Annotated in this window: 55 protein-coding genes and 2 tRNA genes (1 of these 57 only partly in view); 27 read left to right on the forward strand and 30 right to left on the reverse strand. The window is 61.4% G+C overall.

Annotated elements, in window-relative coordinates; all coding sequences use genetic code 11:
• The first annotated feature begins 96 nt into the window (after positions 1-96).
• A tRNA-Asp gene (locus K7H22_RS17900) sits at positions 97-173 on the forward strand.
• Positions 174-200: 27 nt separating this feature from the next.
• Positions 201-419, forward strand: a complete 219-nt coding sequence (locus K7H22_RS17905) for an RND transporter (RefSeq protein WP_230802216.1) — start codon at positions 201-203, stop codon at positions 417-419.
• Here K7H22_RS17905 and K7H22_RS17910 read toward each other — a convergent pair.
• Positions 410-1,180, reverse strand: coding sequence for a hypothetical protein (locus K7H22_RS17910; RefSeq protein WP_230802217.1), 771 nt, complete (start codon positions 1,178-1,180; stop codon positions 410-412). The two genes, K7H22_RS17905 and K7H22_RS17910, sit on opposite strands and share 10 nt — an antisense overlap.
• A gap of 113 nt (positions 1,181-1,293) precedes the next feature.
• Here K7H22_RS17910 and K7H22_RS17915 point away from each other — a divergent pair, with 113 nt between their 5' ends.
• Positions 1,294-2,169 (forward strand): glycosyltransferase family 2 protein, encoded by an 876-nt coding sequence (locus tag K7H22_RS17915; protein ID WP_230802218.1) that lies wholly within the window; start codon positions 1,294-1,296, stop codon positions 2,167-2,169.
• A gap of 6 nt (positions 2,170-2,175) precedes the next feature.
• Here K7H22_RS17915 and K7H22_RS17920 read toward each other — a convergent pair whose 3' ends face one another.
• Complete coding sequence (locus tag K7H22_RS17920) at positions 2,176-3,045, reverse strand: alpha/beta fold hydrolase (RefSeq protein WP_419248194.1); 870 nt, start codon at positions 3,043-3,045, stop codon at positions 2,176-2,178.
• The gene (locus tag K7H22_RS17925; RefSeq protein WP_230802219.1) at positions 3,042-4,418 is read right to left on the reverse strand and encodes a M20/M25/M40 family metallo-hydrolase; all 1,377 of its coding nucleotides are present in this window, start codon (positions 4,416-4,418) and stop codon (positions 3,042-3,044) included. The genes K7H22_RS17920 and K7H22_RS17925 overlap by 4 nt, the downstream gene beginning before the upstream one ends.
• A gap of 304 nt (positions 4,419-4,722) precedes the next feature.
• On the opposite strand from K7H22_RS17925, the gene hemA reads away from it, so the two are divergent.
• The 3 genes from hemA to ispG all read left to right on the forward strand — a co-directional run bounded on the left by hemA (position 4,723) and on the right by ispG (position 8,500).
• Positions 4,723-5,946, forward strand: coding sequence for a 5-aminolevulinate synthase (gene hemA / locus K7H22_RS17930; RefSeq protein WP_230802220.1), 1,224 nt, complete (start codon positions 4,723-4,725; stop codon positions 5,944-5,946).
• A 113-nt stretch (positions 5,947-6,059) separates the two neighbouring features.
• Entirely contained in the window at positions 6,060-7,277 is a 1,218-nt protein-coding gene (locus K7H22_RS17935; RefSeq protein ID WP_230802221.1) for a helix-turn-helix domain-containing protein, read from the forward strand.
• 80 nt (positions 7,278-7,357) lie between these two features.
• Positions 7,358-8,500 carry a flavodoxin-dependent (E)-4-hydroxy-3-methylbut-2-enyl-diphosphate synthase gene (ispG, locus tag K7H22_RS17940; RefSeq protein WP_230802222.1) on the forward strand — a complete coding sequence of 381 codons (1,143 nt, stop codon included), beginning with the start codon at positions 7,358-7,360 and terminating at the stop codon, positions 8,498-8,500.
• A 19-nt stretch (positions 8,501-8,519) separates the two neighbouring features.
• Here the strand turns inward: ispG and K7H22_RS17945 are convergent, their stop codons facing one another.
• The 3 genes from K7H22_RS17945 to K7H22_RS17955 are packed head-to-tail and all read right to left on the reverse strand — an operon-like array spanning position 8,520 to position 11,135.
• Positions 8,520-9,029, reverse strand: coding sequence for a hypothetical protein (locus K7H22_RS17945; protein ID WP_230802223.1), 510 nt, complete (start codon positions 9,027-9,029; stop codon positions 8,520-8,522).
• Positions 9,030-9,043: 14 nt separating this feature from the next.
• Positions 9,044-9,805, reverse strand: coding sequence for a DsbA family protein (locus tag K7H22_RS17950; protein ID WP_230802224.1), 762 nt, complete (start codon positions 9,803-9,805; stop codon positions 9,044-9,046).
• Positions 9,806-9,809: 4 nt separating this feature from the next.
• A complete protein-coding gene (locus tag K7H22_RS17955) occupies positions 9,810-11,135 on the reverse strand; it encodes a M48 family metalloprotease (protein ID WP_230802225.1) in 1,326 nt (441 codons plus the stop codon).
• Between the two features lie 72 nt (positions 11,136-11,207).
• On the opposite strand from K7H22_RS17955, the gene K7H22_RS17960 reads away from it, so the two are divergent.
• The 6 genes from K7H22_RS17960 to K7H22_RS17985 all read left to right on the forward strand — a co-directional run bounded on the left by K7H22_RS17960 (position 11,208) and on the right by K7H22_RS17985 (position 19,905).
• Positions 11,208-12,353 (forward strand): pyridoxal phosphate-dependent aminotransferase, encoded by a 1,146-nt coding sequence (locus K7H22_RS17960; protein ID WP_230802226.1) that lies wholly within the window; start codon positions 11,208-11,210, stop codon positions 12,351-12,353.
• Positions 12,354-12,425: 72 nt separating this feature from the next.
• Positions 12,426-13,682, forward strand: coding sequence for an N-acetylmuramoyl-L-alanine amidase (locus tag K7H22_RS17965; RefSeq protein ID WP_230802227.1), 1,257 nt, complete (start codon positions 12,426-12,428; stop codon positions 13,680-13,682).
• Between the two features lie 103 nt (positions 13,683-13,785).
• Entirely contained in the window at positions 13,786-16,326 is a 2,541-nt protein-coding gene (locus tag K7H22_RS17970) for a penicillin-binding protein 1A (RefSeq protein WP_230802228.1), read from the forward strand.
• 106 nt (positions 16,327-16,432) lie between these two features.
• Positions 16,433-17,560 (forward strand): peptide chain release factor 2, encoded by a 1,128-nt coding sequence (prfB, locus tag K7H22_RS17975; RefSeq protein ID WP_230802229.1) that lies wholly within the window; start codon positions 16,433-16,435, stop codon positions 17,558-17,560.
• A 78-nt stretch (positions 17,561-17,638) separates the two neighbouring features.
• Positions 17,639-19,054: an amidase gene (locus K7H22_RS17980; protein ID WP_230802278.1), complete on the forward strand. Its 1,416-nt coding sequence runs from the start codon at positions 17,639-17,641 to the stop codon at positions 19,052-19,054.
• A gap of 77 nt (positions 19,055-19,131) precedes the next feature.
• Positions 19,132-19,905 carry a DUF2189 domain-containing protein gene (locus K7H22_RS17985; protein WP_230802230.1) on the forward strand — a complete coding sequence of 258 codons (774 nt, stop codon included), beginning with the start codon at positions 19,132-19,134 and terminating at the stop codon, positions 19,903-19,905.
• Positions 19,906-19,958: 53 nt separating this feature from the next.
• On the opposite strand, the gene ilvN is transcribed toward K7H22_RS17985, so the two are convergent.
• The 6 genes from ilvN to K7H22_RS18015 form a co-directional block, all read right to left on the reverse strand.
• Positions 19,959-20,522, reverse strand: a complete 564-nt coding sequence (gene ilvN / locus K7H22_RS17990; RefSeq protein WP_230802231.1) for an acetolactate synthase small subunit — start codon at positions 20,520-20,522, stop codon at positions 19,959-19,961.
• A 54-nt stretch (positions 20,523-20,576) separates the two neighbouring features.
• Positions 20,577-22,331, reverse strand: coding sequence for an acetolactate synthase 3 large subunit (locus K7H22_RS17995; protein ID WP_230802232.1), 1,755 nt, complete (start codon positions 22,329-22,331; stop codon positions 20,577-20,579).
• A gap of 369 nt (positions 22,332-22,700) precedes the next feature.
• A complete protein-coding gene (locus K7H22_RS18000) occupies positions 22,701-23,522 on the reverse strand; it encodes an arginyltransferase (RefSeq protein WP_230802233.1) in 822 nt (273 codons plus the stop codon).
• A gap of 98 nt (positions 23,523-23,620) precedes the next feature.
• Positions 23,621-24,070 carry an RDD family protein gene (locus K7H22_RS18005; RefSeq protein ID WP_230802234.1) on the reverse strand — a complete coding sequence of 150 codons (450 nt, stop codon included), beginning with the start codon at positions 24,068-24,070 and terminating at the stop codon, positions 23,621-23,623.
• Between the two features lie 87 nt (positions 24,071-24,157).
• Positions 24,158-24,592: a DUF2852 domain-containing protein gene (locus K7H22_RS18010; RefSeq protein WP_230802235.1), complete on the reverse strand. Its 435-nt coding sequence runs from the start codon at positions 24,590-24,592 to the stop codon at positions 24,158-24,160.
• Positions 24,593-24,694: 102 nt separating this feature from the next.
• On the reverse strand, positions 24,695-25,165 hold the full coding sequence (locus K7H22_RS18015) for a YbaK/EbsC family protein (protein ID WP_230802236.1): 471 nt from the start codon (positions 25,163-25,165) through the stop codon (positions 24,695-24,697).
• Positions 25,166-25,255: 90 nt separating this feature from the next.
• On the opposite strand from K7H22_RS18015, the gene K7H22_RS18020 reads away from it, so the two are divergent.
• Both K7H22_RS18020 and K7H22_RS18025 read left to right on the forward strand, forming a co-directional pair.
• On the forward strand, positions 25,256-28,057 hold the full coding sequence (locus K7H22_RS18020) for a glutamine-synthetase adenylyltransferase (protein WP_230802237.1): 2,802 nt from the start codon (positions 25,256-25,258) through the stop codon (positions 28,055-28,057).
• Complete coding sequence (locus K7H22_RS18025) at positions 28,054-28,326, forward strand: hypothetical protein (protein WP_230802238.1); 273 nt, start codon at positions 28,054-28,056, stop codon at positions 28,324-28,326. The genes K7H22_RS18020 and K7H22_RS18025 overlap by 4 nt, the downstream gene beginning before the upstream one ends.
• A gap of 33 nt (positions 28,327-28,359) precedes the next feature.
• Here K7H22_RS18025 and eda read toward each other — a convergent pair whose 3' ends face one another.
• Together eda and edd are read right to left on the reverse strand one after the other, a co-directional pair.
• Entirely contained in the window at positions 28,360-29,007 is a 648-nt protein-coding gene (gene eda / locus K7H22_RS18030) for a bifunctional 4-hydroxy-2-oxoglutarate aldolase/2-dehydro-3-deoxy-phosphogluconate aldolase (protein WP_230802239.1), read from the reverse strand.
• Positions 29,008-29,094: 87 nt separating this feature from the next.
• Positions 29,095-30,900, reverse strand: coding sequence for a phosphogluconate dehydratase (gene edd / locus K7H22_RS18035; RefSeq protein ID WP_230802240.1), 1,806 nt, complete (start codon positions 30,898-30,900; stop codon positions 29,095-29,097).
• 287 nt (positions 30,901-31,187) lie between these two features.
• On the opposite strand from edd, the gene K7H22_RS18040 reads away from it, so the two are divergent.
• The 3 genes from K7H22_RS18040 to K7H22_RS18050 are packed head-to-tail and all read left to right on the forward strand — an operon-like array spanning position 31,188 to position 33,633.
• The gene (locus K7H22_RS18040) at positions 31,188-31,841 is read left to right on the forward strand and encodes a DUF6778 family protein (protein ID WP_230802241.1); all 654 of its coding nucleotides are present in this window, start codon (positions 31,188-31,190) and stop codon (positions 31,839-31,841) included.
• Positions 31,842-31,894: 53 nt separating this feature from the next.
• The gene (locus K7H22_RS18045) at positions 31,895-33,091 is read left to right on the forward strand and encodes an RSP_2647 family RNA methyltransferase (protein ID WP_230802242.1); all 1,197 of its coding nucleotides are present in this window, start codon (positions 31,895-31,897) and stop codon (positions 33,089-33,091) included.
• Positions 33,088-33,633: an RSP_2648 family PIN domain-containing protein gene (locus K7H22_RS18050; protein ID WP_230802243.1), complete on the forward strand. Its 546-nt coding sequence runs from the start codon at positions 33,088-33,090 to the stop codon at positions 33,631-33,633. The genes K7H22_RS18045 and K7H22_RS18050 overlap by 4 nt, the downstream gene beginning before the upstream one ends.
• A gap of 12 nt (positions 33,634-33,645) precedes the next feature.
• Here K7H22_RS18050 and K7H22_RS18055 read toward each other — a convergent pair whose 3' ends face one another.
• The 8 genes from K7H22_RS18055 to K7H22_RS18090 form a co-directional block, all read right to left on the reverse strand.
• Positions 33,646-34,338: a M48 family metallopeptidase gene (locus K7H22_RS18055; RefSeq protein ID WP_230802279.1), complete on the reverse strand. Its 693-nt coding sequence runs from the start codon at positions 34,336-34,338 to the stop codon at positions 33,646-33,648.
• Positions 34,339-34,435: 97 nt separating this feature from the next.
• Positions 34,436-35,599 carry a cytochrome P450 gene (locus tag K7H22_RS18060; protein WP_230802244.1) on the reverse strand — a complete coding sequence of 388 codons (1,164 nt, stop codon included), beginning with the start codon at positions 35,597-35,599 and terminating at the stop codon, positions 34,436-34,438.
• 101 nt (positions 35,600-35,700) lie between these two features.
• Complete coding sequence (locus tag K7H22_RS18065; protein WP_230802245.1) at positions 35,701-36,015, reverse strand: hypothetical protein; 315 nt, start codon at positions 36,013-36,015, stop codon at positions 35,701-35,703.
• Between the two features lie 130 nt (positions 36,016-36,145).
• Positions 36,146-37,330, reverse strand: coding sequence for a vWA domain-containing protein (locus K7H22_RS18070; protein WP_230802246.1), 1,185 nt, complete (start codon positions 37,328-37,330; stop codon positions 36,146-36,148).
• A 4-nt stretch (positions 37,331-37,334) separates the two neighbouring features.
• The gene (locus K7H22_RS18075; protein ID WP_230802247.1) at positions 37,335-37,502 is read right to left on the reverse strand and encodes an apolipoprotein acyltransferase; all 168 of its coding nucleotides are present in this window, start codon (positions 37,500-37,502) and stop codon (positions 37,335-37,337) included.
• Positions 37,499-38,827: a DUF2927 domain-containing protein gene (locus K7H22_RS18080; RefSeq protein ID WP_230802248.1), complete on the reverse strand. Its 1,329-nt coding sequence runs from the start codon at positions 38,825-38,827 to the stop codon at positions 37,499-37,501. Before K7H22_RS18080 ends, K7H22_RS18075 begins: the two co-directional genes overlap by 4 nt.
• Positions 38,828-38,883: 56 nt before the next feature.
• Positions 38,884-39,075 (reverse strand): hypothetical protein, encoded by a 192-nt coding sequence (locus K7H22_RS18085; RefSeq protein ID WP_230802249.1) that lies wholly within the window; start codon positions 39,073-39,075, stop codon positions 38,884-38,886.
• Positions 39,076-39,242: 167 nt separating this feature from the next.
• The gene (locus tag K7H22_RS18090; protein ID WP_230802250.1) at positions 39,243-40,082 is read right to left on the reverse strand and encodes an AAA family ATPase; all 840 of its coding nucleotides are present in this window, start codon (positions 40,080-40,082) and stop codon (positions 39,243-39,245) included.
• A gap of 184 nt (positions 40,083-40,266) precedes the next feature.
• On the opposite strand from K7H22_RS18090, the gene dksA reads away from it, so the two are divergent.
• The 3 genes from dksA to K7H22_RS18105 all read left to right on the forward strand — a co-directional run bounded on the left by dksA (position 40,267) and on the right by K7H22_RS18105 (position 43,108).
• Positions 40,267-40,689 carry an RNA polymerase-binding protein DksA gene (gene dksA, locus K7H22_RS18095; protein ID WP_230802280.1) on the forward strand — a complete coding sequence of 141 codons (423 nt, stop codon included), beginning with the start codon at positions 40,267-40,269 and terminating at the stop codon, positions 40,687-40,689.
• Between the two features lie 72 nt (positions 40,690-40,761).
• Positions 40,762-41,928: an FAD-dependent oxidoreductase gene (locus K7H22_RS18100; protein ID WP_230802251.1), complete on the forward strand. Its 1,167-nt coding sequence runs from the start codon at positions 40,762-40,764 to the stop codon at positions 41,926-41,928.
• Between the two features lie 265 nt (positions 41,929-42,193).
• A complete protein-coding gene (locus tag K7H22_RS18105) occupies positions 42,194-43,108 on the forward strand; it encodes a hypothetical protein (protein ID WP_230802252.1) in 915 nt (304 codons plus the stop codon).
• A gap of 68 nt (positions 43,109-43,176) precedes the next feature.
• On the opposite strand, the gene xth is transcribed toward K7H22_RS18105, so the two are convergent.
• Positions 43,177-43,956: an exodeoxyribonuclease III gene (gene xth, locus K7H22_RS18110; RefSeq protein ID WP_230802253.1), complete on the reverse strand. Its 780-nt coding sequence runs from the start codon at positions 43,954-43,956 to the stop codon at positions 43,177-43,179.
• Positions 43,957-44,087: 131 nt separating this feature from the next.
• Complete coding sequence (locus tag K7H22_RS18115; protein WP_230802254.1) at positions 44,088-44,411, reverse strand: HesB/IscA family protein; 324 nt, start codon at positions 44,409-44,411, stop codon at positions 44,088-44,090.
• A gap of 82 nt (positions 44,412-44,493) precedes the next feature.
• On the opposite strand from K7H22_RS18115, the gene K7H22_RS18120 reads away from it, so the two are divergent.
• The 7 genes from K7H22_RS18120 (at position 44,494) to K7H22_RS18150 (ending at position 51,426) form a co-directional block, all read left to right on the forward strand.
• Positions 44,494-45,660 (forward strand): deoxyguanosinetriphosphate triphosphohydrolase, encoded by a 1,167-nt coding sequence (locus K7H22_RS18120; RefSeq protein WP_230802255.1) that lies wholly within the window; start codon positions 44,494-44,496, stop codon positions 45,658-45,660.
• Between the two features lie 112 nt (positions 45,661-45,772).
• Positions 45,773-47,518: an arginine--tRNA ligase gene (argS, locus tag K7H22_RS18125; RefSeq protein WP_230802256.1), complete on the forward strand. Its 1,746-nt coding sequence runs from the start codon at positions 45,773-45,775 to the stop codon at positions 47,516-47,518.
• Positions 47,519-47,632: 114 nt separating this feature from the next.
• Positions 47,633-48,652 (forward strand): SPOR domain-containing protein, encoded by a 1,020-nt coding sequence (locus tag K7H22_RS18130; protein WP_230802257.1) that lies wholly within the window; start codon positions 47,633-47,635, stop codon positions 48,650-48,652.
• Positions 48,628-49,656 (forward strand): beta-N-acetylhexosaminidase, encoded by a 1,029-nt coding sequence (nagZ, locus tag K7H22_RS18135; protein WP_230802258.1) that lies wholly within the window; start codon positions 48,628-48,630, stop codon positions 49,654-49,656. Before K7H22_RS18130 ends, nagZ begins: the two co-directional genes overlap by 25 nt.
• On the forward strand, positions 49,649-50,458 hold the full coding sequence (locus K7H22_RS18140) for a segregation and condensation protein A (protein ID WP_230802259.1): 810 nt from the start codon (positions 49,649-49,651) through the stop codon (positions 50,456-50,458). Before nagZ ends, K7H22_RS18140 begins: the two co-directional genes overlap by 8 nt.
• Entirely contained in the window at positions 50,451-51,116 is a 666-nt protein-coding gene (gene scpB, locus K7H22_RS18145; protein WP_230802281.1) for an SMC-Scp complex subunit ScpB, read from the forward strand. Before K7H22_RS18140 ends, scpB begins: the two co-directional genes overlap by 8 nt.
• Positions 51,117-51,210: 94 nt before the next feature.
• Positions 51,211-51,426 carry a hypothetical protein gene (locus K7H22_RS18150; RefSeq protein WP_230802260.1) on the forward strand — a complete coding sequence of 72 codons (216 nt, stop codon included), beginning with the start codon at positions 51,211-51,213 and terminating at the stop codon, positions 51,424-51,426.
• Between the two features lie 83 nt (positions 51,427-51,509).
• On the opposite strand, the gene K7H22_RS18155 is transcribed toward K7H22_RS18150, so the two are convergent.
• The 6 genes from K7H22_RS18155 to plsX all read right to left on the reverse strand — a co-directional run.
• Complete coding sequence (locus K7H22_RS18155; protein WP_230802261.1) at positions 51,510-52,586, reverse strand: 2'-deoxycytidine 5'-triphosphate deaminase; 1,077 nt, start codon at positions 52,584-52,586, stop codon at positions 51,510-51,512.
• A gap of 82 nt (positions 52,587-52,668) precedes the next feature.
• Positions 52,669-52,745: transfer RNA gene (locus K7H22_RS18160), tRNA-Pro, on the reverse strand.
• 61 nt (positions 52,746-52,806) lie between these two features.
• Positions 52,807-53,646 carry a MerR family transcriptional regulator gene (locus tag K7H22_RS18165; protein ID WP_230802262.1) on the reverse strand — a complete coding sequence of 280 codons (840 nt, stop codon included), beginning with the start codon at positions 53,644-53,646 and terminating at the stop codon, positions 52,807-52,809.
• Between the two features lie 15 nt (positions 53,647-53,661).
• Complete coding sequence (ihfA, locus tag K7H22_RS18170) at positions 53,662-53,964, reverse strand: integration host factor subunit alpha (RefSeq protein WP_230802263.1); 303 nt, start codon at positions 53,962-53,964, stop codon at positions 53,662-53,664.
• A 152-nt stretch (positions 53,965-54,116) separates the two neighbouring features.
• Positions 54,117-55,088, reverse strand: a complete 972-nt coding sequence (locus K7H22_RS18175; protein ID WP_230802264.1) for a beta-ketoacyl-ACP synthase III — start codon at positions 55,086-55,088, stop codon at positions 54,117-54,119.
• A protein-coding gene (gene plsX / locus K7H22_RS18180) for a phosphate acyltransferase PlsX (RefSeq protein WP_230802265.1) crosses the window boundary here: on the reverse strand, positions 55,085-55,806 show its 3' portion. It continues 376 nt past the right edge of the window; 722 of the gene's 1,098 nt are visible here — the last part of the coding sequence; its start codon lies off the right edge, out of view; it ends in the stop codon at positions 55,085-55,087. The genes K7H22_RS18175 and plsX overlap by 4 nt, the downstream gene beginning before the upstream one ends.

Raw genomic sequence — 55,806 nt, forward strand, 5'->3', positions numbered from 1 at the left:
TCAGTTGGTTAGAGTACCGGCCTGTCACGCCGGGGGTCGCGGGTTCGAGCCCCGTCAACCGCGCCATCGCTATCCCTCGTATCTCATGCGCGTCGCGCGGTTGTAGCTCAGTTGGTTAGAGTACCGGCCTGTCACGCCGGGGGTCGCGGGTTCGAGCCCCGTCAACCGCGCCACTTACTTATCTCGATCAGGATGTGAGCATGACGATAATCGACCGCATCAGTTGGCCGATCGTAGTGCTGTTGTGCCTGACACTGGGCCTCGCCCCCTTTGTGCCAGAGCCGCATATCTGGGAAAAACTGAAAATGCTGGCCGCAGGTGATTTACGCCGCCCGATCGACATTTTTGATCTTGTCTATCACGGCCTGCCGTGGATGCTGGCGCTGGTCAAAGCGGTGCGCGCGCGGCGTCAGGCATAGTCATAGCCAAGTGCGGACTCCAATGACAGGTCCAGTTCTTGCTTGAGAAAGGCAATGTCGTCTTCCGCCAACGCAACGGGCGTTTCTCCCCGTGCGGGGGTGGAATGGTTGAACCTTGTGCCAAGGCGCCGTTTGACCCCTGAGATCGACTTGCCCGATAGCGGCAGGCCGGTTTCATGCACGAACCATTGAACGAAACGCGCGGGGTCGGCCTGCACCATCTCGGCGCGTACCAGCAACAGGTTGCAATCGCGGTTCAGAAAGCCCAGCAACCCTTCCAGCTTGGTCTGCCGCAGCGCAAAAAGGTTGGGATAGGGCTTGCCTGTGATCGGATGGTGGTCAAGCTCCAGCCGCAGGCCTTGCACCCTGTCTGCAATCTCGGGGTGAATCTGCTCGAAATCGGCGCTGCGATCCACAATCCCCTGCCACTGCGCGCGCAGGAACGCCCCGAAAGAAAGGGCTTGCAGGCGCGGATCGGCGTGCCACGGGCGTTTGTGCATGGATAGCGCCCATGCCCGCGCATCACGCACAACCGCCACGACCAGAAAATCCTGCGGAATGGCGACCATACCGGGAATGGCGTGTTTCCAGCCCAAGGCCTCGGTCCGCATGATATCGACGTTCTTCTCGATTAGTTTGCGGACCAGATTGGTGGCGCTTCCCCTTTCGCCCAAGACCTGAAACTGGGTCAGTGCCACGTCATGGCGGCGGCGCAGGAACACTCCGGACTGGCGGAAGCTTTCGGGGATGTCATAGTCCAAACGTCCGATCCTTGTCCTTTGGGTCACACAACAGAAACAAGACGTTATTTCGATTCTCAGATCAATTCAAACAGGCTAGACAAGGGCCTGTTGACCAGAGGCGAGGGTATGTGATGCAGACAGTAGCGGCAGCCGTGACGATGGTGCGGGATGATGCGTTCTTTCTGTCCGCATGGTTGCGCCATTACGGACAGATTTTCGGGCGCGAGAATTGCTATGTCGTCAATCACGGGCGCGGCGACATCGTCAATGAACTAGCGAAAGGATGCAATATCATAGGGATACCCGGCGATCCTCATAAGAACTTCGATATGAAGCGCTGGCGGTTGCTGAACAATCTGGTGGGGGGGCTCAAGGGATATTATCGCCATGTGATTGTGGGCGATGTGGACGAGTTGGTGGTCATTGATCCTCAGAAGGGGCTGACCCTGCTGGACTATCTGGCGGCCATGCCCGATAAACAGGTCATCACACCCTTGGGGCTTGAGGTGATCCACCGCACCGATCTGGAGCCGGATACCATCACCGACCAGATCATTGGGCCGCGTCGCCATGTGCGCGTGGCGCCGCATTACTCCAAGCCCTGCATCATCTCGACCGGCACCAAGATCGCGCGGGGCGGGCATTTCACCCAATATCCCAAGATACATGCGCCGGACGAACTGTTCCTGCTGCATCTGAAATTCTGCGATTTCGCCGCCTATGCCGAGGTGATGGACCGCCGCAACGCCACCACCGCCGAAGTGGGGGGCGATGTGAAGGATACCGCTATCGGGCGGCATTGGTTCGCCTCTGCGCGTGGAGAGGATCGCGCGGTGTTCGAGGCGTTCAGCGCGCTGGAATTGGTCGAGGGGTTCGACATGACCACTTTCCGTCGCAAGATGCGCCGCAGCTTCCGGCCAAGGGGGGATACCGGATTTTATTGTTTTGACAGGCCCGATTACCCCCAACAGTTCATTCTTCCCGAGCGGTTTATCGGGGTGGTCTGAACCGGATCAGCTTCGGTCCAGAAAGCGACGCAGCGCCACCAGCGTCTGCTCGGGCGCGGTATCGGGGAAGAAATGCCCGCCCGGAACGGTTGCGGCATGGATGTTGGTGCAGCGGTCGGCCCATGTAGCAGGCACGTCATAGGCCCGCGCCATTGCGCCATCCGCTCCGTACAGTACCAGCGTGGGGCATGTAACGCGCTGCGCCAGATCGAGGGTATCCAGCGCCAGATCATGCAGGATCGCGGCGCGGTAATCGTTGCACATGCCGCGGATCGTCTCGGGGTTGCGCCACGCGACACGGTAGGCTGCCAGTTGCGCGGGGTCGAAATCGTCAAGCGTGGCACCGCCCCATCCCAGTAGGCAGGACTGGAAATAGTAATCCGGATCGGCCGCGATCAGGGTTTCGGGAAATGGCGCTGGCTGCGCCAGAAAAAACCAGTGATAATAAGATTTTGCAACCTGATGTGAAAGCTTTGATAGAAGCGTATGTGTGGGGATGATATCCATCAGGGTCAGGCTGTCGATGCGTTCCGGTGCATCCAGCGCGATCCTGTGTGCGGTGCGCGCGCCGCGATCATGGCCCACCAGATCAAAGCGGTCATGTCCTAGATGGTTCATCAGCGCCAGAATGTCGGCACCCATCGCCCGAAAGCTGTAATCGGCCACATCAGCAGGCTTGCCGGAGGCCCCGTATCCGCGCAAATCGGGGCAGATCACGCGGTGCGCCTGCGCCAGCGCGGGCGCGATCCGCGCCCACATGGACCGCGTTTGCGGAAAGCCGTGCAGCAGCACCAGCGGCGGGCCTTCGCCGCCGCTGCTATAGGCGACATCTACACCGTCATGGGTGAAGACATGCTCGGTAAACCCCGTCATCATGTGAGTTTTTCCAGAACCCGCGCCCAACTGCGGATGCCTTTGTGAAAGCATTCCATGTCGTATTTCTCGTTCGGGGAATGGATCTGGTCGTCATCGCGGCCAAAGCCTGCAAGGATCGATTCCATGCCAAGGATGGACTGGAAATAACCCGCAATCGGGATCGAACCGCCACAGCCCACGTAAGAGGCGGGGGTGCCCCATTCTTCGGTCAGGGCATGGCGGGTTTTTTCGAACAGGGGGTGGTCGATCTGCATTTGGCTGGCGCCCGCACCCCCCATTTCCTTGAAGCTGGCGGTGCAGTCAGGGGGCAGTTGCGCGTTGATCCAGTCACGGAAGTTGCGGCTGATCGCCTCGGCATCTTGCTGACCGACAAGGCGGAAACTGATCTTGGCATGGGCTTCGGCGGGCAGCACGGTCTTGAAACCCTCGCCGGTATAGCCGCCCCAGATGCCGTTGATTTCCGCTGTGGGGCGCGACCAGATCATCTCAAGCGGCGTGCGGTCGGATTCGCCTGCTGGATGTGACAGGCCGACATCACCAAGAAACGATCCATGATCGAAGGCCAGATTCTGCCATTGCGCGCGAATGGTATCGGGCAGTTCGGGCACGCCGTCATAGAAACCGGGCAACACCACGCGGCCCTGATCGTCATGCAAACCGCCAAGGATGCGGGTCAGCACGCGGATCGGGTTCATCGCGGGGCCACCATACATGCCCGAATGCAGATCACGTGTCGCGGCGTGAATTGTCACCTCCTCGCGCGCCATGCCCCGCAGCATCGTGATGATCGCGGGCGAGCGGTCCTGAAACAGCCCCGTGTCGCAGATCAGGGCCACATCGGCGCGCAATTCATCGGCATTTTCTTGCAGGAATGGGATCAGTGACGGAGAGCCGGATTCTTCCTCGCCCTCGAACAGGAATGTGATGCGGCAAGGCAGATCGCCTTTGACCGCCGTCCATGCGCGGCAGGCTTCGATAAAGGTCATCAACTGTCCCTTGTCATCGGATGCGCCGCGTCCGCGAATGACTTTGCCCTTGGGGGTATCCTCAACCTTGGGATCGAACGGATCGGAATGCCATAGCGACAGCGGATCGACGGGTTGCACATCGTAATGCCCGTAGAACAGCACATGCGGGCTGCCCTCGGGCCCGTCCACATGCCCCACCACCATCGGATGCCCCGGTGTAGGCCGCGCGCTCGCGCGGATACCGAGGCTGGCCAGATCGGCCACCAACCAGTCGGCGGCGGACTGGCAATCGGCCTTGAACGCCGGATCGGTCGAGATCGACGGAATACGCAGCAGGTCCATCAACCGTTCGGTCGCAGCAGGCAAGTCTGCGTCGATACGGGCGAGCACATCGGGAAGGGTCATCGTGGTCCTTTCTGAACTTGGAGTCCTGTGCGTCATGAAAATTCCGCACAAGGTAATTAACCCAGAGCGTATCAAGCTGGTCTGCACTGTCCAGAGCAGGCGGGCTGACCTTGCGGAAGGTCAAACAGGAAAGTGGAAATCCCGCGAAATTCGCCTAAACCTTTGATGCAGATCAAAGGCTTTGGCAGCGTCAATTTGTAACCTGTTGCATGGGAATGGCGCAAACTATATCCATTCCAAACTGGAGATATGGGGCCAAGGGCCGCTCTGCCACGGTGGAGAATGACGAAAAAGGGGACTGCCGGTGGACTATTCTGCCCTGCTGGACAACGCGATCAACAGCCTGCACAAGGAAGGGCGTTACCGCACTTTCATTGATATCGAGCGGCGGCGCGGCCATTTCCCGCATGCAGTCTGGCGCAAGCCCGACGGATCCGAGGCACCGATCACCGTGTGGTGCGGCAATGACTATCTTGGCATGGGCCAGCATCCTGTCGTTCTGGCCGCCATGCACGAGGCGCTTGATGCTACGGGTGCAGGTTCGGGCGGTACGCGGAATATCTCGGGCACGACGATTTGGCACAAGCGGCTGGAAAAGGAACTGGCCGATCTGCATGGCAAGGAAGCGGCGCTGCTGTTCACCTCGGCCTATATCGCCAATGACGCGACCCTTTCCACCCTGCCAAAACTGTTTCCCGGCCTGATCATCTATTCCGATGCACTGAACCATGCCTCGATGATCGAAGGCGTGCGCCGCAATGGTGGGGCCAAGCGGATTTTCCGCCATAACGATGTGGCGCATCTGCGTGAATTGCTGGCGGCGGACGATCCAGCGGCACCCAAGCTGATCGCGTTTGAATCGGTCTATTCGATGGATGGCGATTTCGGCCCGATCGAAGCGATCTGCGATCTGGCCGACGAATTCGGCGCGTTGACCTATATCGACGAGGTCCACGCCGTAGGCATGTATGGCGCGCGCGGGGCAGGGGTGGCGGAACGCGACCGGCTGATGCACCGGTTGGACATCATCAACGGCACGCTGGCCAAGGCTTATGGCGTCATGGGCGGCTATATCGCGGCCTCGGCGCGGATGTGCGACGCGATCCGCTCTTATGCGCCCGGTTTCATCTTCACCACATCGCTGCCGCCTGCCATCGCAGCGGGAGCAGCGGCAAGTGTGGCCCATCTCAAGCGCGATCACGGCTTGCGCGAAAAGCACCAGACGCAGGCGCGGATTCTCAAGACCCGTCTGAAGGGTATGGGCCTGCCGATCATTGACCACGGCAGCCATATCGTGCCGGTGATCGTGGGTGACCCTGTGCATACCAAGAAACTGTCCGATATGCTGCTGGACGGCTACGGCATTTACGTCCAGCCGATCAACTATCCGACCGTTCCGCGCGGGACTGAAAGGCTGCGTTTCACCCCCTCACCGGTGCATGGACCCGACGAGATGGACCGTCTGGTGCATGCCATGGATGCGCTGTGGTCGCATTGTGCGCTGAATCGCGCCGAAATGAGCGCTTAACCATATGTAAATGTGTAATTCGGCTTGTGCTGTGCTATCGTTGGATCAAGAAAGAGTGAGACTCGAATCGGGGATGGCTCGGGTCTGAAACCTCAAACGACGGGGCAGCGTGTATGATCGGGCGGAGGTTCTCCCGTAAAGTCGAAGACGAGATTGTCGAGCCCAAGGGCTTTGACGATTATGATCTGCGTCTTGGCGATCTGATGCGGGGCGAACGCGCGACCATGGGCAAATCGCTTCTGGACGTGCAGAGAGAGTTGCGTATTCGCGCATCCTACATCGCTGCAATCGAAAATTGTGACCCCTCAGCGTTTGACACTCCGGGTTTCATCGCGGGCTATGTGCGCTCTTATGCGCGCTATCTGAACATGGACCCCGATCACGCCTTTGCGGCCTTCTGTGCCGAAAGCGGTTTCTCGACCGCACATGGCATGTCGGCGGCGGCTTCTTCCGCGAAGAAAACCCCGCTGCCGCGCCAGATCCCCAGCGCGCGCGATCCTTTCGCCGCACCGACGACGCCCTTCGCTCCGGCGCAGGATGCGTTTTTCAGCCATATCGAACCGCGCGCCATCGGCTCGAGCCTTGTGCTGCTGCTTCTGATCGGCACCATCGGCTATGGCGGTTGGTCCGTTCTGAATGAAGTGCAGCGCGTGCAGTTCGCGCCGGTCGAGAATACGCCCGATGTGATGTCCGATCTTGATCCGCTCAAGGCACGTCCGCGCGTTGATGATACGGTTGCAGGCCAGACACTGGCGGCGACAAATGGCGGACAGTCCAGCAATGATGCGCTGACGCGCATGTATCGCCCGCAGGCGCTGGATGTGCCGGTCATGGTGGCGCGCGATGCGCCGATCTCGACGCTGGACCCGTCCACGCTGGGCGCGTTCGCGGATATCGAGCGTCAGTCGCAGACAATGGTGACCTCGGATTTCCGGACAGCCGATCTGGACCAGATCGGGCCGCAGATGCCGCGTGTGGTTGCCGATCCGTCACCGGGCGTCGAAATGGTCGCTGTGCGTTCCGCATGGGTGCGCGTGAATGCCGCCGATGGAACCGTGATTTTCGAAGGGATCATGGAAGCGGGCGACCGCTATGCTGTGCCTGCAACGGAAGACCCCGCTCTTTTGCGTGTGGGCGAATCCGGCTCGATCTATTTCGCGGTCAATGGTCAGCATTATGGCCCTGTCGGCCCACGTGGCACCGTAACGTCCAATGTGGCACTGTCAGTGGATCATCTGACGGCAACCTACACGGTTGCCGACCTTGAGGCGGACACCGATCTTGCGCGCACAGTCGCCGAAGCACGGGCAGTCACACCCCCGTCAGAGTGATCATCTGACAAGCAGCAGTGATTGCAGGCAGGTCGCCTGCGCGATATGGTCGTGGCAACGAAACCCATCAGGAATTCGGCATGTCGCTTAACCACATCCGCCCTTGGCGTAACATCTACCGCCGCAAAAGCCGCATGATCCATGTGGGGCGCGTGCCGGTTGGTGGGGACGCGCCGATTTCCGTGCAGACCATGACCAACACGCTGACCACCGACGTGGCTGCGACCGTGGCGCAGATCAACGCCGCCGCCGAGGCCGGTGCCGATATTGTCCGTGTCTCGGTGCCCGATCAGGAAAGTTCGCGCGCGCTGCGCCAGATCGTGCGCGAGGTCGATGTGCCTTTGGTGGCGGATATCCATTTCCACTACAAACGCGGGATCGAGGCCGCCGAGGCGGGGGCCGCCTGCCTGCGGATCAATCCCGGCAATATCGGCGATGCGACCCGCGTGCGCGAGGTGATCAAGGCTGCGCGGGACAACAACTGCTCGATCCGTATCGGCGTGAATGCCGGATCGCTGGAAAAGCATCTGCTGGACAAATACGGCGAGCCTTGCCCCGATGCGATGGTGGAATCGGGCCTGGAGCATATCAAGATTCTGCAGGACAATGATTTCCACGAGTTCAAGATCAGCGTGAAAGCGTCGGACGTCTTCATGGCGGCCGCCGCCTATCAGCAACTGGCCGAGGCGACGGATGCCCCGATCCATCTGGGCATTACCGAGGCGGGCGGCTTTGTGTCAGGCACGATCAAGTCGGCCATCGGTCTAGGCAATCTTCTGTGGATGGGCATTGGCGATACGATCCGCGTGTCGCTGTCCGCCGATCCTGTCCAAGAGGTAAAAGTCGGGTTCGAGATCCTGAAGTCGCTGGGACTTCGGCATCGGGGCGTGAACATCATCTCCTGCCCTTCCTGCGCGCGGCAAGGGTTCGATGTGATCAAGACGGTCGAGATTCTGGAAAAACGGCTTGAGCATATCAAGACACCGATGAGCCTGAGCATTATCGGTTGCGTCGTGAACGGTCCAGGCGAGGCGCTGATGACCGATGTGGGCTTTACCGGCGGCGGGGCTGGATCGGGTATGGTCTATCTGGCGGGCAAGCAAAGCCACAAGCTGGGCAATGACCAGATGGTCGAGCATATTGTCGAACAGGTCGAGGCGCGGGCCGCTGTGATCGAGGAACAGATCGCGTCCGAGAAGAAGGCGACAGAAGCGGCGGAATAGTTCCGGTGCCAGCCGCGTCTTACCGTGACAGGTAGCGCTCCAGCACAGCCGGGGGTATGTGGCCCTGTATCATCATGTCCGGCAGCACATAGGATGGTGCCTCGGACAACTCCAGCGCTTGGGCCAGCGCAGCACCCGCGCCGTTGTCATCCATCCGGTGCACTGTAACCCGCAGATCGTGATCCTTGACCAGTGCCTGCAGATCGTCCTGCGCCCGTGCGCAATCGCTGCAGGCGTGCCGTATGAAAATGGCGATGTGCAAGACTGCATCCTCAGCGCCAAAGCCCGCAAGCGCCGGATCAAAAAGCTGCTGTGCCAGTTCTTCCAGCCGCGACAGATCCGCGTTGACCGATTCCTCGAACGCAGAGGGCGGGTTCAGCGCGGGTTCAAGAATTTCGGGTTCTTCGAGCAAAAGCGCGCGAATCTCGGCCCCCAAGGCAGCGCGGCCTATCGGACCGAACAGCCCGTCAGCCCGCGCAGCATCCGACCACAGGCCCGATGCCAGCAGGATCACAAGCCCGTACCGCATGGGGTTGACAGGCCTCACTCCTGACGGGTCTGGGCGACCAGCGTTTGCATATCGGCCAGTGGCATGTAGCCGCGCAGCAACTGGTCTTCCAGCACGAAGGTCGGCGTGCCGCTGATTTGCAACCGACCTGCCAGCGCGTGGTTTTCCGCAATCACCTGTGTGACCGCCTCATCCGTCATGCGGGTCATGACCGCAGCGGCGTCCAGATCCAGATCATTGGCCATCCGCTCAAGGCTTTCAGGGGTCACATTACCGCGAAAACTGATCAGCATGTCATGCGCGACCTTATAGGCCTCGTCGCCTGCGATCTGTTTGACCGCAATGGCAAAGCGCGAGGACAGCACGGATTCCTCGCCCAGAATGGGGAATTCCTTGACGATAAAGCGGATGTTTCCGTCCGCCTCGAGCAGTTGTTCCACCTCGGCATGGGCACGGCGGCAAAAACCGCAGCGGTAGTCGGTGAATTCGACCAGCGTGATATCCCCGTCAGGATTGCCGCCGACCCATGAATGATCGTCACCGAAAATCGCATCCGCATTCACGCGGACCAGATCGACATCGCCCTGCGCCTGCGCTGCGGCCTGACGCTGCTCCAGCACGCTGACGGCTTCCATGATGATCTCAGGGTTTTCCAACAGGTAGCTGCGGATCTCGGCTTGCAGCGCGCTGCGCTCGTCATCGCTCATATTGGTGATGTCGAAAGCCTGCGCGGGGGCTGTCAGGGCCATGAGGGACAAGGCCGCGCCAAGGGTCGCGCTGCGGAAGGGGTGGATCATCGGGTCATCTCCGTTGTTTGGCGGCGGTTTCGGCGGCAAAGATCACATCCTGCGCGCGATTGTAAGAGGTGGAACCCCGCGGCAAAAGGCCCGCAGCGCGTGTGGCATGGATCAGCGCATCGTCAAGACGTCCCGACAGGGCAAAGCGTTCCGCCGTCACCAGCGAGGCCATGCCGGCCTGTCCGGTTTTGGCATAAGCCACACCCAGATCGCGCAGCATCGCGCCGTTGCGGAAATCCCGATCCCTTGAAGCCGACAGTGCCTGCAATGCGGCCTGCGGCTGATCGGCGGCGAGAAGCGCGCGGCCATAGCCTGCCTGGATCAGCGCATTGCGTGGGGCCAGTGCTGCCGCCTGCCGGTAGGCATTGACTGCGGCGGGAAACTGGCGGCTTTCCAGCAGGATCTGGCCCCGCAGATCATGCACATAGGCGTCTTGCGGACGCATCGCCACCAGTTTGTCCACGGCCGCAATAGCACGGCGCGGATCGGGGGTGCGGTGCCATGCAATCGCCTCGCGCATCAGGGCGATATCCGGTGTCGCACTTTGCCTGACACGATCCAGCGTCCAGCGGGGTGCGCGCAGGAAGCTTGACAGTTTGCCGTTGACCCTTGCAAACCAGTATTGCGCAGCGGGATCGGGCGCGACCTCGCCGCGGCGGGCCTGTATATACGCCTCGACCGCGCGCAGACGGTCACGCGATAGCGGGTGTGTGTGGGCATAAGGGTCTTGCCGCTGTTCGGCCAGCACCTCTTGCCCGCGAAACAGGTTCAGCACCTCGGTAAATCCGCGCGTGTCGATACCGGCGCGTTCCATGTAGCGCAGACCGTCATTGTCGGCGGCGGCTTCCTCGGACCGTGTATGAGACATGAACACACGGCGAGCGGAATTGCTGACACCAAGCCCCACACCGGCCAGTTCACTACGACCCGAAGCGGCAGCGGCAGCAGCTGCCAGCGCGATGCCAAGACCCGTGATCGTATTGGCGCGCGCCATGTTCTGGCTGCGGCGCGCGATATGGCCATTGGCGATATGGGCCGCCTCATGGGCAATCACCGATTGCAGCATGGCCGCATCGGTCATCCGCAGCATCAGGCCCGAATGGATGAAGATATGGCTGTTATCCAGAATGAACGCGTTCATCGTGTCGTCCTGAATGATCATCACGCGCACGGATGCAGGCGACAGCCCCGCCGCCTGCAGGATCGGTCGGGCCAGTTCGGACAGGGCATATTCGATATCCGCATCGCGGATCAGGGTGACAGCGCCCGCTTGCAACGTCATGGCCAGCCAAAGCAATACCGCCGTGATCACGTTCCAGAGCTGTTGCATTGACGCGCCCGCCGTTTCGCTGTGAATTGCCGCCTCGACAGGAAGCCTGAACACCAGCATAGGGAAAAAGCGATGCGGAACTCAAGACGCGGGGCAGTTGATCCCTTCATTGTGATGGATGTGATGGAGGCCGCACGCGCCGCCGAGGCGGCTGGCCGCCACATCATCCATATGGAAGTCGGCCAGCCCGGAACGCCCGCGCCAGCAGGGGCGCGGCAGGCTTTGGCCCAAGCGATGGAGAGCGACGCACTGGGGTATACTGTGGCGCTGGGTCTGCCTGCGTTGCGTGCCCGCATCGCACGGCTTTATGGGGAATGGTACGGCGTCGAGCTTGATCCGGCCCGGGTTGTGGTGACATCCGGCTCGTCCGGTGCGTTCATTCTGGCCTTCACGGCGCTGTTTGATTCCGGCGACAAGGTCGGCATCGGCGCGCCGGGTTATCCCAGCTACCGCCAGATTCTGCGCGCCTTGGGTTTGCAGCCTGTCGATCTGCTGACCTCTGCGGAGAACCGCTTTCAGCCGGTGGCGTCTGATTTCGCGGGCATGGACCTTGCGGGGCTTATGGTGGCCTCGCCTGCCAACCCGACCGGCACGATGCTGAACCGTGACGCGCTGGCCGCGCTGATTCATGCGGCACAGGGGGCAGGGGCCGCGTTCATCAGCGACGAGATCTATCACGGTATCGAATACGAGGCAAAGGCCGTGACCGCCCTCGAGATCAGCGATGATGTCTATGTGATCAACTCGTTCTCCAAGTATTTCAGCATGACGGGCTGGCGCGTGGGCTGGATGGTGGTGCCGCCCGATCATGTCCGCGTGATCGAGCGGATCGCGCAGAACATGTTCATCTGCCCGCCCCATGCCAGCCAGATCGCTGCACTGGCCGCGATGGATTGCGACGCGGAATTGCAGGCCAATATGGATGTCTACCGCGAGAACCGCCACCTGATGCTGGAAGGCTTGCCGCGCGCCGGATTCGACCGCATCGCGCCACCTGACGGGGCGTTCTATGTCTATGCCGATGTCAGTCATCTGACGGATGACAGCCGCGCCTTTGCCGCCGAAATTCTGGAAAAAGCGGGCGTTGCCGTCACGCCGGGTCTGGATTTCGACCCAGAGCGCGGGGCCGGCACGCTGCGCTTCTCCTATGCCCGTGCGACTGCGGACATCCAGGAAGGCCTCGCGCGGTTGGCGCGGTTCATGGACGCAAGGCGGTAACGCGTGATATTCGACGGGTGCATCATTTCACCGAGTGATGTAGTCTTGGTCCAAACAGCCGGAACGGGGCGAATGAGCAGATTATCACGCGTTTTCGCAGCCATTGTGCTGCTCTGGACTGCGGCGCTGGTGCCATTTGGCGCTGCCGCCCAATCCTCGGGTTTCAGCGGTCTTGCGCGGGTTGATGCGGCGCAAAGCGCGTTGGCGCAGGCGGGTGATGTTGTCACGCTGGATCTGACACTGTCGCAAGGGGTGCCTTACCGCGCCTATACGCTGGAGGCTGCAGCCAATGTGCCGCCGCGTCTGGTGCTGGATTTCCGCGAGGTAGACTGGCAGGGGCTTGCCGCCGACGCGTTGGGAGAGGCGGAAGCTATCACAGAGTTGCGCTTTGGTGCGGTGCGGCCCGGATGGTCGCGCATGGTGCTGGATCTGGCGGCGCCGATGGTGCTGGACCGTGCGGGCATGCGGATCGACGCCGAGACCGGCGTGGCGCGGTTGCGGATCACCTTGCGCGCCGCAACGTCCGAAGAGTTCGCGGCCAGATCGGGCGCGCCCTATGATCCGGCCTATGACCTGCCCCCACCCGCTGCAGTGACGCGCGCGTCCCCGCGTCGGACAGGCGAGGGGCCGCTGGTCGTTGTGCTTGATCCCGGGCATGGCGGCATCGACCCCGGTGCCGAGCGCGATGGCCTGTCCGAGAAAGAGTTGATGCTGACTTTCTCGCGCGAGTTGCAGGATGTGCTGCGCCGCGATGGCGGTTTCGAGGTGGTCCTGACGCGCGAGGATGACAGTTTTGTCTCGCTGGACAGGCGGGTTGACATGGCCCATGCGGTGGGCGGGCAGGTGTTCATCTCGTTGCATGCCGATGCCTTGTCCGAGGGGCAGGCGCATGGGGCCACCGTGCATCTTCTGTCCGAGAGCGCCAGTGACGCCGCCACGGCAACGCTGGCCGAGCGCCATGACAGGGATGATCTGCTGGCGGGGATCGACCTGACGGGACAGGATGACGAGGTCGCCGGTATCCTGATGGATCTGGCACGGCAGGAAACGCAGCCGCGATCGGAACGGTTGGCACAGGCGCTGGTGGCGCGAATCGGTGCCGCGGAACTGCCGTTGAACAGCCGTCCGGTGCGGCGGGGGGCGTTTTCGGTTCTCAAAGCCGCCGATATCCCCTCGATCCTGCTGGAGGTTGGGTTTTTGTCCAGCACGCGCGATCTCAAGAACCTGCGCGATCCGGCTTTCCGCGCCCGCATGGCCGAGGCGATCCGCGACGGGCTAAGTCTTTGGGTGGCCGAGGATGCCGCACTGTCCGATCTTGTGCGGCAATAACGCAGGGTGACGCGGCAAATCCTTGCCGCTTATCGCGGGTTCTTGTTTTGACCCTACTGCCGCACAGGGGTATAGGTCGTTCCATGATATCCAGAGGCTGCGCGTGATCAGATTTATCCTTTCCGTCCTTGGCGGGCTTTTTACCCTTGTGACCCTCGGGGTGTTCGCCGTTGCGATCAGCATTGGCGCGATCTTCTACATCTATGGCCGCGATCTGCCGAGCCATGAAAGCCTTGCCCAATATACTCCGCCGACAATCAGCCGGATCTATTCCGCAGAGGGGCGGATCATCGACGAATTCGCCAAGGAGCGGCGACTTTTCACACCGGCGAACGAGATTCCCGATTTGGTCAAGCAGGCTTTCATCTCGGCCGAGGACAAGAATTTCTATTCGCATGGCGGCTATGATGCGCGCAGCATCGCGGCGGCCGCTTACGACGCTGTGGCGTCGCGCGGGCGGGATGTGCGTGGCGCCTCGACCATTACGCAACAGGTGATGAAGAACTTCCTGCTGGGGGGCGAACGTGCCGCCGAGCGCAAGATCAAGGAGATTATCCTTGCCACGCGCCTGGAAGAGACATTGAGCAAGGACCGCATTCTCGAACTCTATCTGAACGAGATTTTTCTGGGTCAGAACTCCTATGGCGTGACGGCGGCGGCGCAGACCTATTTCAACAAGAACCTGCGCGATCTGGCCCCGCATGAGGCGGCGTTTCTGGCTTCACTGCCCAAAGCCCCGTCGGATTATCACCCCGTCCGGCAGGCCGAGCGTCTTCTGGCGCGGCGCAACTACGTGCTGCGCGAGATGGAGGATAACGGCTACTTGACCGAAGAGGTCTTCCAGACCGAGGTGGCGATGCCACTGCGGTCGGTACAGGCCGGTGATTTCGAGGCGTTTCGCACCGCTTTGCCGCCGCGCGACTATTTCACCGATGAAATCCGCCGCCAACTCTCCGTCGATTTCGGCGAGGAGGAGTTTTTCTCGGGCGGGATGACCGTGCGCGCCACTATCGACCCGGATATGCAGCTTGATGCGGCCCGTGCGTTGCGGCGCGGGCTTGAGGGCTATGACCGTGATGCCGGCGTCTGGCGCGGCACGGGGCGCAAGCTTGAGGCGACCGATCTGGACAACTGGCGCGAGGCCCTGGCCCGTGTCGACGTCCCCCGCGACATTGATCTGAACGGTCCGTGGTATCCGGCGGTCGTGCTGGAACTGTCCGGTTCCGCGGCGCGGCTTGGCATCGAAGGTCAGGAGGGTGACGCGCATGTCATCGCTGCCGAGGATGTGACTTGGGCGCGCAAACGCCTTGAAAACGGCTCGCTGGCGTCGCGGGCGCATGTGCCGTCTGACTTGGTCGCGGTCGGTGATGTGGTGCTGGTGCGCGCCATCAGTTCCGATAGCGACGGAAGCTTCCGCCGCTGGAGCCTGCGCCAGGTGCCCGAGGTGCAGGGCGGCTTTATGGCGATGGACGTCAATACAGGTCGCGTGATCGCAATGCAGGGCGGATTCAGCTATCAGGATTCGGTGTTCAACCGTGCGACGCAGGCCAGGCGACAGCCCGGTTCCAGCTTCAAGCCCTTCGTCTATGCGGCGGCACTGGACAGTGGTTACAGCCCCGCCACCATCGTAGTGGATGCGCCAATCGAGGTGAACACACCGCAGGGCCTGTGGCGTCCGCGCAATTCGAGCAACCAATATTACGGCCCAACGCCGCTGCGCACGGGAATTGAACAATCGCGCAACCTGATGACCATTCGTCTGGCGCAGGAAATCGGTATGGATGTTGTGGCAGATTACGCCGAGAAATTCGGCGTTTACAACAATATGGGCCGCTTCCTTGCCAACTCGCTTGGCTCCGAAGAGACGACGCTGTTCCAGATGGTCGCAGCCTATGCCATGTTCGCCAATGGCGGCGAAAGGGTGCAGCCCACTTTGGTGGACCGTGTGCAGGACCGCTACGGACGCACGATATATCGCCATGACCAGCGCAATTGCGTCGATTGTGCCGTGCCTGAAATCGCGCCCGACAAGGCCCCCAAGATCGATTCAAATCTGGAACGCGTGATGAACGCGATCACCGCTTATCAGCTGACCTCGATGATGACCGGCGTGGTCGAACGCGGCACCGCTGCACGCACTGTCGGGCTGAGCGTGCCTGTGGCGGGAAAGACCGGCACCACCAACGAGGCCAAGGATGTCTGGTTCATCGGCTTCACCAGCAATATCGTTGCAGGCTGCTATATCGGCTATGACCAACCGCGCCCCTTGGGGCGGGGTGCATCTGGCGGCGGCATGTGCGGTCCAGTGTTTCAGGAATTCATGAAGCAAGCCACCGAGAAATATGGCGGCGGCCCGTTCAAGGTGCCACCGGGTGGCCGTTTCATCAAAATTGACCGTTTCACAGGTGCGCGCCTGTCGGATGATGCCAGCGGCGAATATGTCGTTGCCGAATATTTCCGCGACGGGGAAGAACCGATTTTTGGCATCATGTATGATGGCGGTTTCGCGATGGGATCGAACCTGCCGCTGGTGCAAGAGGCAGGGGCGCGGCTGGGCCGCGAGGTGACGACATCAACCGGCAGTACCGCCACCGTTGGCCCCAAGGCCGATTTCGGTACAGTCTCGTCCGGCGGCCTATACTAGACAAGGCAGTCAAGACAGGGCGCCCGCGCTTGCCCCGACGCGATGGCTGGTCTATCACGCGGGGCGATCATCCGATCCATTCCATATCTACCCAGCAGGAAGACCCATGCGCGCCGAGGTTCAGAACACGATTGCCGACATCCAGAAATCGCTGGAATTGCTGCGTCAACGCATGGATTGGGACATGGCCCCCCACCGGCTTGAGGAATTCAACGCGCGTGTCGAAGACCCGACACTGTGGGACGATCCTGAAAAGGCGCAGATTCTCATGCGCGACCGGCAGGCACTTGTCGATGCACTCGACACCGTCAAAGGCATCGCGCAGGAATTGCAGGACAATATCGACCTGATCGAACTGGGCGAGATGGAAGACGACACCGAGGTCGTCAAAGAGGCTGAAGCCGCGCTCAAGGCGCTGAAAGCCAAGGCCGCCGAGAAAGAGCTGGAAGCGCTGCTCGACGGCGAGGCCGACAGCAACGATACCTTCCTTGAAATCAATGCAGGCGCGGGCGGTACGGAAAGCTGCGACTGGGCCAGCATTCTTGCGCGCATGTATGTCCGCTGGGCCGAGCGCAAGGGCTACAAGGTCGAGATGCAGGCCCAATCGGCCGGCGAGGAAGCGGGCATCAAATCGGTCACCTATAAGATTTCCGGCCATAACGCCTATGGCTGGCTGAAATCGGAATCGGGCGTGCACCGTCTGGTGCGGATCAGCCCCTATGATAGCGCCGCGCGGCGGCATACCTCGTTCTCTTCGGTCTGGGTCTATCCGGTGGTGGATGACAATATCGACATCGAAGTGGCCGCCAACGATATCCGTATTGATACCTACCGCTCGTCCGGTGCCGGCGGCCAGCACGTCAACACAACCGACTCCGCGGTGCGGATCACGCATATGCCCACCGGCATCGTCGTGACCAGTTCGGAAAAGTCGCAGCACCAGAACCGCGATATCGCCATGAAGGCGCTCAAATCGCGGCTTTATCAGTTGGAACTCGACAAACGCAACGCTGCCATCAACGAGGCGCATGCCAACAAGGGAGACGCGGGTTGGGGTAACCAGATCCGGTCCTACGTGTTGCAGCCCTACCAGATGGTCAAAGACCTGCGCACAGGGTTTGAAACCTCGGATACCCAAGGCGTGCTGGATGGTGATCTGGACGGGCTGATGGGGGCTACGCTGGCGATGGCCGTATCGGGAAAATCCCGCGCCGAGGCGCAGACCGAGGACTGAATTCCGCTTGATCACAGGCCTGTTATCTGTCGAAACTGCCCGCGTAGGGGCAGGGAAGGATAACCGGTGGATGATCTGATGAACCGCGACGCGCTGGCGCTGTCGGCGATGCTGGAGGCGCGCCAGATCAGCGCGGTTGAACTGATGCAGGCGACGCTGGAGCGGATCAACGCGGTCAATGGCCCCGTCAACGCCGTGGTCAGCCTGCGCGATCCCGAAACACTTTTGGCCGAGGCGCGGGAGGTGGATAACACCGCCCGCAAGGGCTGGCTGCACGGCATCCCGCTGGCGGTCAAGGATCTGGCCGATGTGGCGGGAATTCCCACCTCGATGGGATCGCCCGCGTTCTCGGATTTCATTCCCAAGGCCGACTGCGGCATGGTCGCAAGGATGCGCGCGGCGGGGGGGCTGTTTATCGGCAAGACCAATACGCCGGAATTCGGGTTGGGCAGTCATACCTTCAACCCTGTGCATGGCGCTACTCTCAACCCCTATGATGACAGTCGCACCGTGGGCGGATCATCGGGCGGTGCGGCGGCGGCGCTGGCCGCACGGATGATCGCGGTGACGGACGGGTCGGACATGATGGGTTCGCTGCGCAATCCGGCGGGCTGGTGCAATGTCTACGGGATGCGGCCTAGCTGGGGGCGTATCCCTGCCGATCCGGTGGGCGATACGTTTATGCATCCCTTGGCCACGCTTGGCCCTATGGCGCGCAATCCGCGCGACATGGCGGCCATGCTTGAGGTGCAGGCGGGTCCTGACCCCCGGGTGCCCTTCGGCCTGCCGCGCAAGAGCTTTCTTGACGGGATAGATACCGAGGTCTCAGGCCGCCGCATCGGTTGGCTAGGCGACTGGGGCGGGGCCTATCCGATGGAGGCAGGGGTTCTGGATCTGGTCGGGGACGCGGTGCAGGGCTTTGCCGGTCTGGGCTGCACGGTCGAGGCTGTGCCCCCCCCGTTCAGCGCCGCCGAGATCTGGGAAAGCTGGGTTACCCTGCGCGCCTTTGCCAATGCCGGACGGCTTGATCCGCTTTATTCCGTTCCCGCCAAGCGCAAGCTGCTCAAGCCCGAAGCAATCTGGGAGATCGAGATGGGCCGCGCCCTGACCTCGATGCAGATCCAGCGCGCCAGCATGATCCGGTCACGCTGGTATGCCTGCGCGGCAGAGCTTTTCGATACCTATGATGCGCTGGTCCTGCCATCGGCGCAGCTTTGGCCTTTCGCGGTAGATCTGGACTGGCCCAAGGAAATCGCGGGCCAGAAGATGGACACCTATCACCGATGGATGGAGGTCGTGGTGCCTGTCAGCTTGATCGGCTTGCCCTCGGTCTGCGTACCCGCAGGGTTCGGTGCAGATGGAATGGCAGGGGCGGGGCTGCCGATGGGGATGCAACTTTTCGGGCGGCACGGGGATGATGCGGGGCTGTTGCAACTGGCGCAGGCCTGGCATCAAGCGACCGACTGGCCAAACCGGAAACCGCCCCTTTTGTAGACACAAGCCATATCGCTTGCTTTCGGCTGGTTTTGCGGTTTTCATCCGCCAATACCGGAATATGAAGGGGAGGGATTATGCCGGACACACCGCAAGAGGGCCTGCCGGATATGGGCAGCGTGACCCTGCCTATGCTGTCAGAGGCGCTGCGCCGTGGCTGGGCCGATATGCGCCGCGCCCCGTTTTACGGGCTGTTCTTCGCCTCGGTCTATGTCTTTCTGGGACTGGTTCTGGTGGCGGTCACATGGACGACCGGCAAAACCTACTGGCTGGTTTTCGCGGCTGTGGGCTTTCCTCTGGTGGGGCCTTTCGCGGCTGTGGGTCTTTACGAGGTCAGCCGTAGGCTGGATCAGGGTCGCCCCTTGGTGATGTCCGAGATCCTGAGCGTCGTGATCCGCCAGTCTGGCAGGCAATTGCCCTCGATCTGTGCGATCATCATCATGGTGTTCCTCTTTTGGTTCTTTCTGGCGCATATGATCTTTGCGCTATTCCTTGGTCTGTCCACAATGACAAACATATCAAGCTCTTACGACGTATTCCTGTCACCGAATGGTCTGGCGATGCTGGCTGTGGGCACCGCTGTGGGAGGCGTTTTCGCGTTGCTTCTCTATATGATTACGGTCATCGCGCTGCCGCTTTTGCTGGACCGCGAGGTGGATTTCGTGACAGCGATGATTACCAGCTTTCAGGTGGTGCTGGCCAATCCCGTGCCCATGCTGCTCTGGGCCGGCGTTATTGCGGCCCTTACATTTGCTGCCCTACTGCCGTGGTTTCTGGGGCTGTTTTTGGTGCTGCCACTTCTGGGGCATGCCACATGGCACCTTTACCGCTTGTTGACGTTGGCGGCATAAGAAAAGGCGCGCAGGTTTCAGCCTGCGCGCCTTTGAAGCAGGTTAGGGCTAAGTTACAGACCGCCGCGCGACAGGGCTGCAACGCCGGTGCGAGCCACTTCCAGCAGGCCAAGCGGGCGCATCAACTCGGCAAAGGCGTCGATTTTTTCAGGCGCGCCGGTGATCTCGAACACGAAGCTGGTCAGCGTGCTGTCAACGACATTGGCGCGGAAGATATCGGCCAGACGCAGGGCCTCGACCCGTTTGTCGCCCGTGCCCTCAACCTTGAATAGCGCCAGTTCCCGCTCGACCGAGGGGCCTTCCACTGTCAGGTCATTGACCCTGTGCACAGGCACGATCCGGCCCAGTTGCGCCTTGATCTGTTCGATTACCTGCGGCGTGCCGGTGGTGACAATCGTGATCCGGCTCAGATGGCCGGTATGGTCGATCTCGGCCACGGTCAGGCTTTCGATATTGTAGCCGCGCCCCGAGAAAAGCCCGATCACACGGGCCAATACACCCGCCTCGTTATCTACAACGACGGCAAGGGTATGCCGTTCCTCGACATCCGAAAATGTCGAACGCAGGTTATAGGCCGAGTGGCTGGTCGCGCCCTTCTTGATCTGTAGTGCAGACATGTGAATGATCCTTTGATGGTGTCAGGGGGGGCAGTCCGTCCGTGCGCTGCACGATCAGACCATCACCGCCCCTTTCGCGCCGATGGCATTCTTGGTTGACGCATCGCCCAGCAGCATCTCGTTATGGGCCTTGCCCGACGGGATCATGGGGAAGCAGTTTTCATGCTTGGCCACCAGACAGTCGAAGATTACCGGACCGTCATAGTTGATCATTTCCATGATCGCATCGTCCAGATCGTCGGGATCGCTGCACAGGATACCCTTGGCGCCGAAGGCCTCGGCCAGTTTCACGAAATCGGGCAGGGATTCCGACCAGCTTTGAGAATAACGCTCACCATGCAGCAATTCCTGCCACTGGCGCACCATGCCAAGACGCTCGTTGTTCAGGATGAACTGCTTGACGGGCAGGTTGAACTGCATCGCAGTGCCCATTTCCTGCATGTTCATCAGCCAGGACGCCTCGCCGGCGACGTTGATCACCAGCGCGTCGGGATGGGCCATCTGCACGCCGATGGAGGCGGGAAAGCCATAACCCATGGTGCCCAACCCGCCGGATGTCATCCAGCGGTTCGGCCCCTCGAAGTTCAGGTATTGCGCAGCCCACATCTGGTGCTGGCCGACCTCGGTGCAGATATAGCGGTCATGCCCCTTGGTCAGTTCTTCCAGACGTTTCAGCGCATGTTGCGGCTTGATGATGCTGCCCTTCTGTTCGAATTTCAGGCAATCGACCTTGCGCCATTCCTCGATCTGCGCCCACCATTTCGGCAGGGCTTCCTTGTTGGTCTTGCGACCGCGTGATTTCCAGATCTTGAGCATGTCTTCCAACACATGGGCCACATCGCCCACGATCGGGATATCGACGCGGATCACCTTGTTGATCGAGGACGGATCAATGTCGATATGGGCCTTGGTCGAATGGGGGCTGAAGGCATCGACGCGGCCCGTGATCCGGTCGTCAAAGCGTGCGCCGATATTGATCATCAGATCACAGCCATGCATGGCCATATTTGCCTCGTAAAGACCGTGCATGCCCAACATGCCAAGCCAGCTTTTGCCCGAAGCCGGATAGGCCCCCAGACCCATCAGGGTCGAGGTTACGGGAAAGCCTGTCGCCTCGACCAGTTCGCACAGCAGCTGGCTGGCGGCCTTGCCCGAGTTGATAACGCCGCCGCCGGTATAGAAAATCGGACGCTTTGCGGTCTCAAGCGCGGCCACCAGTTCGGTGATCGCGTCCAGATCACCCTTGATCTGCGGCTGGTAACGGCGAGAGCCGCCCTTTTGAGGGGCGGTATAGATGCCCGATGCGAATTGCACGTCCTTCGGGATATCGACCAGAACCGGACCGGGACGGCCTGTCATGGCGACGTGGAATGCCTCATGCAGCACGGTGGACAGCTTGTCGGTGTCCTTGACCAGCCAGTTATGCTTGGTGCAAGGGCGGGTGATGCCGACGGTATCGGCTTCCTGAAAGGCGTCGTTGCCGATCATGAACGTTGGCACCTGTCCGGTCAGCACGATGATCGGAATGGAATCCATCAGCGCATCGGTCAGACCTGTCACCGCATTGGTGGCACCGGGACCGGAGGTGACCAGAACGACACCGGGCTTGCCGGTCGCGCGGGCGTAGCCCTCGGCGGCATGCACAGCGCCTTGTTCATGGCGCACCAGAATGTGCTGGATCTCGTTCTGCTGGAAAATCTCATCATAAATCGGTAGCACGGCGCCGCCGGGATATCCGAATACGACGTCCACACCCTGATCCTTGAGGGCCTGAACCACCATTCTCGCTCCGGTCATCTGACGTGTCATGTGCTTTGCTCCGTTTTCGACGTCATATACTCGCATAAAAAAGCCCCCGATTTTGTCGGGGGCGCATGGGGTACCTGTAGGGTGTCCGTTACCGGCCCATGCGCCATGTCCTTACGATGATCACTAGAGGTGTCATAGCCGAGAGGGTTCCTTACTGCGTGGCGGGACATTATGAGTGCTGCGCGGCAGCGTCAACCGCCAATTGTTTGAATTTAATGTCGCAGGGGGTAATTGATTTGAATTTTAATTACGTTTTTGCGGGCTTGTGCGTCAGGAATGGAATTCTACGACAGCAAAGCATCGCTGATTCCGCCTGCCAAGGGTTATCCTGTGGCAGGCCGGAGCTGTGGCAATGTCGGATGGGCAGGGTCAGGAACGCGCCGGAACCGATCCGGGAAGCGAGATATTGGCCACCTGTTCGGCAATCGGGTCGGTCGACAGGGGGTGTGTTTCGGCGGAATAGTCTGCAGGATCGCGCATCTTCTGCCATGCGCCGCCGACATAAAGCTCCAGCCCCGAAAACTTGGCTTTATAGCCCATCTTGGAGCTGCCTGGCACCCAGTAGCCCAAGTAGACATAAGGCAAACCGGCTTCGCGAGCGATGCGGATGTGGTCCAGAATGATATGTGTTCCCAGACTGTCGCCGGGGCGGTCGGGCTGGTAGAAGGAATAGACCATGCTGACCCCGTCATCCAGCACATCCGTCAGGCAGACGGCGGCCAGATCGCGGCTGACCGTGTCGTGATATTCGATCACACGCGTGCGGATCGGTGTTTCCTCGATCATCGCTGCAAACTCGAAGACATCCATATCGGCCATACCGCCATCGGCATGGCGGCTGTCCAGATAGCGGCGGAAGAGGTCGTACTGATCTTCGGTCGCCCAAGGGCTGGTCGCGCGCCGCTCCAGATGGGCATTGCGGCGCTGCGTGCGTTTCTGGCTGCGCGATGGCGTGAAATCGGCCACCTTGATCCGTGCCGACAGACAGGCCGCGCAATCCGAACAGGACGGCCTGTAAAGCACATTCTGCGAGCGGCGGAATCCCTGCTTGGACAGGCTGTCATTCAGGCGCTCCGCACCTTCGCCCTGAAGGGCTGTGAACAGCTTGCGTTCCATCCGGCCGTCCAGATAGGGGCAGGGCTGCGGGGCTGTCACATAGAATTGTGGCGCTATGGGTAGCGTGTGGCGCATGTTCACCTTCAGACCGTTTATATCGGGACGATAGCAACGAAGACCCCTTCCGCCAAGTAGGGAATGACGCCCCTTTTAACGCGGTGTGCAATCGTGCTTCAACTGGCCGCAGCGCGGTTCACGGCGACCGTGCCCAGAAGGTGATCGCTTAGCCCCTGCGCGCGGGCCGTTGTCAGCATCATAACGACCGAGACAACTTGTAACAGGGGCATCCCGAACGAGACAGACGTGCCAAAAGTATGCGCCGTTGCAAGGCCCAGACCGAACCTTTCGCCCGACGAATCGCGCAACTCGATCGCCATCAGTCGCATCCCCCATGTCGCCGAGCGGTTCGTGATCGTCACAACACGGTAGGCAAAGCCCACGACCAGCACCATCAGCGGGAAAAAGAACAGCCCCGTGAAGGCCGTGAAGGGCAGGATCAGCAGACAGATGATCACGATCAGCACGGTATCCACGATCCATGCCACAAGCCGTTTCATCGGCACATCGGCATAGAATTCCGGTTGCATCACCGGATCGGGAAGCTGCGAGAAATGCGTGCTCATCAAAGGGGCTCCATGAGGGAAGTCGGGAACGGTCAAGGAAACAAGGCCGCAGGTCTGTCCTGCGGCCTTTGGGGAACGGGGTCGGTGTTAGGCCTCGGTGCGGGGGCTGTCGTCACGCGGGGCGGCAGCGGCACGGGCGCGGTCGGCCATGAAATCGTCGAACTCGGCCTTGTCCTTGGCTTCGCGCAATCGCTGCAGAAAAGTTTCAAAGCTGTGTTGCTCTTCTTCCAGGCGGCGCAGCGTTTCGGCCTTGTAGCTGTCAAAGGCGCTGTTGCCCGACGAGGACATGACAGTCGACAGGTGGCGAGTATTGGTGCGGTTGCGGCAGGATTTCTTGAACATGCGTTTACTCCAGATCATATAGGCTAGAAGGGCAAGGCCCACGGGCCAGAAAAAGATGAAGCCAAGGACCATCGCGGCGATCCAGGCGCCTTTGCCTTTGCTGTCCAACCAGCTTTCGGCACGGTACAGCCAGCCCATCGGCTGTGCGGACGAGGAAGAATAGGGCAGGGCAGTATTCATGGGTCACTCCGATCTTGGTTAATGTAAATTGCCTTCACATTGAACAGATCGGCACGAATAGGCCCGCTTGCAAGGGGTATGTAAAAGAAATTTACATTATTTTCATTTGGACGTGAAATCAGCAATTTGCGCCCCGGTCAGACGGTGCAGATCGGCGGGTGCGATCGGAAAGATGTGATGTGGCGTGCCTGCAGCGGCCCAGATCACGTCGAATTCCATCAGGCGCGGGTCCAGAAAGGCACGGATCGGGTGCAGGTGCCCGACAGGGGCCACCCCGCCGATGGCAAATCCGGTCTGCGCGCGGATCAGGGCTGCATTGGCCTTGCCCAAAGCCTCGCATGCCACGACGCTGGCAAGGGCAGAGTCGACCTGATTGCCGCCTGCGGTCAGGAACAGCACGGCCTGTCCGCTGTCCTGTCCGGCAAAGATGATCGACTTGGCGATCTGGTCCAGCGCACAACCGGCCACGGCTGCGGCCTGTGCTGCGGTGCGCGCCTCGCCAAGCGCGTGGATATCGGCGGGCAACCCTGCGTCCTGTAATGCGCGGGTAACGCGCGCCATGCTCTTGCTCATGTCGATCTTCCCTGCAGGATGGCGATTTGCAGCACTATTCCAGTGCTTTGACCCATTGACCAGCCCCAAGGCCCGTGTCCATGGTGCGGCATGTCCTTTGAACGCCGCCTGACCCGCTTGCCGCACCCTTTTGATCCCGACCGCGGGGCCGAGGCGCGTGCAGCCCTTCCCGACGCACAAGGGGATGTTGCCCTGCTGATTGCGGGCACGGGCGGATGCAGCCCCTATCTGAAATCCCTGATCGAGAAAGAGGCGGACTGGATCTTGCCCGCGCTGGACGATCCCGAAGCCGCTTTGCTGGCGCTGCATCACGATATGACCCAGACAGCCCCTGATGCGCTGGCTGTTGCCTTGAGGCAGGGCAAGCGCCGCGTGGCGCTGCTGACGGCGCTGGCTGATCTGGGCGGCGTCTGGCTGTTGGAAACGGTGACAGGCGCGCTGACGCGTTTTGCCGATCTGTCTTGCCAGCTTGCCTTGCGCGCCGCCATCGGGGCCGAGATCAAGCGCGGCAAACTGCCGGGCGCTATCGAGGCGGATGCCGAGACCGGTGGCGGTCTGGTGGCGCTGGCGATGGGCAAGATGGGCGCGTTCGAGTTGAACTACTCTTCGGATATCGACCTGATCTGTCTGTTCGACGAAACCCGTTTCAGCCGCGATGATTATCACGAGGCGCGGGCCTCGCTGATCCGCGCCACCCGCAAGATGGCGGCCATGCTCAGCGACAATACTGCCGAAGGTTATGTGTTTCGCACCGATTTGCGTCTGCGTCCCGATCCGGCGGTCACGCCTGTCTGCATGGCGATGGAAGCGGCGGAACGCTATTACGAAAGCCTTGGCCGCACGTGGGAGCGCGCAGCCTATATCAAGGCGCGCCCTGCCGCCGGCGATCTGGCGGCGGGCGATCAGTTTCTCAAGACGCTGCGGCCCTTCGTGTGGCGCAAGCATCTGGATTTCGCCGCTATTCAGGACGCCCATGATATGCGCCTGCGTATCCGCGCCCATAAAGGGCTGGGCGGTCCGGTGGAACTGGCCGATCACAATATGAAACTGGGGCGCGGCGGTATCCGCGAGATCGAGTTTTTCACCCAGACCCGCCAGATCATCGCAGGCGGACGCGATCCCGATCTGCGGGTGCGCGGCACGGTCGATGGGCTGGGCCTTCTGGCGCAAAAAGGCTGGATCCCGCAGGATGTGGCCGACACGCTGACGCGGCATTACCGCGCACATCGCGAGGTCGAGCATCGTTTGCAGATGATCAATGACGCCCAGACCCACAGCCTGCCGCGCAGCGCTGAGGGCTTTGCCCGCCTTGCCGCCTTCATGGGGGTGGAACAGGCCACGCTTGAGTCCGATCTCAAGGTGCGACTGGCCGAGGTGCACACGCTGACCGAGGGCTTTTTTGCGGGCACGACCACCAGCCCCACGCCGGCGCTGCCGCCCGAAGTGACGGACAGCTTCGATACCGAGATCACCAGCCGCTGGCGCAGCTATCCGGCGTTGCGCTCGGACCGTGCGGTCGAGATTTTCCAGCGCCTGCGCCCCGAAATTCTGCAACGGCTGGCGCGCACCGCCAAGCCCGAGGAGGCTTTGCTGGCCTTTGACGGTTTTTTGTCGGGCCTGCCCGCGGGGGTTCAGCTTTTCTCGCTATTTGACGCCAATCCGCAACTGATCGATCTTCTGGTGGATATCGTGGGCAGCTCGCCCGCGCTGGCGCAGCACCTGTCGCGGCATTCGGCTGTGTTCGATGCCGTGATCGGCGGCGGCTTTTTCGCGCCATGGCCGGGGCAGGCGGCGCTAGGCGCGGAATTGTCCAATCTTCTGGCGGCCGAGGCCGATTACGAGCGCAAGCTGGATACGGCGCGCCGCTGGGCCAAGGAATGGCATTTCCGTATCGGTGTGCACCACCTGCGCGGGCTGATCGACGCCGATGGCGCCGGTCCGCAATATGCCGATCTGGCAGGGGCCACGCTTTGCGCGCTTTGGCCCGTGGTTGTGGCGCAATTCGCGGCCAAGCACGGCACACCGCCCGGACGCGGGGCGGTGGTGTTGGGCATGGGATCGCTTGGGGCAGGGCGGTTGAACGCGACCTCGGATCTGGACCTGATCGTGATCTATGATGCGGACGGGGTCGAGATGTCGGATGGCCGCCGCCCGCTTGCCGCGCGCCTCTATTATGCAAGGCTGACGCAGGCGATGGTCACCGCCGTGACAGCGCAGATGTCCGAGGGCAGGCTTTACGAGGTCGACATGCGCTTGCGTCCTTCAGGCACGCAGGGGCCGGTGGCAACCAGCCTGACCAGCTTCCGCGACTATCAGATGAACGAGGCCTGGGTCTGGGAACATCTGGCCCTGACACGTGCGCGCCCCGTCGCGGGCGAAGCGACCCTTGCGGGCGATGTCGAAGCGGTGCGCGAGGCGGTGCTGGCGCGTGGTCATGCGCCCGAAAAGATTATCGCGGAAGTTGCCGCGATGCGGACACGTATTGCCGCTGCGAAACCTGCCGAAGGGCCGTGGGATGCCAAGCTGGGGCCGGGCCGGTTGCAGGATGTGGAACTGGTGGCGCAGGCGGCAAGCCTGATGGCGGGCAGTCTGGCGCGCGGTGCGCGGGACGGGCTGGAGGCGGGCATCAAGACCGGATGGCTGGACGCGGTCACCGGCGCGGCCCTGAACGAGGCGTATCTGCTGTTCTGGCGTCTGCAGCTTGTCTCGAAGCTGCTCAGTGACAAACCGCTTGATCCGGCAGGGATCGGCGAGGGAGGATGCAGGATGCTATTGCGCGAAACAGGACAGGACACGCTGGACGGGCTTGAGGCCGCGCTGGTCGCGGTGGCGGCAAAAGCTGATGCCGCGATTTCCACGCTGCTGGGAACAGTATCCGGAGATGAAGTATGAAAAAAGGCCACACAGATGACCCCAAGGGCCTGATTTTCGAGGCCTACCGGATCGACGGCATCACGACCGAGGAATGCAGGACGATCTTTCTGGATTGGGCCCTCAGCCTGCCGGATGGCAGCGACAGCCGTAAAGCGCTGGAGGATTTGCTGGCGCATCATGCGCCGCAGGCACCCGATCATCCGATGACAGCCGTGATGCGCGAGGGTTTGCATGGCCTGAGCCAGCAGGGGCGCAGGGGCGGTTGGCGGTCAAGACCGCGCGCGTGATCGTGATTGTGCGGTGAATGATACGGGCAGGCGCTACGCAGGGCGGGGCAGGTTTGCCGCTGTCCGCGCCAGCGCCTTGATCCCGTCCCAGTCACCCGCCGCGATCAGGTTTGCGGGGGCGACCCAACTACCGCCGACGCAGGTGACGTTGGGTAGCGCGAGATAGTCTGCGGCATTGGCAGGGCCGATCCCGCCGGTCGGGCAGAAACCGATCTGGGGCAGGGGCGATGCCAGGGCCCGCAGCGCAGCCGTACCGCCCGCGACCTCGGCGGGAAAGAATTTCTGCATCGTATAGCCGCGTTCCAGCAGGCGCATCGCCTCGGTCGCGGTGGCGGCGCCGGGCAGAAGCGGCAGGGCGCGCTCCTCGCAGGCCGAGAGCAGGCGGTCGGTAGCCCCCGGCGAGACTGCAAAGACCGCCCCCGCACCTTGCACGGCGCGCACATCGGCAGGTGACAAAACCGTGCCCGCCCCCACCACGGCCCCCTCGACACGGGCCATTTCGGCCATGACCTCAAGCGCTGCGGGCGTCCGCAAGGTGACTTCCAGCACGGGCAGTCCTCCGGCGACCAGCGCGCGCGCCAGGGGGGCGGCATGGGCCGGATCGCGGATCACCAGCACAGGGATCACAGGGGCCATCTGGCACAGGGCCAATGTCGCTTCAGAGGTTTGATAGGGGGTCATGGTGCGGTCTCCGTCAGACAGGGCAGCGGTCGGGGCAAACGTTGGGGTTTGGATATTTCAGGCAAGAAGAAGCGCAGGGCGGGTATGTCAAACCACTACAGCCGCGCCGGTGGCGGCGGGGCCTACCTGCGCGCGGAACATGGCAAAAAGCTCGCGTCCGACACCGGTGCCGTTGCCCGACAGATCGGGTGTGGCTGCGGGGCGGCTGTCCAGATCGGGCACCAGCGCCTCGATGCGGCCTGTGGTGGCGTCGAGGTGGATCATATCGCCATCGCGCAAGCGTGACAGAGGGCCGCCCGCAGCGGCCTCGGGGCTGATATGGATGGCGGCGGGCACTTTGCCGGATGCGCCGGACATGCGCCCGTCGGTAACAAGGGCCACTTTCAGCCCGCGATTCTGCAGCACGGCCAGCACAGGTGTCAAAGCGTGCAATTCCGGCATGCCATTAGCCTGCGGGCCCTGAAAACGCACCACAACAACAGTATCGGCGGTGAATTCACCGGCCTTGAACGCGTCTTTGACGGCCTCCTGCGTTTCAAAAACACGCGCGGGGGCTTTGATGATGTGGCGGTCGGGATCAACAGCAGAAGTCTTGATAACGCCGCGGCCCAGATTTCCGCTTAACTGGCGCAAGCCGCCTGTGCTGTCGAAAGGATCGGATACGGGGCGCAGGATACGCGTGTTCAGGCTTTCGCGGCTGCCTTGTTGCCATCTCAGGCCGGCCTCGGTCAGTTGTGGTTCGGTCGTATAACGCTCCAGCCCCTTGCCGGCGACGGTCATCGTATCGGGATGCAGCAGTCCCGCATCCAGCAATTGTGCGATCGTATAGCCCAGTCCGCCCGCCGCGTGGAAATGGTTCACATCGGCCAGACCATTGGGATAGACCTTGGCCAGTAGCGGTGTGATGGCGGACAGATCGTCGAAGTCCTCAAGCGCAAGCTGCACCCCTGCGGCGCGCGCCATGGCTGGCAGATGCAGCACCAGATTGGTCGATCCTCCTGTCGCCATCAGCCCCACGATTCCGTTGACGAAGGCGCGTTCATCCAGAATGTCGCAGACTGGCGTATAGGCATTGCCAAGCGCGGTGATCGCGGCGGCGCGTTCAGTGCCCGCGACCGTCAGCGCATCGCGCAAAGGTGTTCCGGGATTGACAAAGGATGTCCCCGGCAGGTGCAGGCCCATGAATTCCATCAGCATCTGGTTGGTATTGGCCGTGCCGTAGAAGGTGCAGGTGCCCGGCCCGTGATACGACGCCATCTCTGCTGACATCAGGGCGGCGCGGTCGACCTGACCGCTGGCGAATTGCTGGCGCACCTTTGCCTTTTCGTCATTGGGCAGGCCGGATACCATCGGACCTGCAGGCAGGAACACGGCCGGAATATAGCCAAAGGTCGCCGCCGCGATCACAAGGCCCGGCACGATCTTGTCGCAGACCCCCAGATAGAGCGCCGCGTCGAACGTGTTATGCGACAGTGCTATTCCCGCCGACAGCGCGATCACATCGCGGGAGAAGAGTGACAACTCCATCCCTGTCTGGCCCTGCGTGACACCATCGCACATCGCAGGCACGCCGCCTGCAACCTGTGCCGTGGCCCCCACATTGCGCGCAGCTTGCCGGATCAGATCGGGAAAACGCTCGAACGGCTGATGCGCCGACAGCATGTCGTTATAGGCGGTGACGATCCCCAGATTGGGGGCGGGACTGGTGGCCATTGTCGCCTGATCGGTCCCCATCGCGGCATAGGCGTGGGCCTGGTTCGAGCAGCTCAGATGGCCGCGTCGCGGGCCTTCGGCCGCAGCGCGGGCCATGGTCTGCATGTAGCGCGTGCGGCTGTCTTTGCTGCGCGCGATGATCCGTGCGGTGACCCGCGCGACCTGATCATGCACTGGCATCTGATACCCTCCCCGGTCAGGCTTGTGTTCGGTATTTTCCATCAGGGTAATGTGTTAGCGATAACGGCGCAAGGCGGGCCGCACCGGATAGGTCACTGATGCAGATTATTGAAGATGTTTATTTCTGGACCGCAATTCGTGGCGTGCGTCACCCAAAAAGAGGCGGTTTTTCCCTTAAAAACCTTGGTATTGTCTTTGTTTTGAAGAAAATGCGCCGCATCCCCGCCGCAATTCAGGAGCATATCTTTCGATATAACCCGCGGAAATTCCCGCATGGAGTATATCAAATGACACGTAGCCGCATTTTAGCCGCATTCTTCCTGGCCTTGGGTCTTTCGGCCTGTGGCTCTTACGACATGTCCAGCCGCAACGTATCGCCGGAAGAGGCGCTGCGCGACAGCGGTGTTGCAACAACGCTGGCCGCCATCGAGGTGGTTGACACAAAAATCATCGTTCCGCGCAGCCTGAAGGTCTCGGAGGCCAACAGCTATCTGCCGTCGGGCGATATCGTGTGGCGCGGCGATGCCTTTGGCGACCGCCATGCCCAGATCGAGACGATTCTGAACGACAGCATGAAAATGGCCCGCAACGGCCATGTCGGCAGCGTGCCTGCGGTGGTCGAAATCAAGCTGAACCGGTTTCACGCCTTGACGGAAAAGACACGCTATAGCGTGGGCGGCGTGCATTCGGTCCGCTTTGAACTGACCCTGCGCGATCCGCAGACCGGTCAGGCGCTGGCCCCGACCCGCGAGATCCGTGCCGATCTCAAGGGTTATGGCGGCAATCGCGCCCTTGAGGCCGAGCGTCAGGGGCTGACCCAGAAGGTCCGTCTGACCCATCATCTGGCCAATGTGTTCCGCGCGGAACTGGCGCAGCCCGGCAGCATGGGTGGCAAGCGCGGTGTGACCCAACTGGTTGCGGGCCTTGAGACCAAGGAATGAGATCTCCGCGATCTGATCTTTCCAGTACCTACAAACGCAGATAAGAGGGCGGCATGAACACGCCCTCTTATCCTGTTGTGCGCCTGCGCCCCAAAGCCCAGCCGCGCGCCATCCGCCACGGTTTTCCGTGGGTTTATGACAATGAACTGGTCACTGACCGGCGCGCCCGCGGGCTTGCGCCCGGCAGCTTTGCCGTGCTCGAGGATGCCGATCGCGCGCCTTTGGCCTTGGTGACGGTCAACCCGAATTCGCGCATCATCGGGCGGGTGATCGACCGCGATCCCAATGCCGTGATCGACCGCAACTGGCTGGAGGCAAAACTGTCCCGCGCGCTGGCTTTGCGCGCGCGCTTGTATGATGCGCCCTTCTACCGTCTGGTACATGCCGAAGCTGACGGATTGCCCGGACTGGTCATCGACCGCTTTGGCGATACAGCGGTAATCCAGCCCAATGCGGCTTGGGCCGAGATGATGCTGGATGATCTGGTGGCCGCACTGGTGGCTGTCACAGGTGTGACCTGCGTGATCAAAAGCGCCTCGGGTCGTGCGCGCGCACTGGAAGGTCTGGATGATGTCAGCGCCGTGGTGCTGGGGCAGGCCCCTGATGCGCCGGTCAAAGTGCCCATGAATGGTGCGACCTATATGGCCGATCTGACCGGCGGGCAGAAAACGGGGCTCTTTTTCGACCAGCGCCCCAACCACGCATTCGCGGCCGGTCTGGGCAAGGGTGGCAAGGTTCTGGATGTCTTCAGCCATGTGGGGGGCTTCGCGCTGGCCGCACTGTCGGCGGGCGCGGATCACGCTTTGGCGGTTGACGGCTCTGATCCTGCTCTGGCTTTGGCGCGCGAGGGGGCCGAGGCGTCGGGTGTGGCGGCGCGGTTCGAGACCCGCAAGGGTGATGCTTTCGACGTGATGGCCGCTCTGGCTGAGGAAGGCGCGCGTTTTGATCTGGTCGTGTGCGATCCGCCAGCTTTTGCGCCGTCGAAACCCGCGCTCGAAGCCGGATTGCGCGCCTATGAGCGGATTGCGCGGCTGGGTGCCTCATTGGTGGCCGAGGGCGGGTTTCTGGTGCTGTGTTCCTGTTCGCACGCCGCCGATCTGGGCAAGTTCCACAATGCCAGCCTGCGCGGAATCGGGCGGGCCGGGCGGCAGGGCCAGCAGATCCATACAGGCTTTGCCGGACCGGACCATCCGATCCTGCCACAACTGGCCGAAAGCGGCTACCTGAAAGCGCTGTTCTTCCGCCTATGAAGGTGCTGCTGGACACTTGCGTGCTCTATCCTACGGTGATGCGCGAGGTGTTGCTGGGGGTGGCTGCGGCAGGGCTGTTCCAGCCGCTCTGGTCGGATCGCATTCTAGAGGAATGGGCGCGGGCCACGATCAAGCTGGGCCCGGAGGCCGAGGCGCAGGCGCGGGGCGAGGTGGCGCTTTTACGCGCAGCCTGGCCCAAGGCGGTCGTCAGCTATGCTCCCTCGCTTGAAGCGCGGCTGTGGTTGCCTGACCCTGCCGATACCCATGTGCTGGCGGCGGCCATTGCAGGGCATGCCGATGTGATCGTGACGCGGAATGCCAAGGATTTCCCGCAAAACATCCTGCGCGAGGAAGGGCTGGACCGTGTCGATCCCGATCTGTTCCTGCTGGGGCTGTTCGAGGCGCAGCCCGCAGCCGTTGCTGCCGCCGCCGAAGCTGTGCGGCTTGAGGCAGAGCGGCTATCGGGCGAGGCATGGGATATCAGGCGGTTGATGAAAAAGGCGCATATGCCCCGCTTCGGCAAGGCGCTTGCCGCAGGATAGTCCGCGGTCTGATCAACCCTCGATCCCGTTCCAGCGTGCTTCGTTCTTTTCGATGGCGGCGATGCGATCGGGCGTTTTGGGATGGCTCATCAACCATGCGGGCATGGCTCCGCCGCGCGCATTTGTCAGTGCCTCAAGCTTGCCAAACAACGATTTTTGCGGCGCAGTGCCGATGCCCGCCTTGACCAGTAGCGCCGAGGCATATTCATCCGCCTCGTATTCATCCGAACGCGACAGCCCGGCGGCCAGCATCGTGGTCAGCATATTGGCGATCCAGACCCCGATACCCGGCAGGAAGCGTGACAGCACCATCGCAAGGGCCGTGCGCAGCGCGTTCTGGCCGGAAAAGTCGATCATGCGCCGCCGTGAATGGCCCAGTGCGACATGGCCCAACTCATGCGCGATGACGCTGGCGATCTCTTCCGCCGACACCTCGCCCTGCTGGAATTTGCGGTAGAATCCCCGTGTGATGAAGATACGGCCGTCTGGCGCGGCCAACCCGTTCACGGGATCAATCTCGTAGATATGGACGCGCACGCGCGGCAGGTCGAGGGCGGCTGCCAGCTTGTCCGTCATCTTCTTGAGGACCGGATCGGCCAGTTCGGTGGATCGTGTGTCCAGTTCTTTCGCGGTGCGCCATGCCGAAAAACGGTACATGGCGACAGCATAGAGAATGGCCAAAAGGATCGGGGTGAATTTCAACATAGGCAAGATATGGTCCGCCTGTGGCGCTGCGGCAAGGGCGGGGTGCGCGGCAGATGGGCGCGCAGGTCAGTATTTGCGGCAAGATGAAAGCGCGGTTTCAGGTCTCCCAGCGCACCGGCACGGATAGCGGGCCGCGGAAGGCCCAGCCGGCAAAAGGGGCCGGACCGTCAAGCGCAAGTCCCGGCAGATGCGCGAAGATCAACGGCAGGGCCACATCCGCGATCAGGGCGCGGGCGGCGGCGGCGCCTGCGCAGAAATGCGGACCCGCGCCAAAGCTGATGGCGGGGCCTGTGTTGCGGGTGATGTCGAAACGGTCGGGGGCGGTGAAATGCGCCTCGTCCCGACCGGCAGAGGAGAACATGAAGAACACGCGGTCCTGGGGTTGAAAGGTGACATCGCCGACGGTATCGGCGTGGGCCACGCGGCGCGGTGACATGCCGATGGGGGATATCCAGCGGGCATATTCGTCAAAGGCTTGCGCCCAAGTTGCCTGACCGGAACGGATCAGGGCCAGTTGGTCGGGTTGGGACAAGAGCGCCCAGACCGTGCCCGCAATCGCGTCGCGCGGCTCGTTCTGGCCGCCCGAGATGATCAGCTTGATATTGGCGCGGATACTGTCCATCGGCAGGCCCGCCCGCAGCATCACATACAGGGCGGAATGGTCGGGGGAGGCGGTGACCACAGGGATCATCGCGTCTATATGGGTGTCAATCGAGGCGGTGCAGTCATGGCAATGCGCCTCGATCACCGGATCGCCTGCGTAATTGGCGCAGCCGTCGATCATGCCCTGGCTCACGCGGTCCATTTCCGGCGCGGGCATGGAACGCAGGCCCGTAATCTCTTTCAGGGCTTCTGCCGATACGGGCATCGCATAGGCGCGCACCAGATCGCCATGGCCGTCAGGCTTGATTGTCTGGATGATCTGCATAGTGGCGCGTTGGAAGGCCGCCAGCCAGTGATCGCGCACGGTGCGCGGGCTGAGGGCCGGAAACAGCGCGCGACGTTCGGCCTGATGGTCGTCCCCGTCTTTGCGCATCAGGTTCTCGCCCATCAGCTTGGTCATCAACCCGTCAGGTTGCAGGCTGGAGAAAATCCCGATTCGCTTTTCCTGCGTGAAGATATCATCGCGGCGGGTAAAAAGCGTCGCCCCCAGTTCCGGCACATAGGTCACGGGGGCATGTGCGCGCATATGCGCCAGAACCGGATAGGGATCGGCGCGAAACGCGACGGGGTCGATATGGGTGACGGGAGCGTTGGACATCGCCAGACCTTCGGATTGCAGCGATCGGCAGTGTTGACCATGCCCCCGCGTTGCACAAGCTCTGCCTTGCATCATTCCAAGGTTCCGCAACCCTAAGCGGATCAGCGCGTCGTCAGCGTTTCCAGCAGGTATTGTACTGCGCGTTCCTCGCGGGTCATCCGGTCACGATAGGGACCGGTATAGCCACCACGCTCGTAATAGCGCTGGCGGTTACCCCTGTTGCCATGCGAGGGACGGGAGAATGAAGGACGGGAATAGGATGGGCGGGAATAACCCGACCCGCGGCTGAAGCCCGAAGCTTGTGCCGGTGTCAGGTGCAACAGGGTTGGCGCCACATAGGCCGCACCTGCCGCAAGGCCAAGCCGTGTCAGAAGGCGGCGGCGTGAAAGGTCGGGGGGGGTGTCCTTGGCGGTCATCTTGCTCTCCTGTCTGTTGGGTGCCTTTCGCAAGGCCCATGTCAACAGAACGTAGAGAGGGATAGGATATTCCCCGCCATCACAGGGATGTGACATCAGGATACCGGCAAAACGCCGCTGACATGGGGGATCAGCGCGCCATTTCCTTCATGCCACGCTCGATCCCTTGCAGGGTCATCGGCACCATCCGGTCTTCGAATATCTCGCGGATCATCTTGATAGACTGGGTATAGGACCAGTATTTTTCCGGCACCGGATTGATCCAGACGTGATGCGGCCATTGTTCGCGCGCGCGCTCCAGCCAGACTTGGCCGGCCTCCGCGTTCCAATGTTCATTCGCGCCGCCGGGATAGGCGATCTCATAAGGGGACATGCTGGCATCGCCCACGAAGATGCATTTGTAGTCGGAACCATAGGTCCGCAGCACTTCCCATGTCGGAGTCTGCGCATCCCAGCGGCGGCGGTTGTCGCGCCACACGCCCTCATACAGACAGTTGTGGAAATAGTAATATTCCAGATGCTTGAACTCGGCTCGCGCGGCGGAAAACAACTCCTCCACCACCTTCACATGCGGGTCCATCGAGCCGCCCGCATCCAGAAACAGCAGCACCTTCACAGCATTGCGCCGCTCGGGACGGGTTTTGACATCCAGATAGCCCTGTTCGGCGGTGGAGCGGATCGTGCCGTCCAGATCAAGCTCTTCCGCCGCACCGTCACGCGCCCAGCGGCGCAGGCGCTTTAGCGCCACCTTGATGTTGCGCGTGCCAAGTTCGACCGTATCGTCGAGGTTCTTGAATTCGCGCTTGTCCCAGACCTTGACCGCACGCTGGTGGTTGGATTTTTCCTGCCCGATGCGCACGCCTTCGGGGTTGTAGCCATGCGCCCCGAAGGGCGAAGTGCCCGCCGTGCCGATCCACTTGTTGCCGCCCTGATGGCGACCTTTTTGTTCCTCAAGCCGCTGTTTGAGGGTCTCCATCAGCTTGTCGAAACCGCCAAGCGCCTTGATCTCTTCCATCTCGGCGGCGCTCAGATGCTTTTCGGCCAGTTTTTCCAACCAGTCCGCGGGGATATTCACCGCCTGCAACACATCATCGAGCTTGATGTCTTCCAGCCCTTTGAACGTCTCGGCGAAGGCGCGGTCGAATTTGTCGATGTTGCGCTCGTCCTTCACCATGGCGGTGCGGGCAAGATAGTAGAAACCTTCGACGTCATAAGTGACTAGACCGCGCGACATACCTTCCAGAAACGAGAGGTATTCGCGCAGGCTGACCGGAACACCGTTTTTTCTGAGATTGTCGAAGAAGGGCAGGAACATCGGCTTACAAGGCCGCGCGGTGGATAAACAGCGTGGCGAACAGGCCAACCAGCGCAAAGGCGATGGCATAACCTGCTGCATATTGTGCAACGTCCAGTTTGCCACCTTTGCGGCGTGCTGCCGTCATGCCACCGATAATGGCCCCTAAAAGCGCCGCACCCAATACGATCATATCCGCCCGTTTCTCCTGTTAAGCGGATTGAGGGCGCCGATTTCGCGCAGTTTGGCACGAATTGCCCAGTCCGCACCGAATCCGTAACGCGCCCAGCCCAGACTGTCCAGACGCACGGCCTGCGCCTCGACGCCGCGTCCGGCCAGTTCCAGCGCTTCGGCGCGCAGCATGCTGAGCGTGGATACGAGGGCTGCGTTCTCGTGCTGGATCACGACAGGCAGGTGCACGCCCAGCATATCCACAGCGTCTTCGCCGCGCCCTTCGGCCACCAGATAGGCACCCAGTTGGGCCGCGACCATCGCGCGGTGCAGGGCATATTCCGGACGCTGTGCAAAGATGGCATCCGCAGACTGGAAATGTCCGATGGCCTGAGTCGGTTGCACTGGCAGGTTCAGACGCCCCATCGCGTAATGGGCAAAGCCAAGCCTGTGATCCCGCCAGCCCAAGGTGCGGGCGATATCCAGCGCGCGCGCTGCTGCCGCGCGGCGCGTGTTCGGGTTGGCACCGGGGCCCAGCGCTGTCTGCATGGCCTCATCCCATGCGCCTGGGGTCGAGGACAGATTGCTGGGCGGTGTCGCCACGCCCCGCGGGTTGATCCGCGCAAAGATCGCTGGCAGGCGGGCGGTCACTTCAGCGCGGCTCATGCCCGAGCGCAGTTCGGGGGCATAGGTCGCGCGCAAGATCATCATGTCATATCCGGTCAGCACGGCATGCACGTTGTCATCGTTGAAGACCGATTGCGGCAGTCGGTACAGATCGTTGAGCGGCCCGAGGGCCTGCGCCAGTTCTTCGTGGAGGCAATCACGCACCTCTTGCGGGCTGGCATCGTTGGGCACGAAAATCGCCATCCGCTCGCGCGTGGTCAGGCGTGCCCAATCCGTGCGCGGGCTGCGCCGCGCCGTGCGGAATTCGGACAGTTGCGTGATGTTGGGCACCACGAAACAGGCGGCCTGCGGAAGTTGGCTGCGGATCTGCGCGCGGCTGACAGCTTCGATCGTGATGTTGGCCGTTGTGTCGCTGGTCTGGCTGATATCAATGCCGGCCTCGCCGCGCAGACGGAAAATCAACCTGTTCAGATCTGAATTGAGCGTAGGAGGCGGGCTGCCGGTGACCCTGACAGTGACCGGACCCTCGAAGCGTGAAAGCACGGGCAGGGGGCGGCCTGATTCCAGCATGAAGGACAGGTCGATGAAATCGCGCGCAAGATCGCCATTGGAAATGGCGAAATTGATCGGGCGCGGCGTCGCGAAAACGCGCATCGGTGGCAGATCGCTGTCGATCTGCGAAATGGCGCGGCTGGGCATGTCCGATTGTTGACCGGGCATACAGGCACCAAGCAATAGGCAAACAGGCAACAAAATACGACGGAACCGGATTGTCATTATTTTCGTGCCACCCGCTGCGCCAGTCGCGTCGCGCGCATCTGGTATTGCTGGCCGGTCGGGGCGGCTTTGGTATCTAAGGGTATGCGGGACATCTGCATTGCCTGTCCGCACACCATCCGCGCAAATCCGGTATCAAGAGCCGTCAGGAAACGGGTCCACGACATATGGAGAGGGAAATATCTGATCATGTCCTGCCTCTGCTGCTGTTTATGCACAGAATGTCCTGACCGTTCCTGTCGCGGCTAAGGACAGCCTAGGGCAATATTGTGGCATTCGCACTGCAGGAGTGACGCGCCGCGCAATCGGGCGCATCACTGTGGCTTTCAAAACGACATTCCCGCCGCGCAGGACCATGTCAGCGCTGCGCGCGCGCCATGAAAGCCAGTCTTTCGAACAGATGCACATCCTGTTCGTTTTTCAACAGTGCGCCATGCAGTTTCGGCAGCGCATTTGTTCCGTCACGCTTGAGATCATCCGGCGCCATATCTTCGGCCAATAGCAGCTTGAGCCAGTCCAGCACCTCGGAAGTCGAAGGTTTCTTCTTAAGTCCAGGTGTCTCGCGGACCTCGTAGAACTGCGTCAGCGCGGTGGTCAGCAGCTTTTCCTTGATGCCGGGGTGATGCACGTCGACAATGCGTCGCATCGTTTCGGGATCCGGAAAACGGATATAATGAAAGAAGCAGCGGCGCAGGAAGGCGTCGGGCAATTCCTTTTCATTGTTGGATGTGATGATCACGATCGGGCGCACTTTCGCCTTGATCGTCTCGCCGGTCTCGTAGACGAAAAACTCCATCCGGTCGAGTTCCTGCAACAGATCGTTGGGAAACTCGATATCGGCCTTGTCGACCTCGTCGATAAGAAGGACCACCTTTTCATCCGCCTCGAAGGCCTGCCACAATTTACCCTTGCGGATGTAGTTCTTGACGTCATGCACGCGCTCGTCGCCCAACTGGCTGTCACGCAGGCGGCTGACCGCATCGTATTCGTAAAGCCCTTGCTGTGCGCGGGTCGTGGACTTGATGTTCCATTCGATCATCCGCAACCCCAGCGATGCAGCCACCTGCCGCGCCAGTTCCGTTTTACCTGTTCCCGGCTCTCCCTTGACCAGCAAAGGCCGCTCCAGCATGACGGCGGCATTGACCGCAATGGTCAGGTCATCTGTCGCCACATAGGCATCGTTTCCCTCGAATTTCATCGTTTCTCCAGACTGATGAACACAAATGTTGCGGCATCCTAGCGCGAAGCCAATTTCCCTGCAATGCGGCCACGATGGGGTAGTGACAATCCGGAAGGTCTGGGCTATCTGCACCGCCAAGGGAGAGCGCCATGTATCAAAGGATAACTTGATGACAGATGCGGGCCTTTATGAGGGAGCAGACATGAAAGCCGAGTCTTTTCGTTCCACAGACTATACACCCGCCGAAGACGAACCGTTTATGAACGAGCGCCATCTGGAATATTTCCGTAATGCTCTGCTCAAATGGAAGTCTGAGATTCTGGAGGATAGCCGCGACACGATCGAGGGTCTTCAGGACGGCACACGCAATATTCCTGACGTCGCTGACCGCGCCTCCGAGGAAACGGACCGCGCGCTTGAATTGCGGACACGCGACCGTCAGCGCAAGCTGGTCTCCAAGATCGACGCAGCCCTGCGCCGGATCGAAGATGGTGAATATGGCTATTGTGAGAAAACGGGCGAGCCGATCAGCCTGAAGCGTCTGATCGCGCGGCCTATCGCCACAATGACCCTTGAGGCGCAGGAACGTCACGAGCGGCGGGAAAAAGTGCACCGGGACGACTGATCGGGTCGTGCAACAGTATAACCGGAAAACGCCGGAGCGGTCGCTTCGGCGTTCTCATGTGGGGGGTATGGTATGACCGTGGTTGGTTTGCGCGTCGTGGTGATTGGGGCAGGGATCGGCGGTCTGGCCGTCGCGCGTGCCCTTGCGCTGCGCGGGGCCGATGTCACGCTTCTGGATCAAGCCTCCGAGATTACAGAAGTCGGCGCAGGATTGCAGATCAGTCCCAACGGTTTTGCGGTGCTGCGCGGTCTGGGTCTGGATCGCGCGCTTGTTGCGTCATCGGTGCAGGCACAGGCGGTTTGCCTGAAAGATCACAGCGGCGCGCCGGTGGTGCGGCTGGACCTGATGCAACTGCCGGACCCTGCCTATTATTTTGTGCACCGCGCCGATCTGATCGACATTCTGGCCCGCGGTGCCCGCGAGGCCGGCGTCAGGATCAGGCTGTTGCAACGCGTCACGTCCGTTGATGGCGGCCCGCAGCCTGTGGTGCATCTTGCCAATGAGACATCGCTGAACGCCGATCTGGTGATCGGCGCGGATGGTCTGCATTCGGTGCTGCGTCCGGTTCTGAACGGGCAGGGAGCACCATTCTTTACGGGTCAGGTTGCCTGGCGCGCTGTGGTGCCCAACACCGCAGGGCGCGGGGCCGAGGCTTGGGTGCATATGGGGCCGGGACGCCACGTTGTCAGCTATCCGCTGCGCGGTGGCGCGGCGCTGAATATCGTGGCGGTGCAAGAGCGCAAGCAATGGGCGGACGAGGGGTGGAATCATGGCGATGATCCCGCCAACCTGCGCGCCGCCTTTGCCGATTTCGGCGCGCCGCTGCGTGATATACTGGATCAGGTCAACGAGGTGCGGTTGTGGGGGCTGTTCCGCCATCCCGTCGCGCGTGTCTGGCAGCGCGACCATCTGGCGCTGTTGGGGGATGCCGCACATCCGACCCTGCCGTTTCTGGCACAGGGCGCGTCTATGGCGCTGGAGGATGCTTGGGTTCTGGCAGACGCGGTCGCGCGCTGCGACAGCATCGCTGCCGGACTTGCCGCCTATCAGGTGCGACGCGAGGGCCGCGTGCGGCGGGTGATCGCGGCGGCCAATGGCAATGCCTGGAAATATCATATCGGTTTCACACCCTTGCGACTGGCTGCGCATACAGTGATGCGATTGGGTGGAAAACTGGCGCCGATGCGGATGATGCGCCAGTTTGACTGGCTATATACGCATGATGTGACTTCGAATTGATTGTTGCCCATCCGCAACCGTTTTCCAAAACATGAGTAAGAAATTTTGGTTTGCGAACAATAATTTCCGCGAACTACCACAAAATTTGTGCTTTCAGATCACAGATTGAACCTTTCCCGCTATTTGTCGGGAATTAGAATTTGCAATTCCGATTCGCGAGGTTGATGATTTCCGCTATGGATAGGCTGACAGAAAAATATTTGTAATCAGCGCGAAAAAGCGATGCAGGCTTATCCTTTAGGCAAGAACCTTGAGGAGTAGATAAATGGATTACCGGATACCCGCAATTTCGGGGGCAATGATTGCTTTGTTGCCGATCGGTGTTGCCGCACAGGACATCACAGGGGCTGCCACTTTCGGATTGGGCAGCTACGATTCCTCGGACGGATTTAACGATTTCTCGACACGGTCGCTGGATGGCGAGATTGATCTGAAATTCTCGAACGGCCTGATGTTTGGCGCGACCGCCGCCACAACCCGTGCCGATGTCGACGGTATCGCCGAAGATGCCAGCGTAAACACCTTTGGACTGTCGGCTGGCTATGCCTTTGCATCGCAATGGAACGGCGGCGTTTATTTTGAGAATAGCGAATTCGCGCTGGAAGGGTTCGGCAGCGAGTCGGTTGATTCCTACGGCCTGTTTGTCGGCTATTCGAGCGATCTGATGGATTTCGAAGTTTTTGGCGGCGAAACAGACGGTTACGTGGTCAGCGGCGCTGGCATCGACTGGAATGATCTGGGTCTCAGCCTGTCTTACAATATCGGGCCGGATGGCCAGTTCGGGGGCCATGTGATGCGCTCGCACCTGTCGCGCGGCGCGGTAGAGGTGGATATGGTGTCGACCGGTCTGGGGGGGCACTACGCCTTCGGACAGGGCTTCACGGGCTTTGCAGGCGTGACCCATGCCACGATCGAAGAGTTTGCGGGCGATGTCACAACGGTGGGGGTCGGTGTCGGCTATGATCTGTCGGCCTTCACCAATTTCGGGGCTGTGGCCTCGCTGGAACTGGCGCGGTCAAGGCTGGATGACGGTACGGACACCTATGACGAGGACAGCATCCGGATTGGTGTGACCGTCCCTATCGGTGGGACAACATCGCTGCCCATGAACAGCGTCGCGCGTTCCGCGCTGTCACCGAACCGCATGGCGGTTTCGTCCACCCTGATCGGCGCCTACTAGACGCCCGTCGCGCGCAGAGGACAACAGAGCGGCAGGTTGTGCCGCTCTGGTCATGATATGCTCTGCCTTCAGTTGTCCAATGTGACCCAGACAGGGACGTGATCCGACGGTTTTTCGCGGTCGCGCAGGTGTTTGTCGATGCCGACACCTGTCAGCATATCCGCGCAAGAGGGGCTGAGCAGCAGGTGGTCGATCCTGATCCCGTCATTGCGGTTCCACGCGCCTGCCTGATAATCCCAGAAGGAATAATGCCCCGGTCCCTGAATGCGGGCGCGAAACGCATCCGTTAACCCCAGATTGATGATCCGGCGATAGGCGGCGCGGCTGTCGGGAAGGGCCAGCGCATCTGCGCGCCAGGCATCGGGGCGGGCCGCGTCCTCGTCCTGCGGGATGATGTTGTAGTCACCCGCCATCAGGAACGGGATTTCTTCGGCGAGCAGGGCCGCGGCCCGAGCTTGCAGGCGCGTCATCCATGCCAGCTTGTAATCATATTTCGGCCCCGGCGCAGGGTTGCCATTGGGCAGGTAGAGGCCACAGATGCGGATGGCCTGCTTGCCGACCACTGTCGCCTCGATATAACGGGCCTGTTCGTCGCTTGCGTCACCGGGCAGGCCACGCGTCACGTCTTCCAGCGGCAGTTTTGACAGGATCGCCACGCCGTTGAACGATTTCATCCCGTGCGTTTCCACATTATAGCCGCGCTCCTCGAACAATTCACGGGGAAAGGCCTCGTCGACCGATTTGATCTCTTGCAGAATTGCGATGTCGGGTTGTTCTTCATCCAGCCATTGCGGCAGCGCCTCGATCCGCGCCTTGATGCCGTTGATATTGAATGTGGCGATCTTCATGGCGCGTCCTCGGCTGTGATGCGGATGGATCGTCTATCCCGCAGCGGGCCGGATCATGCAAGACGGTTCCAATGGGGGACTGCGCTGCAGCGGTTTATGTATTAGTTAGATTAACCAAAATAAGCCGTTGGCTACATTGAAAAAGATACGCCACATCCGCAAGAGGAAGAGGCGTTCGGATTCTCGATGACAAAACGCGCGCCGATCAATTCCTCGGAAAAGTCGATGGTGGCACCTGCCAGAAACGGCAGCGATACGGAATCGACCACAACGCGCTCGCCTTCGCTTTCCAGCACCAGATCATCCGCAGCGGGCTGGTCCAGCTTGATTTCGTATTGAAAGCCTGAACAGCCGCCGCCTTCGACGGCCACGCGCAACGCCTGTCCTTGGCCGGAGGCGCCGATTTCGGCCAGCCTTGCAAAGGCGCGGGGGGTCACTTTCGGGGGCAGTTGCATTGGCGCGCTCCTTGACGGTTTCGCATCAGCTTGAAACCGAATATATGCGCGGCAGGGACAGGCGACAAGGACTACAGGGCAGATGACAGCAAGCTATGCGTCCGATCCGGCACAGACGCGCGGGCGATTGGTGGCCGAGGAAGAGAGTATCTTTCGCACGCCCTTTCAGCGTGACCGCGACCGGATCATCCATTCCAGCGCTTTCCGACGGTTGAAACATAAAACGCAGGTGTTCATCGAGCATGAGGGCGACTATTTCCGCACGCGCCTGACCCATTCGATCGAAGTGGCGCAGGTAGCGCGCACCGTGGCGGGGGCTTTGGGCCTGAATGCCGAACTGACCGAGGCGGTTGCGCTGGCGCATGATCTGGGCCATCCGCCTTTCGGTCACACGGGCGAGGATGCGTTGCAGACGCTGATGGCCCCCTACGGTGGCTTTGATCACAACGCGCAGGCCATCCGTATCGTCACCTCGCTCGAGCGGCACTATGCCGAATGGGACGGATTGAACCTGACATGGGAAACGCTGGAAGGCATCGCTAAACATAATGGGCCTGTCACGGGCGACATTCCCTACGCCCTGTCCGACTACAATGCCCGCCACGATCTGGAACTGCACACCCATGCCAGCGCAGAGGCGCAAGTGGCAGCCTTGGCGGATGATGTCGCCTATAACAATCATGATCTGCATGACGGTCTGCGGGCCGAGTTGTTCTCGACCGATGAACTGGCGGAACTGCCGATCCTGAGAGATTGCTTTGCCGAAGTGGACCGGCTTTACCCCAAGCTGAACTATTACCGCCGCCGTCACGAGGCGCTGCGCCGGTTCTTCGGCATCCTTGTTTCGGATGTGATCGACGTGAGCCGCGCGAACCTTACCGCCCTGAACCCCGCCACAGCGCAGGATATCCGGCTGGCGGGGCGCATGATGGTGCAATTCTCGCCGGATATCTGGGCCGACCTCAAGGTGATCCGCACCTTCCTGTTCCACCGGATGTATCGCGCGCCTGCCGTTGTCACGATGCGCATCTATGTCACGCAGGTGGTGAATGACCTGTTTCCGCTATTCATGCGCGAGCCGCAATTGCTGCCGAAACAATGGCGCAAGGATGTCGAGGAGGCACAAGACCTTCAGGCTTTGGCGCGGATCGTGGCGGATTACATCGCCGGCATGACCGACCGCTTTGCCTTGCAGGAACATAGCCGCTTGCTGGGCTCGGACCCTGCGGATCGGCCGCCGGGCGTCTGATCCGGCCTCAAACGCGCTGTTTTCAAGGCTATTCCGGCATCGCGCAAGGCGGGCCGGATTGACCTTGCCGCTGGCAGTGCTAAACCGCTGGCCAGTTGATAAGGATGACGTGATGAACCTCTTTACCCAGATGCGCACCCATGTGCTGGACACGCTGGCCGCCATGACCGCCGAGGGGCAGTTGCCCGCAGGGTTGGACATGGCCGCCGTGACGGTCGAGCCGCCGCGCGATGCGGCGCATGGTGATATGGCCACCAATGCCGCGATGGTGCTGGCCAAGCCGTCGGGCCGCAACCCGCGCGAGATCGCCAGCGAGCTGGCGCGCCGTCTGGCAGGTGATCCGCGCATCGGATCGGTCGAGGTGGCGGGGCCGGGCTTTTTGAACATGCGGCTGGTCGATGGTGTCTGGCAGGGGCTGGTGCATGAAGCATTGGTGCAGGGCAAGGAATTCGGCCGCTCGGGCATGGGGCGCGCGCGGCGTGTGAACGTGGAATACGTCAGCGCGAACCCGACGGGCCCGCTGCATGTCGGACATACCCGCGGGGCTGTTTTTGGTGACGCGCTGGCAAGTCTGCTGTCCTATGCAGGCTATGACGTGACGCGGGAATATTACATCAACGATGGCGGCGCGCAGGTCGATGTGTTGGCCCGTTCCGTTTATCTGCGCTATCTTGAGGCACGCGGGCAGGACGTGGCCTTTGTCGATGGCACCTATCCTGGTGATTATCTGATCCCCGTGGGGCAGGCGCTGGCCGAGGCTTATGGAGACGATCTGGTTGGCAAACCCGAAGCCGAGTGGCTGGAAGATATCCGCGATTTCGCAACCGATGCGATGATGCATCTGATCCGCGAGGATCTGGCCTCGCTCGGCGTCGAGATGGATGTGTTTTTCAGCGAGAAATCCCTTTACGGCACCGGTCTGATCGAGGCGGCACTGAAGGCGCTGGACGACAAAGGCCTGATCTATGAAGGCGTGCTGGAGCCACCCAAAGGCAAAACGCCCGAGGATTGGGAGCCGCGCGAGCAGACGCTGTTTCGCTCGACCCAGCATGGTGACGACGTGGACCGTCCCGTCAAGAAATCGGATGGCGGCTGGACCTATTTCGCCCCCGATATCGCCTATCACTATGACAAGATCGAACGGGGTTTCGATATCCTGATCGACGTCTTCGGCGCGGATCATGGCGGCTATGTCAAACGGATGAAGGCGGCTGTCTCGGCCCTGTCGGATGGCCGTGTGCCCGTCGATATCAAGCTGTGCCAGTTGGTGAAGCTGTGGAAAAACGGCGAACCCTTCAAGATGTCGAAACGTGCGGGCAATTTCGTGACCCTGCGCGATGTGGTCGAACAGGTCGGCCCCGGCGTCACGCGCTTTCACATGCTGACGCGCAAGAACGATGCACCGCTGGATTTCGATTTCGACAAGGTGCTGGAACAATCCAAGGACAATCCTGTGTTCTACGTGCAATACGCCCATGCGCGGGTATCGTCCGTGCTGCGTAAAGCGGCAGAGGCCGGCATCGACGTGTCGGATGCGGCGCTGCAGGGGGCCGATCTGTCCGGTCTGTGCCATGACACCGAACTGGCCGTCGCGCGCAAGCTGGCCGAATGGCCGCGCCTGATCGAGATCGCCGCACGCACTAACGAACCGCACCGCGTGGCTTTCTATCTTTATGAACTGGCCAGCGATTTTCATTCGCTCTGGAACAGGGGCAATGACGAACCGGCGCTGCGCTTTATCCAAGAGGGTGATAACGCAACATCGCAAGCGAAAATCGCCCTTGCAGCAGCCGTGGCCGTTGTTATTTCCGCCGGTCTTGGTATTCTGGGCGTGCAGGCTGTGGACGAGATGCGCTAAAGCAAGGGATTTGTTCGAAATCTCGCATATAATAAAGCGCACGACAGGTCCGCAGACCGAGGCAGAGCAACGAACCGCGGGGGGCAAAGCATCCCCTGTGGCGGAAAGGCGGACATGGCAGATAATATCGCAGAGGAGCGCGTCAATGCGCCCGTTGCACGCAAGAGCATCAGCACACTGGCCAACTTGGTGGGTGCAGGACTGTCCTGCGCGTTGATCGTCGGTGTCGGCGTCTGGAGCTACAAGCTGGTGATGCGCGACGTCAACGGCATCCCCGTTGTGCGTGTGATGGAAGGCCCGATGCGGCTGCAACCTGAGACGCCAGGGGGGAGTACCGCGGACCATCTGGGGCTGGCGGTCAATCAAGTGGCAGGCAGCGGCGTGGCCGCGCCGCCGGCGGACAGGCTGGTGCTGGCGCCGCGTCCGGTTGCCTTGGCGGAAGAGGATGTGCCCGCCGCGGATTTGATGGCCTTGGCACAGGTTTTCCCCATGCCGATGCCCAGCGTGGACCCTGCTGTGAACATCATGGAGCAGACGGACGCACTGGCCGCTGTCACAAGCGGCGCGGCGAAACCGGACGGGGCCGATCTCACGGGCGGCGCGAGGATTGAAAATGCATCCTTTGGACAACCCGCGCCTGACTCGATGTCGGCGATGGTCGATCAGATCCTGGCGCAGGTGCTTGAATCCGCGCCTGACGATGCCGAGAGCGGCGCAGAAACCGCAGCGATCAGTATTCCGGCGGTAGAGGGCGGGATCGGTCAGTCCCTGCGGCCGCAAGCGCGTCCGGCCTCGATGGTGCGGGCTGCGGCCTCGTTGGGGGCGGTTGCGGAGGAACCGGCAGCTCTGGCCGTGCAGGATGTGGATGCGGCCTCCATCCCCGCAGGCACAAGGCTGGTGCAGCTGGGCGCTTATGACAGCCCCGAGGTGGCCAAGCGCGAATGGGACAGGCTGGCCTCGCGCTTTGGGGACTACCTGCAAGGCAAGGCCCGCGTGATCCAGCTGGCCGAAAGCGGCGGGCGCAATTTCTACCGCCTGCGCGCCATGGGCTTTGCCGATATCAACGACTCGCGCCGCTTCTGTTCCGCCCTGCTGGCCGAGCGCGCCGAATGTATTCCGGTCAGCGCCAAGTGAGCCGCTTCGGGGCGACGATCCTTGATGCCGAAGGCTTGCGCCTGTCGCCGGATGAAAAGGCGTTCTTCCGCGAAGCCGATCCTTTCGGCTTCATCCTTTTCGCCCGCAATATCGACACCCCCGATCAGGTCCGTGCCCTGTGCGACGAGATGCGCGCAGCGGTCGGGCGCGATGCGGTGATCACCATTGATCAGGAAGGCGGGCGTGTGCAGCGCCTGCGCAACCCTCGCTGGCGGGAGTGGTTGCCTGCGCTGGAGCACGTGACTGCGGCAGGCGATCAAGCGGCGCAGGCGATGTATCTGCGCTTTCGCATCATTGCGGCGGAACTGCGTGATCTGGGGATCGACAGCAATTGCGCGCCTCTGGCCGATGTGGCGGGGCCTGCGACCCATCCTTTCCTCTTGAACCGCTGCTATGGCACGGATGCCACCTCGGTGGCGGTCATGGGCCGTGCGGTGGCGGATGGTCTGCTGGACGGTGGCGTATTGCCCGTGCTGAAACATATCCCCGGCCATGGACGCGCGACCGCTGACAGCCATCTGGACCTGCCGCGTGTCACAGCCAGCCTTGACGACTTGCGCGCCGTCGATTTTGTCCCTTTCGCGGCATTGGCGGACCTGCCGATGGCAATGACCGCGCATCTGGTCTATGAGGCGATCGACGACGCACCCGCGACCCTTTCCGCGAAGGCGATGCAAGTGATCCGTGAAGAGATCGGTTATGACGGGCTGATCATGACGGATGACATCTCGATGAAGGCGCTCAAGGGCGATCTGGGGCAGATCAGCCGCGATGCGCTGGCGGCGGGCTGCGATGTGGTCTTGCTATGCAATGGCAGCCTTGCGGACCGCCGTCTTGTGGCGGACGCGTCAGGTCTGATGACCGAAGCGGCACAACGGCGCGCGGAACGGGCACTGGCGACGCGCCGCGCGCCGGATATGGTTGACATCGCAGCGCTGGACGCGCAGCTTGGGGCGCTTCTGGACGGGTGCCGCCATGGTTGACAACATCTTCGAGGATCAGGGACATCGCGATGGTCCCGGTAGCGTAGCCGAAAGGCTGGCGGCCGAGGCGCTGATCGTGGATGTGGACGGTTTCGAGGGGCCGCTTGACCTGCTGCTGACCCTTAGCCGCACGCAGAAGGTGGACCTTCGCAAGATATCTGTGCTGGATCTGGCGCGGCAGTATCTGGCATTCGTGGAACGCGCCAAGGCGCTTAGGCTGGAACTGGCCGCCGATTATCTTGTGATGGCAGCTTGGCTCGCTTTTCTGAAATCCCGCTTGCTGCTGCCGCCCGATCCGCATGAGGAAGGCCCCAGCGGCGAGGAACTGGCAGCACACCTGGCCTTCCAACTGGAACGGCTGGCCGCGATGCGCGATGTGGCTGCACGTCTGATGGCACGCGACCAGAAGGGGCGTGATTTCTTTGTGCGCGGCGTGCCAGAAGACGTGATGCGCCTGCGCACGGTGCGCTACAGCGCAACCCTGCTGGACCTGATGCAGGGTTATGCGCGTATCCGCACACGGGACGAATTTCGTCCCTTTGTGATGGATCGCGATTCTGTTTTCACAATGGAACAGGCGCTGGAGCGGATGCGCGGGTTGATCGGTTTTGCGGGCGACTGGACCGATATTTCCAGCTATATGCCCGAAGGCTGGGGCGCTGATCCGATGCGCCGCCGCTCGGCCACGGCCTCGACCTTTGCAGCCAGTCTGGAACTGGTCAAGGAAGGCCGCGCCGAGCTTCGCCAGTCCGACACTTTCGCGCCGATCCAGCTACGTAAACGCGATGACCGCGATGTCTGAGACCGAAGAGCCGGACATGCAGGCCCAAAGCCTGTTCGAGGCCCCTCCGATGGGTGAACAGGAACGCATGGTCGAGGCGATCCTTTTCGCCACAGCCGAACCCGTCACAGTGCGCGAGCTTGAGGCGCGGATGCCGCATGGTTGCGACGCGGCCGAAGCGCTGGTGCACCTGCGCAAACGCTACGGCGGGCGCGGTGTGCATCTGGTCAAGGTAGGCGATGCATGGGCGATGCGGACAGCGCCGGATCTGGGTTTCCTGATGCAGAAGGAAACGGTCGAAACCCGCAAGCTGAGCCGCGCCGCGATCGAGACATTGGCGATCATCGCCTATCACCAACCCGTCACGCGCGCCGAGATCGAGGAAATCCGCGGTGTTTCTGTCAGCCGCGGGACGGTGGACCAGTTGCTGGAAATGGAATGGATCAGGTTCGGACGCCGCAAGATGACGCCGGGCCGCCCCGTGACCTTTGTCGTGACCGAGGCGTTTCTGGACCATTTCGGCTTGGAAAGCGCCCGCGATCTGCCGGGCCTCAAGGAATTGCGCGCGGCGGGTCTGCTGGACAACCGCTTGCCACCCTCAAGCATGCCGCAAATGGGCGAGGGCGAAGATCAAGAAGACGAGGCCAGCGAGGGCCAAAGCGAGCTATTCGAGGATTGAGCGGAATTTTCGCCAAAGTGACCCTGAAATTTCCACATTTCTATGTTATGTGATGTCAAAGGCCAAAACGGCCAACGGGTTCGAGGAGTGCAGGATGAACGTCAATCAGCTTATCAATATGGTCATGAAACTGTTTGTCCGCAAAGCGGTGAACGGCGGCATCAATGCCGGCATGCGCAAGATGTCGGGGTCGGGTCGTGGCCGTAGTGCCGCACAAGGCGGCGCGCCGATGGATGCCGGACAAGGAAAACAGGCGGTTCGCAAGGCAAGACAGGCCGCGCGTGCCGCAAAACGTATCGGCAAGATGTGATACATGACCGGACGCCGGATTCGGCGGGCAGAGGAATTTCGGATATTTAAGGCAAGAAGAAGCGAGGGCAGGCGGCTTGGCCATCAGCCCATGTGGAAATGCTTGCTGAGTTTCAGGCCCTGACCCTGATAGTTCGACGCGATTCCGCGTCCGTAAAGCTGGGCAGGTTCTGCGCGCATACGTTCGTAAACCAGACGCCCGACGATCTGGCCATGCTCCAGCACAAAGGGCGCTTCGTGGCAGCGCACTTCCAGCACGCCGCGTGATCCGGCCCCGCCTGCGGTGTCATGGCCGAATCCGGGATCGAAAAAGCCTGCATAGTGAACGCGGAACTCTCCCACCATCGCCAGATAGGGGGCCATCTCGGCGGCATAGGCGGGCGGGATGCTGACGGCTTCGCGGCTGACAAGGATGTAGAAGGCACCGGGGTCCAGAATGATCTGGCCATTGTCGGTGCGCACATCCTCCCAGTATTCAGCCGGATCGTAATGGCCGATCCGGTCCAGATCAATCACGCCCGTGTGGGGTTTGGCGCGGTAGCCCACAAGCGTGCCCGAGGCGGGGCGCAGGTCGACGGAAAAGCCCAAGCCCTCGTCTATGACCGCTTTGCCATCCACCAGTGGCGAGGCGGCATGCAGGCCTTCCAGTTCCTTATCCGTGAGAACAGACTGACCCTGCCGGAAGCGGATCTGGTTCAACCGCATTCCCGGACGCACCAGTACCGAAAAGGAGCGGGGGCAGATCTCGGCATAGAGCGGGCCGTGGTAGCCCTGCGGGATGCGGTCGAACTCTGTGCCGCCATCGGTGATGGTGCGGGTCAGCAGATCCAGCCGCCCGGTCGAGGACTTGGCATTGGCGACCGCCTGCATATCGGCGGGCAGGTTCAGGCTTTCCATCAATGGCACAACATAGACGCAGCCCTTTTCCAGAACGGCGCCCGCTGTCAGATCGACGCGGTGCATCTCGAATTCAGCCAGACGTTCGGTGACGCTGCGCCCTTGCCCTGTCAGGAACGAGGCGCGGACTCGGTAGGCGACGTGGCCAAGACGCAAATCAAGGCTTGCGGGCTGGATCTGGTCGGGCAGGGGGGCCGGATCGGCGGTGATCTGGGCGGCGTCAATCATCGCCTCGATCTGCTGGCTGGGGATCACGCCGGTCATGTCACGCCTTTCCTGTGGCCGGATATGCAAATCGCCCGGAGCCTTGCGGCACACGAGCGATTGCGGAACCGTCGAAATGTTTTGGTCGGGCTAGCAGGACTCGAACCTGCGACCTTCCGTCCCCCAGACGGACGCGCTACCAGGCTGCGCCATAGCCCGACGGTCTGGCTGTAATACTGGATTTCGGAGCAGGGGCAAGGGGTAATTCCCACTTTTCACCTCAGCCTTTGCGGGCGGCACCCATGCGGGCCCCCAGCTTGTCGAGCCGGTCGAGAATCGGCAGCAAGCTTGCCCTGTGGCTGCTGGAAACAGACCCTTGCAGGGCGGCGATCAGCGCCAGAACGCCGGGCTGGTGCGGGGCGTTGTCGGCAACCGGCGTTTGCGGAATATCGGCGCCCAGCGGTGCACGGGGTGTTGACGCAACAGGAGGCCGGCCAATATCCGGAGCCTCGGATTCCGGGCTGGCTTGTGGCCGATCCACTGCTAACGGTGCGGGTTCCCGATCGGGCAGTGCGTCGGCAGGATCAGGGGGCTGCGTTGCGCTATCGACCGGAGCGTTATGTGCCTGCGCGATGTCGGGCGAATCCGCGACGGTCTTTTCGGCAACAGATGCCACAGGCGGCGACGCAGGTGCTGGCGGGCGGGGTGCAGGTGATGCAGCGCTGGTGTCGTGGGCCGGTTCCGTGACCCGCTTTGCGACGGGTATAGCGTCTGGCGCGGTGTCCCTATTGGCGACCGCCGCTGTCACCGAGGCGGCGACAACCGGTGCGGCAGTATCGTCGTCCAACGGTTGCGACAGGGCACTGACATAGCGAACCCCTTGTTCGCGCATGATTTTCTGCGCGCCTTTGATGGTCATACCATCATCATGCAGCAGTTTCTTGATGCCACCCAGCAGCAGCATATCCTCAGGCCGGTAATAGCGCCGCCCGCCCGCGCGCTTGACGGGCTTCACTTGTGTGAACTTGCTTTCCCAGAAACGCAGCACATGGGCGGGGCGTTCAAGCCAGTCTGCCACTTCGCTGATAGTGCGAAAGGCCTCCGGTGATTTGCCTGCCATTTGCCCTGATCCCGCTTAGCCCTTGGGGCCTGACGCGACCCGTTCCTTCATCAGATGCGAGGGCCGGAAGGTCAGGACGCGGCGCGGATTGATCGGCACTTCCTCGCCCGTTTTGGGGTTGCGGCCGACACGGGCCGACTTGTCCCGCACTGAGAATGTGCCGAAAGACGAGATCTTGACCTGCTCGCCGGCCACAAGCGCATCCGACATATGTGTCAGCACGCTTTCGACCAATTGGCTGCTGTCATTGCGCGACAGGCCGACCTCGCGAAAGATGGCTTCGCTCAGGTCCATTCTGGTCAAGGTCTTGTCACTCATCATCCATCCCCCGTCATGTTTCGCCCAAGCATAGGGGCATGGACAAATTCGAGTCAATATCAATGGCTTGGCGAACAGGTTTTGAGCGGTGCATGACCGAGCCGCATCACTCTGCCGTGGCTTGCCGCGCCCAGCCCCGTGAAGGTTCTGCCCTACCAGCGCAGGACGACCGCGCCCCATGCCAGACCGCCGCCAATCGCCTCGGTCACGATCAGATCGCCCTGCTTGATCTGGCCACGGTCTCGGCCCACCGACAGGGCCAGCGGGATCGAGGCGGCGGATGTATTGCCGTGATCCTGCACCGTCACGACGACCCGATCCATCGGTACCTGCATGCGTTGTGCCGTGGCCGTGATGATCCGCAGATTGGCCTGATGCGGCACAATCCATGCGACATCGCCGCCTGTCAGCCCGACCTTGTCCAGCGCGGCATGGGCGGTTTGTGCAAGTTTTTCAACAGCATGGCGGAATACTTCGCGCCCCTGCATTCGCAGATATCCGGTCGAATGGGTCGACACACCGCCATCGACATAGAGCAGATCGCGGTGTCGCCCGTCCGAGTTCAGATCGCTGGACAGGATGCCGCGGTCAGTGTTGTCGCCGCTGCCTTCCTGCGCCTCGAGGATCAGCGCACCGGCACCATCACCGAACAGGACCGAGGTGGAACGGTCGCTCCAGTCCATCAGACGGCTGAAGGTTTCCGCGCCGATCACCATCACGCGTTTGGCCTGACCGGACAGGATCATCCCGTTGGCATTGGCCAGTGCAAAGACGAAACCGGCGCAGACGGCTTGCACATCAAAGGCAAATCCGCGTGTCATGCCCAGATTGGCCTGCACCATCGTGGCGGCTGCGGGAAAGGTTAGATCGGCAGTCGAGGTGGCAAGGATGATCGCGTCCAGATCGTCGGCCTGCATACCTGCATCCGCCAGCGCGGCCCGCGCGGCGCGGGTGGCCAGATCGGATGTCGTTTGCCCTTCGGCGACGAAATGGCGGCGTTCGATCCCCGAGCGCGCCTTGATCCATTCATCCGATGTATCCAGCTTGGCCTCGAATTCAGAGTTCGGCACGATCCGTTCGGGCAGGTAATGCCCAATGCCCTTGACAACGGCGCGAGTGGTCATTGCGTGTCTTCCTGTTGCGTCTTTGTATCGTGAGCAAGTGCTGTCGCAGATGCAACCCGTGCGGCCAGTTTTTCGGAAAAGCCCGATTGTGCCAGCTTGAAGGCCAGCTTGACGGCGGCGGATACGCCGGTTGCATCAGCAGAGCCGTGTGATTTCACTACTGTGCCGTTCAGCCCCAGAAATACCCCGCCGTTGACCCTGCGCGGATCAATGCGCGCTTTCAGGCGGCGTAGCGAGGTCAGCGCCAGCAACGAGGCCAGACGCGACAAGGGGGTGTATTTGAAGGCTTCTTTCAGCAGATCGCCAATCAGCTTGGCCGTGCCTTCACCGGTTTTCAGTGCGACATTGCCGGTGAAACCATCCGTGACAATCACGTCGCAGACATCGCCCGGAATATCGCCACCCTCGATAAAGCCGACAAATTCGAAGTTGGCCTGGCTTGCGACGCTGCCGATCAGCTCATGCGCGACTTTCAGCTCGGCGCGGCCTTTATTTTCCTCGGTGCCGACATTCAGAAGGCCGACACGGGGATGGGACAGGTTCATCCCGTTGCGAGCGTAAGAGGCACCCATCAGCGCGTATTGCAAAAGATCATGCTCGTCAGCGCGCACATCCGCACCGACGTCCAGCATCACGTTGAACCCTTGGGGATTGCGCGAGGGCCACAGGACGGCAATCGCCGGACGGTTGACGCCAGGCAATTTGCGTAGACGCACCA

Source organism: Seohaeicola saemankumensis (assembly GCF_021021435.1).
Classification (GTDB): Bacteria; Pseudomonadota; Alphaproteobacteria; order Rhodobacterales; family Rhodobacteraceae; genus Seohaeicola.

Excerpts from the sequence above, each read along its gene's own strand:
- K7H22_RS18105 (WP_230802252.1), top strand. The coding sequence starts at position 42,194 with ATGGATTACCGGATACCCGCAATTTCGGGGGCAATGATTGCTTTGTTG.
- K7H22_RS18060 (WP_230802244.1), bottom strand. The coding sequence starts at position 35,599 with ATGTCCAACGCTCCCGTCACCCATATCGACCCCGTCGCGTTTCGCGCC.
- argS (WP_230802256.1), top strand. The coding sequence starts at position 45,773 with ATGAACCTCTTTACCCAGATGCGCACCCATGTGCTGGACACGCTGGCC.
- K7H22_RS17905 (WP_230802216.1), top strand. The coding sequence starts at position 201 with ATGACGATAATCGACCGCATCAGTTGGCCGATCGTAGTGCTGTTGTGC.
- K7H22_RS17950 (WP_230802224.1), bottom strand. The coding sequence starts at position 9,805 with ATGATCCACCCCTTCCGCAGCGCGACCCTTGGCGCGGCCTTGTCCCTC.
- dksA (WP_230802280.1), top strand. The coding sequence starts at position 40,267 with ATGAAAGCCGAGTCTTTTCGTTCCACAGACTATACACCCGCCGAAGAC.
- K7H22_RS18010 (WP_230802235.1), bottom strand. The coding sequence starts at position 24,592 with ATGAATACTGCCCTGCCCTATTCTTCCTCGTCCGCACAGCCGATGGGC.
- K7H22_RS17925 (WP_230802219.1), bottom strand. The coding sequence starts at position 4,418 with ATGACCCTTCCCGATGTGCTCGCCCGTATCGACGCAGACTTGCCTGCT.
- K7H22_RS18005 (WP_230802234.1), bottom strand. The coding sequence starts at position 24,070 with ATGAGCACGCATTTCTCGCAGCTTCCCGATCCGGTGATGCAACCGGAA.
- K7H22_RS18055 (WP_230802279.1), bottom strand. The coding sequence starts at position 34,338 with ATGTTGAAATTCACCCCGATCCTTTTGGCCATTCTCTATGCTGTCGCC.
- K7H22_RS18085 (WP_230802249.1), bottom strand. The coding sequence starts at position 39,075 with ATGATCAGATATTTCCCTCTCCATATGTCGTGGACCCGTTTCCTGACG.
- xth (WP_230802253.1), bottom strand. The coding sequence starts at position 43,956 with ATGAAGATCGCCACATTCAATATCAACGGCATCAAGGCGCGGATCGAG.
- K7H22_RS18050 (WP_230802243.1), top strand. The coding sequence starts at position 33,088 with ATGAAGGTGCTGCTGGACACTTGCGTGCTCTATCCTACGGTGATGCGC.
- K7H22_RS18070 (WP_230802246.1), bottom strand. The coding sequence starts at position 37,330 with ATGTTCCTGCCCTTCTTCGACAATCTCAGAAAAAACGGTGTTCCGGTC.
- K7H22_RS18065 (WP_230802245.1), bottom strand. The coding sequence starts at position 36,015 with ATGACCGCCAAGGACACCCCCCCCGACCTTTCACGCCGCCGCCTTCTG.
- K7H22_RS18015 (WP_230802236.1), bottom strand. The coding sequence starts at position 25,165 with ATGAGCAAGAGCATGGCGCGCGTTACCCGCGCATTACAGGACGCAGGG.
- K7H22_RS18175 (WP_230802264.1), bottom strand. The coding sequence starts at position 55,088 with ATGACCACTCGCGCCGTTGTCAAGGGCATTGGGCATTACCTGCCCGAA.
- K7H22_RS17920 (WP_419248194.1), bottom strand. The coding sequence starts at position 3,045 with ATGATGACGGGGTTTACCGAGCATGTCTTCACCCATGACGGTGTAGAT.
- K7H22_RS17960 (WP_230802226.1), top strand. The coding sequence starts at position 11,208 with ATGCGGAACTCAAGACGCGGGGCAGTTGATCCCTTCATTGTGATGGAT.
- K7H22_RS18150 (WP_230802260.1), top strand. The coding sequence starts at position 51,211 with ATGAACGTCAATCAGCTTATCAATATGGTCATGAAACTGTTTGTCCGC.
- K7H22_RS17995 (WP_230802232.1), bottom strand. The coding sequence starts at position 22,331 with ATGACACGTCAGATGACCGGAGCGAGAATGGTGGTTCAGGCCCTCAAG.
- K7H22_RS18040 (WP_230802241.1), top strand. The coding sequence starts at position 31,188 with ATGACACGTAGCCGCATTTTAGCCGCATTCTTCCTGGCCTTGGGTCTT.
- K7H22_RS17915 (WP_230802218.1), top strand. The coding sequence starts at position 1,294 with ATGCAGACAGTAGCGGCAGCCGTGACGATGGTGCGGGATGATGCGTTC.
- K7H22_RS17980 (WP_230802278.1), top strand. The coding sequence starts at position 17,639 with ATGAACCGCGACGCGCTGGCGCTGTCGGCGATGCTGGAGGCGCGCCAG.
- prfB (WP_230802229.1), top strand. The coding sequence starts at position 16,433 with ATGCGCGCCGAGGTTCAGAACACGATTGCCGACATCCAGAAATCGCTG.
- edd (WP_230802240.1), bottom strand. The coding sequence starts at position 30,900 with ATGCCAGTGCATGATCAGGTCGCGCGGGTCACCGCACGGATCATCGCG.
- nagZ (WP_230802258.1), top strand. The coding sequence starts at position 48,628 with ATGTATTCCGGTCAGCGCCAAGTGAGCCGCTTCGGGGCGACGATCCTT.
- ihfA (WP_230802263.1), bottom strand. The coding sequence starts at position 53,964 with ATGAGTGACAAGACCTTGACCAGAATGGACCTGAGCGAAGCCATCTTT.
- K7H22_RS18100 (WP_230802251.1), top strand. The coding sequence starts at position 40,762 with ATGACCGTGGTTGGTTTGCGCGTCGTGGTGATTGGGGCAGGGATCGGC.
- scpB (WP_230802281.1), top strand. The coding sequence starts at position 50,451 with ATGTCTGAGACCGAAGAGCCGGACATGCAGGCCCAAAGCCTGTTCGAG.
- ilvN (WP_230802231.1), bottom strand. The coding sequence starts at position 20,522 with ATGTCTGCACTACAGATCAAGAAGGGCGCGACCAGCCACTCGGCCTAT.
- K7H22_RS18120 (WP_230802255.1), top strand. The coding sequence starts at position 44,494 with ATGACAGCAAGCTATGCGTCCGATCCGGCACAGACGCGCGGGCGATTG.
- K7H22_RS18020 (WP_230802237.1), top strand. The coding sequence starts at position 25,256 with ATGTCCTTTGAACGCCGCCTGACCCGCTTGCCGCACCCTTTTGATCCC.
- K7H22_RS18155 (WP_230802261.1), bottom strand. The coding sequence starts at position 52,586 with ATGACCGGCGTGATCCCCAGCCAGCAGATCGAGGCGATGATTGACGCC.
- K7H22_RS18000 (WP_230802233.1), bottom strand. The coding sequence starts at position 23,522 with ATGCGCCACACGCTACCCATAGCGCCACAATTCTATGTGACAGCCCCG.
- K7H22_RS17945 (WP_230802223.1), bottom strand. The coding sequence starts at position 9,029 with ATGCGGTACGGGCTTGTGATCCTGCTGGCATCGGGCCTGTGGTCGGAT.
- K7H22_RS17985 (WP_230802230.1), top strand. The coding sequence starts at position 19,132 with ATGCCGGACACACCGCAAGAGGGCCTGCCGGATATGGGCAGCGTGACC.
- K7H22_RS18140 (WP_230802259.1), top strand. The coding sequence starts at position 49,649 with ATGGTTGACAACATCTTCGAGGATCAGGGACATCGCGATGGTCCCGGT.
- ispG (WP_230802222.1), top strand. The coding sequence starts at position 7,358 with ATGTCGCTTAACCACATCCGCCCTTGGCGTAACATCTACCGCCGCAAA.
- K7H22_RS18165 (WP_230802262.1), bottom strand. The coding sequence starts at position 53,646 with ATGGCAGGCAAATCACCGGAGGCCTTTCGCACTATCAGCGAAGTGGCA.
- K7H22_RS17935 (WP_230802221.1), top strand. The coding sequence starts at position 6,060 with ATGATCGGGCGGAGGTTCTCCCGTAAAGTCGAAGACGAGATTGTCGAG.
- K7H22_RS18130 (WP_230802257.1), top strand. The coding sequence starts at position 47,633 with ATGGCAGATAATATCGCAGAGGAGCGCGTCAATGCGCCCGTTGCACGC.
- K7H22_RS17955 (WP_230802225.1), bottom strand. The coding sequence starts at position 11,135 with ATGCAACAGCTCTGGAACGTGATCACGGCGGTATTGCTTTGGCTGGCC.
- K7H22_RS18045 (WP_230802242.1), top strand. The coding sequence starts at position 31,895 with ATGAACACGCCCTCTTATCCTGTTGTGCGCCTGCGCCCCAAAGCCCAG.
- eda (WP_230802239.1), bottom strand. The coding sequence starts at position 29,007 with ATGACCCCCTATCAAACCTCTGAAGCGACATTGGCCCTGTGCCAGATG.
- K7H22_RS18025 (WP_230802238.1), top strand. The coding sequence starts at position 28,054 with ATGAAAAAAGGCCACACAGATGACCCCAAGGGCCTGATTTTCGAGGCC.
- K7H22_RS18075 (WP_230802247.1), bottom strand. The coding sequence starts at position 37,502 with ATGATCGTATTGGGTGCGGCGCTTTTAGGGGCCATTATCGGTGGCATG.
- K7H22_RS18090 (WP_230802250.1), bottom strand. The coding sequence starts at position 40,082 with ATGAAATTCGAGGGAAACGATGCCTATGTGGCGACAGATGACCTGACC.
- K7H22_RS18080 (WP_230802248.1), bottom strand. The coding sequence starts at position 38,827 with ATGCCCGGTCAACAATCGGACATGCCCAGCCGCGCCATTTCGCAGATC.
- K7H22_RS18115 (WP_230802254.1), bottom strand. The coding sequence starts at position 44,411 with ATGCAACTGCCCCCGAAAGTGACCCCCCGCGCCTTTGCAAGGCTGGCC.
- K7H22_RS17965 (WP_230802227.1), top strand. The coding sequence starts at position 12,426 with ATGAGCAGATTATCACGCGTTTTCGCAGCCATTGTGCTGCTCTGGACT.